This window comes from Mycobacterium sp. D16R24, from assembly GCF_002013385.1.
Classification (GTDB): Bacteria; Actinomycetota; Actinomycetes; order Mycobacteriales; family Mycobacteriaceae; genus Mycobacterium.
The window spans coordinates 1-54966 of sequence record NZ_MAEV01000017.1 but is presented as its reverse complement, the minus strand read 5'-3'; the positions used below and the strand labels follow the sequence as shown (position 1 = coordinate 54966).

Below are 54966 nucleotides of genomic sequence, written 5' to 3'. Positions count from 1 at the left end.
CCCAAGGAAACGGCGCTCGGCAAGAACGTGGTCGAGAATATGCTCGCGGCGACCGTACGAGAGACATCAAGCGACAGTGCGGATTCCGTTCAGGCGCGTTAAGTGTCGCGTCCCCGCGGCGGGTACTCCTCGACGACGGTGACATCCCGAAGTATCTCGGAGCTCCTCTTGATGAGCTCGACCTGGGTGTCGATCATGCCGTCGAGTGCCGTCATGAAGGAATGCTGAAGGTCTCCGGTCAAGATCACTTCGTCGATCAGCACGAACAGCTCCGCCCTGACCGATGGCGTCTGCTCGTAGACGTTGAGCACGACGGTGGCGGTCGCACCCTGCAGTCCTTTTGACACCATCTGGTAGCGGCCCCTGCGGGCAGCGAGAAGTTGTGCCGTGTGGGTGATTTCGACGATTACCCATTCGATGGGCATCATGAGACCGACGATTCCGGCCTGCGTGGTGAATTCGTCTCCGACGGCGAAGTCGCTCAGCCGACGAGCCCGATCGGCGAAGGCCAGGGGTGCGTGATTGCCGGGTTCGATGTCGCTGGCCGATGGTAGTTCGAAGCGGGCGACCGAAGAAATTTCCTCAAGGCTCCGAGAGAACTCGAAACGCCGCTCAGCCGATAGCAAACTTCCCCCCTCGGATTTCCCTGGCCCGAGGTTATGTGATGGAGCGGGAGCGTGCGATGACCGAATAGGGCGAATTACTTGACCGAACGTGCACCGTTTCGGTACTGGGCCGGGGAAGCGCCCGTCCAGCGCCGGAAGGCGCGAGTAAAGGCACTCAACTCCGAAAAGCCAAGGCGGATCGATAGATCGCTCAGAGATTCCGTACCGCGCTCCAGGCTTCTGATGGCCTCAACGCGCAGCGCGGTATCTCTGATTTCTCGCACCGAGGTGCCGAACTCACTTCGGAGCGAACGTTGGAGCGCAGAGGGCGGCATGTTCAGCGCTGTCGCGATATTGACCACGGTGGGAATCCCCTGCCCGATACTCGATACGACGATGCGCTCGACGCGCTCGGGTAGCTGCTGGTGGTAATGGCGGACGTCGAACCAGAGCTGTTCCGGGTGCTCGAGGAGGGACGTGATCTCTTCCTCGGTGCGCAGAATCGGAACGTCGAGGAGCTCGGCGCCCAGAATTATTGCGGCCGAGTCGCTACCGAACTCGATCGGTGCCTCGAGTATGTTGCTCCGATCGGATCGTCCCGCCGGGCGAGCCTGGGGGAGAAGGATGCGTTCCACGCAGATCGGCCGCATGATCAACCAGCTCCAGATTTGGACGACGAGTGCCAGAGCCCATTCCGTGACCGTGGCGTCGTGCAATCTGAGCGTGGATGCGTCTACCGCCGCGGTTGCGATATCGCCAGATCTGGCCACCGTCATGTTCGGTACTAGCGGCATGGCGTCGCGGAACGCCGCCCAGCGGGCAAAAGCGACGCCGACGGTCTCCGATGTCGCAAGGCTGAACATCAGGATCTGCAGAGTCTCGGGCGGGACCGGCACCGGGCTGTTGCCAAAGGAGATATCCCCCGCGCGGGCGAGGACCTCACGTGTCATGGTGCGAACCTGCTCGGGGCTGATTACCGCAGGCTCGCCGGCGAGGAACCGTGGTGAAACCTGCACGTCCATCAGCATTTTGGCTGGGTCCAGGCCCTGCTGCTGTGCCAATTCCGTCGCCAGGGTGCCCCATCGCGGCGGGATAGACAGCTGCTCCACGTCACCTCCTGAATCAAGATCCAAGAGGTGATCTTGGTATAGATTGTTGCCAGTTTCAACTACCGCGGTACTGCGGCACGTCAATTCCGCGCGCACGCAGAGCCTCTGCCACCTTGGTGAGGAGGCGCAGCAGCTCCACCTGTTCTCTGACGGGGAGGTCATCGAAAAGCGCCGCAGAGACCAGTTCCGAAGGGCCGAGCTCGGTCTTGGCGATTTCCCTTCCTGCATCCGTGATTTCGACACAGGTGATCCGTCGATCGCGCTCATGAGGTACCCGTTGGACCAGGTTCTCTCTTTCGAGGCCATCAATCAGCACCGTCATGTTCCGCGGGGACATGCCGAGATACTCGCCGAGCTCACTCATCCCAGCCGGCTCAGTTCGGATGGACAGGCCGAGGAGCACTGTGGCGCGAGGCACGGTCATGCCGCCGTCGGTGGGGATGTTCGACCGGGCCCACTGTGTGAGGGCCTTTGATGACTTCAGCAGGGCGAAGAGCAGTTCGCGGGTTGTTGTGCCTGACATGACCATTCTTAACAATTGATACTATCCCCAGTGATATGTTAACCGCTATCCTAGACCTCTCGGAAGGCCGACATGAGCGAATCCACCTCCCAACACACCGTCGTCATGACGGGTGCTACTGCGGGGCTTGGCGCGCACGCCGCCAAACTTCTTGCCGAACATCCCAATACGCGCCTGATCGTGGGCGCGCGCGGTACTGGCAGGGATGTCCCCGGTGCCCAGGTGCTGCCGCTCGACCTTGCCTCGCTGGACAGCGTCAGGGAATTCGCCGAGGACGTGAAGCGTGAACTTGGCAACGCCCCGATCGACGTGCTGGTGCTCAATGCGGGGATACAGTTCCGGGACGCGAACCATCGGACCGTCGACGGCTTCGAGACGACCTTCGCGGTCAATCACCTCGCGCACTATCTGTTGGCACGGTTGCTTCTGCCGAGCCTCGCGGACGGGGGTTGCCTGCTGATAACCACCAGCGACACTCACGACCCGGCGATCGTCCCGTTCGGACCGCGGTCGCTGGATCCGGAGCGTCTCGCGCACCCCGAGCCGGGCGGATTGGCTGCGGGCTTTCACGTGTACGCGTCGTCCAAGCTGTGCAACCTGCTCGCCGCGCGCTCCTTCGCCGCGTTGGATGAGGTCACTCGCCGGCGGATCGATGTGGTCGCATACAACCCCGGACTGACGCTGGGCACGAATCTGGCAGGGGAGTCGATGTCGGTGCGCGCGATCATGGGGGCGTTCCGGCCGGCGCTGCGCCTGCTCTCCGCGGTGCGGCCGGCCTTCTATCCAGGGCGCGTCGAAACGGCGGGAATGGCGCTGGCAGATCTTTCGATGGGTACGGTAAAACTGCCGCAGGGCCGTCTCTATGCGTCACTTGTCAAAGGGGAATTGACTTTCCCAGACCCAGCGCCGTTGGCGCAGGACAACCGGATCGCAGATCAGTTGTGGCGGGAAAGCGCCGCGATGGTGGGGTTAGAGCCGGCCTGATCTGACGAAGAAGTCGACGAGTTCGGTGACTGTCGTCTCGATCGAGCGTGGCTCGTAGCCCAATTCGGTGCGCGCCTTGGTGATGTCCGCGGTGGGTGACACGGTCAGCTTGTTGAATGCGGCGCGGCTCAGTGCGTCGTTCTTCAGCAGCTTCCCGATGGGTTCGATGACCGGAACCGCGGCGTTGAGCAGACCCATCGGCAGCGTGAACAGCGGGCCTCGCTTGCCTGCATGCTGTGCGGCCAGGCGACACACCTGCAAAAGGCTGCCCATGTGTCCGCCGAGTAGGTAGTTCTCGCCCGTGCGCCCCTTCTCGCCGGCGAGGTACAGTCCGGCCGCGACATCGCGCGCGTCGACCAGGTCGTACTTGCTGTTCACCATGGCGGGTAGTCGCCCACGCGCGCTGCCGAATAGGAGCTGGTTGATGCGGGACAGTTTGGGCAGGTCCACCGGGCCGTAGACGCCGGTGGGATTGCCGATGACGGCGTCCAGCCCGGACTCGATGACCTCGCGCACCGCTACCTCACCACCCCACTTGGAGCGCTGGTAAACGGGTAGGTCGGCACTCGTCGAGCGTGGCGAGTTCTCGTCCAGAGTGGCCACGCTGTTCGAGTAGGAGTCGATAGAGCTGCAATGCACCATGCGGCGGGCGCCGACGGCGAGGGCCGCCTGCGCGACGGTGCGCGCGCCCTCGGTGTTGATGCGCCAGCAGAGTTCGTCTTCGTGCTTGAGGGTGATGACGGCCACCAGGTGGTAGACGACCTCGACGCCTTCGAGTGCCTTGGTCATCGAGCCCAGGTCGAGAACATCGCCGGACACCCAGGTCACGGCCTCGCGAGTCTCGGGTGCGCTGGGTACCGCGCGGTCGATTGCAACCACTTCGTGTCCGTGCTCCACCAGGAGATTGACTAGGTTGGTCCCAATGAAGCCGGCGGCTCCGGTGACGGCAGTCTTCATTTTTTGTCCCTTGTGCGGCTCGGGTGTCATGACCGCCGGGCGCTGGCGCGGCCGGCGGGATCGCAACCAACCTACCTAACGCTCGCTTGGTCGGTCTTGTGACATGTATTGCACCGCACCCCAGCAGGTTGGGGCAAGTGTTGCCATACTCTTCGGATGCGCAAACTGGCCGTGGCCGCATCCGTGCTGCTCGTTGCCGGATGTGGAGTGGGTCGGCCACCTGGAGCCGTCGACGGTGAGTACCTCACGGTTGGCACCACGGACCGCGTGTCCACACTCGACCCCGCGGGGGCCTACGACAACGGCTCGTTCCAGGTCGAGAACCAGGTCTACCCGTTTTTGTTGAACTTCACCCCGGGCACCGATGACCTCAAGCCCGATTTGGCGGCGTCCTGCGGTTTCAAGAACCCCACGCTGTACAGCTGCACGCTCAAGCCCAACACCGTGTTCGCCAACGGGCACAAGTTGACCTCATCGGACGTGAAGTACTCGTATGACCGCGAACGTGTGATCGACGATCCCAATGGGCCGCAGTCGCTGCTTGCCAACCTTGATCGCGTTGAGACGCCCGACGAGCTGACGGTTGACTTCCGGCTCAAACTTCCCAACGACCAGACCTTTCCTCAGGTGCTGGCCACCAACGCCGGGCCCATCATCGACGAGGAAGTCTTTCCGCCCGACCGGCTGCTCGATGACGACGCCATCGCGCGCGCCGAACCCTTCGCGGGTCCGTACACCATCACCTCGCACAGCAAGAACCAGCTGATCGGCCTGCGGGCCAATCCCAGATATGTTGGCGGGCTGGGCAAGCCGCAATGGGAGCTGATCGGTATCAAGTACTACACCGGTGGTGAGAACCTCAAGATCGACATCGAAAACCGTGCCATCGATGTCGCGTACCGGAGCCTGTCTCCGAACGACATCGACACGCTGCGGGTCAATCCGCGCCTTGCCGTGCACGAGGGGCCCGGCGGAGAGCTCAGATACATCGTCTTCAATCTCAAGACTATGCCGGGCGGCACGGATGCGCAGAAATTGGCCGTCCGTAAGGCGGTCTCCTCGCTGGTCGACCGCGAAGCGTTGTCCCGCAACGTGTATAAGGGCATCTACACCCCGGTCTATTCGGTGGTACCCGACTCGATGTCGGGCGCCGTGGAATCGTTCAAGACGCTCTATGGAGCCAAGCCCAATGTAGAACTGGCGCGAAGGTTTTTGTCCGATGCCAAAATTCCAGTCCCGGTGCTGATTAACCTGCAGTACAACCCGGATCACTATGGGAGCAATTCATCCGAAGAGTACGCGGCGGTCAAGGGACAACTGGAATCATCCGGTCTCTTCCAGGTGGATTTGCAGTCCACCGAGTGGGTCGCCTACCAGGAGAGGCGATCATCGGACTCCTACCCCGTGTATCAGTTCGGCTGGTTCCCCGATTTCCCCGATCCCGACAACTATCTGACCCCATTCTTCATGCCGGACAACATGTTGGTGAACCACTTCGAGAATGACACCATCACGCGGCTCATCACCGCCGAGGCCACCGAACCGGACCGGGTGAAGCGCCTGAGCATCATCGGGCAGATTCAGGATCTGATGGCGCGCGACTACATCTCGACGCTGCCGCTGCTTACCGGAAAGCAGATTGCGGTGTCCGTGAAGAATATCGAGGGGATCAAGCTCGGTCCCTCGTTCAAATTCCAGTTCACTCCTCTGAAGAAGACGAGTGGCGCGGCATGAGCACCACCCTGCTGCGCTATCTCGGAGTGCGACTGGCGCTGATCATTCCGACGGCGTGGATCCTGATGACGCTGGTGTTTGTGCTCATGCGCGGTATCGGCGACCCGATCACCGCGCAGGCCGGCGGCCGACTCACTCCGGCGGAGATCGCCAAGCGCAAGGCTGAGGCGGGATTCGACCGACCCGTCTGGACCCAGTATTGGGAGTACCTCAGCGGCGTGTTGCGTGGGGACTTCGGACGTACGTTGACCGACAAGCGCTCGATCACCGACATCATCGTGATCAACGGCGCAGCCACCCTGGAACTTGCGGTCGGTGCGATCATCTTGGCGCTGCTGGTGGGCATCCCCTTGGGTCGTTTGGCCGCAACGCACCGCGACAAGACCACCGACGTGTTGTTGCGGCTGGCGGCGGTGTTCTTCTACGCCGCCCCGGTGTTCTTCGTTGCGATCCTGCTCAAGCTCTTCTTCTCGGTGAAACTGGGGTGGTTACCGGCCTCCGGGCGCAGCACCGTGGGGACCGAGATCGCGCTGGATGCCATGCCGCACCGCACCCACCTGTTGCTGGTGGACACCGTGTTATACGGCAACAGTGGGTATTTCGTGGATGCGCTGAAACATCTGGTGCTACCGGTGCTGGCGCTCGGGCTGTTAACCGCTGGGGTGTTCCTGCGATTGGTGCGCGTCAATCTCTTGCAGACGCTGCGTGCGGGGTATGTGGACGCCGCCCGCGCCCGCGGACTTTCCGAGCGAGTCGTCGTGGGGCGGCATGCCTTCCGGAACTCGCTGGTGCCGGTGGTCACGGTGATGGGCATGCAGATCGCCATGCTGCTCGCCGGTGCCGTGCTCACCGAGACGGCCTTTGAGTGGAATGGGTTGGGTTCACAGCTGGCGCATTATCTTTCGGCGCGCGACTTCGTAGCGGTGCAGGGCATCGTCACCGTGATCGCGATCATCGTCGCGGTGATGAGCTTCGTCATCGACGTGGTGGTCGCCTTAATCGACCCGAGGGTGAGGTTCTGATGACGGCATCGGTCAGGGAACCCCTCAGGGGACGGCTCCGTAGCCTGCCGGGCGTGGGTCTGTTGCGCTCCACGCATGGCCTGCAGCGGTTCACGCTGGTGGCGGGCCTGGTTCTCGTCTCAGGATTTATTCTCGTCGCGATACTGGCGCCCCTGTTGGCGCCGTACGGGTTCGCGCAAACCAGCGTGGACGGTATCGATTTCGTGCGACAGCAGGCCCCGTCCTGGCAGCACTGGTTCGGCACTTCGGTGCGGGGTGAAGATGTGCTTTCGCGCGTGCTGTTCGGGGCCCGCACCGCGCTGCTCGTCATCGTGACCTCGCTGGTGGTTTCCTTGCCGGTGGGTGTGGCGCTGGGCCTGACCTCCGGATACCTGGGCGGTTGGCTGGACCGTGTGCTGGTGCTGGTGACCGACGCGCTGTATGCCATGCCCTCGCTGCTGCTGGCCATCGTGGTGTCGATCGCGGTTACCGGAGGGCAATCCAGCACCGGCGGAGGCATTCTCGCCGCGGCCATCGCCATCATGGCTGTGTTCGTCCCGCAGTACTTTCGGGTCGTACGCAACGCCACCGTCGGCATCAAACAGGAGCCGTTCGTCGACGCCGCACGGGTCACTGGGGCCTGCACCCCGCGAATCCTGTTCCGGCACATCCTGTCCAACGTCACCTCGTCGTTGCCGGTGATCATCACCCTCAACGGTGCGGAGGCCATCCTCACCCTGGCCGGCCTCGGCTTCCTCGGCTTCGGCATCGAACCCACCCAGGCCGCCGAATGGGGGTATGACCTCAACAAGGCGCTCTCGGATGTGGCCAACGGCATTTGGTGGACGGGAGTCTTTCCCGGTACCGCCATCGTGCTCGTGGTGCTCGGGATGACGCTGGTGGGCGAGAGTCTCAACGAGGTCGTCAATCCGCTGCTGCGGACGCGGCGGGGGGACGCATGAGCGAGAAGGAAGCGTTGGCTGCGCTGTCGTTCCAGTCGCTGTCGGTGACATTCAGCACCGACAGCGGTCCGGTGGCCGCAGTCGAAGATGTGTCGTTTGACGTCAAACCGGGGGAGGTGCTGGCCGTCGTCGGAGAGTCGGGTTCGGGCAAGTCGGTGTCCTCGCGTACCGCTATCCGGCTGCTCCCCGACACCGCGCGCATTACCGGTTCGGTCCTGCTCGACGGCCGCGACGTCACCAAACTGTCGGGCCGCGAGCTGACGGCCATGCGTGGCAAGGACATCGCGATGGTATTCCAGGAGCCCGGAGCGGCACTGGATCCACTGTTCACCATCGGATACCAAGTGAATGAGGCCGTTCGCGCGCATTCGGATATGAGCCGTGCCCAGGCCCGCGCGCGTGTCATCGAACTGCTTACGCTCGTGCAGCTGCCCGATCCGGAGCGCCGCTACGACTGCTATCCGTATCAGCTCTCGGGTGGCCAGAAACAACGCGTGGTCATCGCGATCGCCATCGCCTGCGACCCCACGGTCATCATCGCCGACGAGCCGACCACCGCTCTGGACGTGACGGTACAAGCCGAAATTCTGGAACTCCTGCGGGATCTCCGCGACAGGATCGGCAGTGCCATTGTGCTCATCACCCACAACATGGGGGTGGTGGCCGATATCGCAGACCGAGTGGTTGTCATGAAGCAGGGAAAGGTCGTTGAAATAGCCCCGGTGGAACAGCTTTTCGCTGAGCCCGCCGAGCCGTACACCCGCGCGTTGTTGGCGGCGGTCCCGCACCTGGGGCAGGGAGATCCCGAGCATGCGCCCGCGCAGAGTCCGGAATCGGCTGAGCCCGTGCTGGAGGTGTCCAACCTCGTCGTGGAATTCCCTGGCCTACTGGGCCGTTCGTCCTTCCGTGCGGTAGACGATGTGAGCTTCAGCATCGGGCGAGGGAAGACCCTGGGGCTGGTGGGGGAGTCGGGATCCGGGAAGTCGACCATCGGCCGATGCGTGGCCGCGCTGCAGCAGCCCGCCTCGGGATCGGTGCGGATGCTCGGGCAGGAGCTCGTCGGCATGAGTCAACGCAAGCTGCGCCCGCTGCGCGCCAAGTTCGGTTTCGTGTTCCAGGACCCGGCGACCTCGCTCAATCCGAAAATGCGCGTGGGCGACTGTATCGCCGAACCCATGCGGGTGCACCGATACGGCGATCAGCGCAAGATTCTGGACCGCGTCGCCGAGCTGATCGATGCCGTGCAACTTCCGGCCGGTACCGAAAACCGCTATCCACATGAGCTTTCGGGTGGCCAACGGCAGCGCGCCAACCTGGCCCGAGCACTCGCTTTGGGGCCCGACCTCCTGGTCGCGGACGAGCCCACCAGTGCACTGGACGTGTCTGTGCAGGCAGCGGTTCTAGACCTGTTCGAGGAACTGCAGCGTCAGTGGCAGTTCGCCTGCCTGTTCATCAGTCACGATCTCGCTGTGGTGGATCGACTGGCCGACGAGGTCGCGGTGCTACGTCATGGAGTCCTGGAGGAACTGGGGCCGCGTGGCGAGATTCTGCACAATCCGTCGACCGAGTACACCCGCACCTTGGTCGCGGCCGTGCCCGTGCCGGATCCCGTAGAACAGCGGGAGCGGCAACGCGCGCGGCAGCGCAGCCGCTAGGAGTCGCCCGCGGCGTGCTCGTGTGACGGTCCGGTGGTGGCCTTCTTGTGGTCACCGGCACCCGAGCTGGAACTGGTGTCCGAATGTCCGGGCTTGCTGTCGCTTACCCCGGCCGCCGAGCGCGAGCCTGCGGAGCCGGTGCCGCCATTCGCGGCAGAAGACTGTTGTCGACCAACGGTGCTCGACCTTCCAGGGCGTCCAGGGGAGCCGTTGGAGGTGTGCGCACCGGCGCCGGAACCCGTGGGCGCCGTGCCGTTCGTCTCGGTCGCCGTCGGTGGCTTCGCCGACTGTGCCGACTTCGTCGAGTCCGAATCGGTCGCCGGGCCGCTGGTCGGGTGATCGGCGGGTCTGCCCCCCGCCGTTGTCCCGCCGCCGGCCAGCCCATTGGCGCCGATGCCGATCTTCGGCGTGATGCTCATGGTCTCGCGTGCTGACAGCTTCTTGTCGCCATCCGGCTTGCCCGGTGACTCGCTGACTTTCCTCTCACCACCTGCCGGGGCGGATGTGGCGGTGGCGCCCTGGCTGGCCTTGGTAGGGCGATCCGGCTCCGGGGAGCTCTTGGTACCCGATGACTGTTCGGCCGGGCTGTTGGCAACCGTCACACCGTGAGTTTCGCTGATGGAGACCGATTGGCCCTTGCGCTTCAGCGTGACATCGCGCCCCGCAACCTCAAAGGTGGCCCCCGAAGGCGTGGTGACCGTGGTGTCGGAAGCGGCCTTGCCGATTGATTCGCGAGATTGCTTGGCGGTGTTCTGCTGTGCGTCGGGTCGGTCATCGAGGGCCGCGACGACCTTGCCGCCCTCGGACACGGTTGTCGTGTCGCCGTCCCTGGTAAGAGTGGTGCCGGGATTGGCCTTTATCTGGTCGGCGGAGCGCGGCGCCGACTGGCTGGACTTGAGGTAGTTAGTCACCGCCGAGATCACGTTCTCGGTGTTCAGGCCGTGGTCGACCACACCGTCCCGCGGCACGCCGGGCAGGGAGTGCGCTTCGATATTGACTGCGGTGGAACCCGGTGCCGCGGTGATGAATTGAAACTTGTACGGCGTGGCCACCACATCGTCCTTGGTGCTCACTACCAGGTAGTCGACGCCGGGTTTGGTGTCCGGCAGTTTGTCGAGCTTCTCCAGGAAGCGGCTGCCCACGGTTTGTTGCGACAGGGATGGCCAGGCCAATGTGCTGGCGGCCCCGTAGATCGCGTCCTTGACCGGTTTCCGGCCGTTGATGTCGATCGAATTGCCCACAGGGCCAACGAAGTCCGCCAGGCCACTGAAGGTGGTGCCGTGGGTTGACGGAGCAAGCTGAACGACATTGGCCACTCTGTCGGACTTGTCCTGCGCCACGAAATTCTTGACCAGCAGGCCGCCCTGGGAATGGCCCACGAGGTCGACCCTGCCGGCGCCGGTTTGGTCCAAGACTGTCGCGACTTCGTCGGTGAGCTGCTGTGTGGACACCTCGACATCACCGAAGCCACGCAGTCCGACCTTCTGTCCGATCGACCCGACGAGGCCCTGAAATCCAGTCTGGCCGTACTCGAAGGTGAATGCCTGCATTCCGGCATCGTGCAGGCTCGTCTTCATCGCATCCCAGTACTTCTCATTCTCGGCGGTCCCGTGTACCAGGACGACCGGGATGCTTCCCGGTGTGGGTTTGTCGGCTTGTGAAGGGGGAGTCACGGATTCGGACGTGATGACCGCATCGAGGCCCTGGCCATTCACGCCCGGGTTCAGCGACACGGTGGCCCGTCTGGTGATCGTCAAGGTAGGTGACGAATCGGAGACGCCGTGCTCCGCTCCGAGTGGTGTCGAGCTGGCGGTCAGAGAAATGAACCCGGACTCCACCGTCACTGTCATCGGCGCGGACGGCGGATTGACGGTAGTCGTGTGTAGGGCAGCTGGCGCCCCGTCCGTGACAACCAACGATTCGACGAGGGCCGCAGCCAGCAGGACACGCAGCCTGTCTGCACGTGGGCGCTGTGAAGGGGGATTCCGGAAGATACCGCTCGCTCGATGCGATGCCGTCGGCATGAACCACACGGTAGGTGCTCAGCCGGTAGATCGCATGTCGAGCATCCCAATTCTGTTGCAACACTGACAATTTGTGACTGGTGTCACGGTTGAAGGTTGGATGCGGCTGGATGTGCGACTAGCCCAGCATGGAGAAGGGCCGCGCTTCCTCGACTTCCAGTGCCAGCTCAAGTAGCGTCCGCTCGCTGCCCCGGCGGCCGCTGAACATCACCCCGATGGGCAGACCGTCCGGATCCAGCCCGAGTGGAAGCGATATCGCCGGGGCGCCGGACGCGTTGTGTATCGGGGTGAATCCCACATATGAGCTGAGCTTGTCCAGCAGCACCTCGGGATCCTGGTCCGGGGTGAGGTACCCGATGCGCGGGGTGGTGTGGGTGAGCACCGGCGTGAGCACGGCATCGATACCGGTGTCGAATCCGCGTTCGTATATCCGGGCGGATGCGGCCAGCCGGGCCAGGAACAGCGGTGTGCGATAGGACCGTCTGACGAACCTGCGGCTGAGTCCGAGCGTCAGCGGGTCCAGTCGGGAGCCGTCGAATCCGTCGAATAGCCGGGAACCGCCCTTCGCGACGGCGAACGCCAAGAAGGACCAGTAGTCCTCGAAGTCGGTCTTGAACGAAGGCAGCACCGCGGGCGTGTACGGCTCGACGGTGTGGCCAAGGGACTCAAGCATTTCCGCGGCGGAGTTCACCGTTTGCCGGGTCGCTGTATCCGTGGCCGGAGTGAAGGGGGAATCCATGCACAGACCGATGCGCAACCGGCGCTGCACCGGGCGGTCCACGCGGCCGATCGGCGTCAGCTTCGGATTGCGGTAATGCAATTCGGCCGCTTCGAAGAACCGCGCGCAGTCCCGGACGCTGCGCACCAGCACCCCGTCGGCGACGATCTTCACTGGCGCCGAGCCGCTTGACGGATCACCCAAAAGCCTTCCGCGACTGGGCTTGAGACCAACCAGTCCGCAGACTGCCGCCGGAATCCGGATGGAGCCGCCGCCGTCGTTACCGTGCGCGATGGGCACCACGCCGGCGGCCACCAGGGCCGCCGAGCCACCTGAGGACCCGCCGGCCGAGAAGTCCGTGTGCCACGGATTGCGGGTGACCGAGCCCCCCGAACGTTCCGTGCTGGCAGACCAGCCGTATTCCGGCATGGTTGTCGACGCGATGGGCACGACTCCGGTGCTGAGGAACTGCTGTGTGAACGGTCCATCGACGGTCTGCAGTGTCGGTGCGATCGCCGCCGAGCCTTCTGTCAGCGGCATGCCTGCCACGTGGATATTGCATTTTGTCGCGGTGGGTACACCCCGAAAGGCAATGAACGTCTCGGAGGCGCTCTCCGAGGCTTCTGCCCGCTCTCGCGCTCGCGGAAAGTCCTTGAACTCCACCGCATTGAGCGACGGATTGACCCGCTCGAGACGGACGATGGCGGCCTCGGCGCATTCGCCCGCGGTGACTTCGCCGGAGGCGATACGCTCGGCGACCCCGGTGGCATCCAGGTCGCCGAGAGCGTCCTCGGTGAATGCCGAAACGGCGTGCGTGCGCGTCATGCGTGACCTCCTAGATAGGCGACGATCGCGTTGGTGAGCCCTCGACGGGCCTCGTCCAGATCCGAATAGGTTCCTAGCTGCTTTTCCGACACAAGCCCACGCATGGCGCCGGGAATGAAGGCCGCCACCTCGCGCACTCGGACCGGATCCACATTCAGGCCGTCGAACGCCTGCTGGCACGCGCGCGCCCAACGATGCTTCCATGACGCCAGCTCGGCGGCGGTGTGGGGGTAGTGCCGTTCCAGCTCGGCGGATTCATGGGGCAGTGCGCGGCGCAGGTTCTCAATGGCCCGCGAGTCCGGTGAGGTCAAACCGCGGTAGAGGGTTTCCACGATCGCGCTGACCCGGCGATCCAGTGGGCCCTCCGGATCGGACCGCCAGGGCTGGTCGCCGCGGCGCTCGGCGGTGCGCTGCAGTACCGCGGCCCACAGTCCGTCGATATCACCGAACTGGTACTTGACCGCCCCCCAGGTGGCGCCGCATTCCTTGGCGATTCTGTTCGCCGACACCGCGGCGGGATCGCCCGAGGCAAGCACGCGCAGCGCCGCGTCGAGCATGCTCTCGCGGGTCGCCAGGCCGCGACGATTAGCTCGTCGTCCGGTGGCCACCGCTTCGCCCATTTCAGTGATGCTAGCGGTCGGGGAATTTTTCACAGAAGTATCTGTGATAAGTGGATGGATTGGATTACTGTCACCGCGTAAGGAGGTTCCGATGCCGAAGCCGTCGTTGTCGATGAGGCCCACAGGGTGGTTCCAGGTCGCCTGGTCTGCGGAGATCGCGGTCGGCACTGTGCGCCGGATGACCTATTTCGGGCGCGAGATGGTGGCCTGGCGCGGGCAGTCGGGTGAACTCGCCGTCATGGATGCCTACTGCGAGCACCTTGGCGCGCACCTCGGGCACGGCGGTCACGTTGAGGGCGATCGCATTGTCTGTCCCTTTCATGGCTGGGAATGGAACCGTGACGGCAAAAACGTGTGCATCCCCTACGAGAAGCGGCCAAATCCATTGCGGCGCATTCGAAGTTATCCGGTGGTGGAACGCAATGAGGCGGTGTACATCTGGCATGACATCGACGGCCGCGAGCCGTACTTCGACGTACCGGACGTCTTTACCGGATTCGCCGACGGCAGCAGCGCCCAGGACTACTACCCGGGATATCCGTACAGCACCCTGTATCGAGAACGGCTGCAACTACATCCGCAGTACGTGCTCGAAAATGGGGTCGATTTCGCGCACTTCAAGTACGTGCACAAGACGCCGTTCATCCCGAAGTTCACCCGGCAGGAGTTCGAGGAGCCCATCTCCTATGTCGACTTCACCATTGCCTTCGACGAGGTACCGGGCATGTCGGCCGAGGACATGAAGAGCGGAGTGCGGGCCATCAACGGGGGCTTGGGAGTCGCCGTCACCAAGAGCTGGGGGATGATCGACAACCGCACCGTATCCGCGGTGACCCCGGTCGATGACCAGACCTGCGATGTCAGATTCACGGTCTTCATCGGTCGACCTCCGGGGGACGGCCCGGGCGAGCCCGAGGAGCCGTCCCGGGCCGCAAAGACCTTCGCGCAGGCCATCATCGACCAGTTCCTCGCCGACATCCACATCTGGTCGCATCAGCGGTACTCGGACCCGCCCGCCCTGGTGCGGGCCGAATACGACGGCTTCATCGCTCTACGGAAGTGGGCGACCCAGTTCTATCCGGAGGAAGTCCGAGCATGAGTGGAATCAGGGTTTTTCAGGTGGCGACCGGAAATGTCGGCACCGAGATGATCAAGCGCATTGCCCAGCATCCCGATCTGGAGCTGGCCGGATTGCATTGCTACTCAAGAGAGAAGATCGGCCGGGACGCCGGCGAGCTCGTGGGGCTGGAACCCAACGGCGTCATCGCCACCGGCACTGTCGAGGAGATCATCGCCGCCAAACCCGATGTGCTGACCTTCCACGGCGTGTTCCCCGACGAGGATCTCTATGTGAAGGTGCTCGAGGCGGGCATCGACATCGTGACCACCGCCGACTGGATCACGGGGCACCATCGCGACCAGAACCACCCTCACCCCTCGGGCCGATCCACCACCGAGGTCTTGCAGGAGGCGTGTGAACGGGGCGGATCCTCCTTCTACGGCACCGGGATGAATCCGGGTCTGACGCAGATCCTGGGCGTCATCCACTCCTGCGACGTCGCCGAGATCGAGAACGTGACCGTCATCGAATCGGTGGATGTGTCCTGCCATCATTCGGTGGACTCCTGGGAGATGGTCGGATACGGGCGGTCCATTGAGGACCCGGAGATCCCGGCGCTCCTGGAGAAGGGCACCCGTGTCTTCGCCGACGGGGTGTATCTGATGGCCGACTGCTTCGGCCTCGACCTCGACGACGTGACGTTCTCCTATGAATTGGGAGCCTGCACCGAGGACATCGACCTCGGTTGGTACCGGCTGCCCAAGGGTTCCCTAGGTGCCAACTATCTGAAGTACCAAGGCATCGTCGACGGGGTACCCAGGGTGGAGGTGCATGTCGAATGGCAGATGACCCCGAAGACTCAGCCGCACTGGAACGTCAAGGGCTGCTACGTCACGAAGATTCAGGGCGATCCCTGCGTCTACAGCAAGCACATGGTCATTCCCAAGCCCGGCACCGACTTTTCCGACCCCGCTGCCTTCGCGTCCGTCGGGATGACCGTCACGGGTCTGCCCGCGCTCAACGCCATCCGGAGCGTCATCGATGCCCCGCCGGGCATCCTCACCTCGGCCGACCTGCCACTGCGCGGATTCGCGGGCCGGTTCAAGTAGGGCTGTGCGGGCACCCCTGCCAGCCGCGACGGGTAGCCTAAGGCCCGTTATGAGCGAGCGAGCCGACAAACCCAGTAATTCGTACGCCGCGGCCGGGGTGGACATCGAAGCCGGTGACCGGGCGGTCGAGTTGTTCAAGAAATCCGTCGCCAAGACGCATCGCCCCGAGGTGCTGGGCGGTATCGGCGGCTTCGCCGGGCTGTTCGCCCTCAAGGGCGGATACCGCGAGCCGGTGCTTGCGGCCTCCACTGACGGCGTGGGCACCAAGATCGCCGTCGCGCAGGCCATGGACAAGCGCGACACCGTCGGCCTTGACCTGGTGGCCATGGTCGTCGACGACCTTGTCGTGTGCGGTGCCGAGCCACTCTTTCTGCAGGACTACATCGCCGTCGGCAAGGTGGTGCCCGAGCGCGTCAGCGAGCTGGTCGCGGGCATCGCCGAGGGATGCGCCATCGCCGGCTGCGCACTACTCGGCGGCGAGACCGCCGAACATCCGGGCTTGATGGCTCCCGATGACTTCGACCTGTCCGCCACCGGTGTCGGCATCGTGGAAGCAGATCGGGTGCTGGGGCCGGACCGGGTGCGTCCGGGCGATGTCGTGATCGCGATGAGGTCCTCGGGCCTGCATTCCAATGGATACTCGCTGGCTCGGCATGTGCTGCTGGAGATCGACCGGATGGACCTGTTCGGACAGGTCGAGGAGTTCGGCCGGACTCTTGGTGAGGAGCTCCTCGAGCCCACCCGCATCTACGCCAAGGACTGCCTCGCGCTGGCCGCCGAGACCGAGGTGCGGACTTTCTGCCATGTCACCGGGGGAGGGCTCGCAGGCAACCTAGCCCGGGTGATCCCCGATGGATTGGTTGCCGAGCTGGACCGCAGCAGTTGGACCCCCGGCCCGATCTTCGCGATGATCGCCCAGCGCGGCCGCATCGAGCGCGCGGAGATGGAAAAGACCTTCAACATGGGCGTCGGCATGGTCGCCGTCGTCGCACCCGAAGACGTCGATAGGGCGCTCGCGGTCCTTACCGCACGGCACATCGACTGCTGGACCCTTGGCGCCATCAAGAAGTCGGGCAAGGATTCGGGCAGCGAGAATGCCGTGCTGGTGGGCCAGCACCCGAGATTCTAAGGAGAGGTGCTGCGCCTGGCCGCTGTCAGCGGCGCCAGGCGTCCTCGTCTTCGGTCCAGCGGTCGCTGGTGCGGTCGTCATCCGGCTGAGATGACGGAGCGCCGGAAAGTTCACGGCGGAGCTGCTCGAGATCCGTGTTAGGAGAGCTGTATTTCAGCTCGCGAGCAACCTTGGTCTGCTTTGCCTTTGCCCGGCCGCGGCCCATGGGGGAACCCCCTCGCGCAATAGCGGAGCGGCCCAATTTCAGGGCGGCTCCGGTGGAGTGTTTTTATCGATCCTGACGATAGTTTAGCGTGCCAATCCACCAACTGCTGCACGCCCTAACTACCCGGTTGGCCCGGCCCTTGTCGTAGACGGGTGATGGCCTCGCGTCCACGCTGCTCACCCTGCAGGTCGGGCAGTAGATCGAGGTCGATAGCGGCTGGTGACGGCCCTGCTGTGAGGGGCGTTTGATCGCCGCGGGAGAGGGCCTCGACGACCGTGCGTTTGAGCAGAGCCAGGGCTATGGGGCCGAGGTCAACATGGTCGACCACCGAGCCCACCCGGCCGACGGAACGCCCGCCCGCGGCCACCTCGTCACCGGTGGACGGCCGATCGGCGGAGCCATCGAGATGTAGCAACACCAGCACCCGCGGGGGCTTGCCCAGATTGTGTACCCGCGCCACCGTCTCTTGCCCGCGGTAGCAGCCCTTTTCCAGGTGTACCGCCCGGGGATCGTCGTCGACCGCGATCCACGCCACCTCATGCGGGATGGTGCGCTCATCGGTATCCAGGGCCAGCCGTGGGCGCGCGGCCGCGATCCGGAGCGCCTCGAACGCCCACAGGCCGGCCAGACGTACACCCAGCCGGTCGGCCAGCTCGTCTCCCGGCGGAACCAGGAGGTCGAACGTCGCATCGGGGAGCGGCCACGGCATGCGCCTGATGAGGCCGCCGCCGGGTAGGGCGACCGCACGGTCGAGTTCGGGCAGAGCTGCGATCCCCAGCTTTCCGGCGAGGTCGGCGGTGTTCGGTCCCATCAAGCTGAAGACCTTCAGATCGGACGACGAGACCTCTACCTTCGCCCAGAACACCATCTTGGCGAGGAAGTCCTTGAGGGCCCGGCCCCGCCATGGCTCGGTGTCCAGGTAGGTGACGCCATCCAGATCGGTTTGGACCCAGTGGTCTTCGACACGTCCTTGGCCGTCGAGGCTGAGGTTCTCCCGCGTTTGACCGTCCTGCAGGTCGGTGACGTGCTGACTGGAGATGGTGTGCAACCAACTCAGCCGCTCGGTGCCGGACAGGGCGATGACGGGGCGTGTCGATCGATCGATGAGGACGGCGCCGGTCAGGGCCGCGCGCTGCTCACCGAGGGGGTCGCCGTAGTGCCACACCGCGCCGGCGTCGGGGTTGCCTTCAGGTACGTAGATGGCCGTCATCGGTGCCTAATGTTCTTCACGCAAGCGGCTCATCACATGTCCAACTGTACGACCGCTAATCTCATTGCCCATGGCGGTAGCGGTGCTGGTCACACTCGACGGTGAAGTGCATGACCCCTCGGTGCCGCTGTTGTACGCCGACGAGCTTGCCGCAGTTCGCGGAGACGGCGCGTTCGAGACGCTGCTGGTGCGCGGCGGCCTGGTCTGCAAGCTGGACGCGCATCTGGATCGGATGGCCGTATCCGCCGCGTCGATGGATCTGGCCGAGCCGGACCGCCCTGTCTGGCGTGCGGCCGTCGAGGTCGGTGTGCGGCAATGGAACTCGATATCGGCCGACGATGCGATGCTGCGGCTTGTCTACACCCGCGGTCGTGAAAGTGGTGGGGGCGCAACGGCATATCTGACTGTGGCGCCGGTTCCGGAACGATCGTTGGTGGCGCGCCGTGACGGAGTCTCGGTCATCACCTTGGATCGCGGACTGCCCGCGCGGCCCGCCGAACCGCTGCCCTGGCTGCTGTCGGGGGCCAAGACGCTGTCCTACGCGATCAACATGTCCGCCCTGCGATATGCCGAAACTCAAGGGGCTCACGACGTCATCTTCGTCAGTTCGGATGGGTTCGTGCTTGAGGGCCCGCGGTCGACGGTCATCGTGGATACCGGCGGCGCACTGGTCACCCCGTTCCCCGAACATGGGATCCTGCATGGAACCACACAGCGGGCGCTCTTCGAGGTGGCCGCGGCCGAGGGCATTCCATGCCGGTACGAGGCCGTGAGACCTGCTGATCTGGTTGCCGCCCAGGATGTTTGGATGTTGGCCAGTATCACTCTCGCGGCCCGGGTGCGCACGCTCGACGGTGTCAGCCGTCCCGCGGGGCCGCTGGCGGCGCGGTTGCCCGAGCTGGTCGATAAGGCCATCGCGCGCTAGTTCTGCTCGCCGCAGAATAAATCGGTTGTCGCGCACTCTCTTGCGTCGTACCGTCGTCGGTACACAAGGAAGGAGGTGGTCCGACACATTGATTGCTTATTGGACATGTGAGGTGGCTGCTCGCTAGATGCAGCCATGCGCTGCAGTGGGCAAATCCACCGCAGCCACCCGGCCCCCGAACCCTCGATGAGTCCGATCGAGCCGAACGGTTCGGGGGCCGCCCCCTTTCTGGCGACGGCGGGAAAGGCGCGTCGAAGTGCCCGGCTACGAGCGACAGGCGCGGGAGGTCTAGCCCGCGAACCGCGACAACCGTGCCGACAGATGCGGTGTCAGGCCGCCGTCGGCCCCCACCCTCTCCTCGACATAGGCCAGGTCGCCGCCGTCGACGATGCCGTACAGACGCTTGGCTCCGCCGATCAGTGCGCCGGACTTGCTCCGGGCCAGCGCATCGGTGACCAACTCCCAGGACGAGGCGTTGCGGGGATGGCCGTAGAACAGCTCGACAAATCCCGCGGCGTGCGCCAGCACCAGCTCGATGGCCTGTTCTTCGTCTGGATCGTCTGGATCGGGTGCGAACCGCCAGAACCCGCTTTCGCGCAAGGTCAGCCGCTCGAACTGCCCGTCGACATCCAGCCGCCACGACCGCGAATCCCACGTGAGGTAGTCGCTGCCGTCGTGCGCGACGATGATCTGCTGTCCGAAGCGGTAGTCGCCGTCGGCATCCCGGCCCTCGCCCTCGCCGCGCCATACCCCGACCAGGGGCAGCAGCGCGAGCATCGCCTCATGCAGGTCTGCGCCTTCGCGCAGGTTCGCGGTATCGGCGGGGATGGGGAGGTCGTGAAAGGTGGGTAGGTTCCGGCCCACCGATGGCCGCTGCTCGGCGGCGGTCGGATCTGGTTCCGTCACGACTCGTCGGTGATCAGCCGGTACAGCGCGTACAGCGCGAACCAGGTGATGACGAGCACCGCGGCCACCAACATGATCTCGAAGAAGAGCACCACGGAATGGGAGCTTACCTGGGATAAAGGTGTGACCCACAACTCGCCGGGTAACGTCGGATCCAGCTACCGCGATGAAGGGGTGTGACGATCTTGCCAAGACGATCGTTATCTGCGTATTTAGCACCTCTTGCAGTGTCTGTTGGGCTTAGCGTGACACCCACAGCGAATGCGCAACCGCCCGAGTTTCCGGATGTTGACTCCTATCCGGCGGTCGATCTGGGGGAGTATCGGGTGATCGGTGCGCACCCGAGCATGTCGGGCTGGGTGTTCAGCACGCCCGGTGGCCTCAGATGCCAGAGCAACATGATCGCGGATCTGGGCGTCTCGTGTACCGGGCAGATCGTGGGTGCCGGCCAGGGCATGAACTCGGTGACGGTGTCCCTGACGAAGCCGGGACTCATCGCACAGTACGACCAGACGCCCGACGATCATCCGTATCCGCTGTTGCCCACCGGATCCAAGATCGCGCCCGGCAATGGCGTGGTCTGTGCGGTTCTCACCGATGATGCACTGGCCTGCCGGGCCAAGAAACCGGACTCCTGGGCCAAGGACACCCCGGATCCGCCGGACCGGCATTACGGCGAGCACGGGTTTGTCGTTCAGCCCAGTTTGTCAGGCACGGGCAGCTGGTCCTATTAGCGCGAGCGTCCGATCTTGGGGGTAAGCCCCCATGACCTTTGGGTGTCCGTCTGGATGTCAGTGGTTGGCGCACACGCGATGATTGCCGAGTGGGCGTCGTGGATAGGAAATCAGCTGTGTGGCAATCAAAGTCAGCGCTCCGGGGAATCGGTGTGGGTCTTGTCAGCCTCGTGCTCGTGGTGGCGACACCGGATCTCGCATATGCGGGACCCGATAAGCCGACTCCGGTGCCTTCGCCCAACCATGACGGTGAGTGGCTCGATGGCGGCATGGCGCCCACCGAGGCGCAGCAGCCGCGCGACAGTGCCGGTGGCTGGGTCGACCACCCTGATGGCACCGGGCCGCAGTGCATGGATAGGGGCGTCATCTGTCGTACGGGAATCTGGTACCCCGACCAGGTTCAAAGTCAGCGCGGTCAACCCGAGTGGGTGCAGCTGCCCGACACCACCGGTCCCGAATGTGAGAATCCCGGTGTGGTCTGTGGGAACACGGCGTCGTAGTCGCGACGCACGTCGAGCTCGGCCCGCCTCAGGTACCTGCCAGAAAGGTGATCACCGCCAGCACCCGCCGGTGGTATTCATCGGTTTCGGTGAGACTCAGCTTCGTCATCACATTGTGGACGTGCTTTTCGACCGTGCTCTCCGTAATCCACAGCCTCCGGGCGATGCCGGCATTCGATAAACCCTCGGCCATCACCCCCAGCACCTCGCGTTCGCGCTGGCTCAGGGCGTCAATCGGATGGTCGTTGCGGCGTGTCACCACCAGCTCTCTGACCAGTGCCGGGTCCAGTACCGCCGCCCCTCCGGCAACCCGGTTCAGCGCATCGACGAACTCCGCGACATCGCCGATACAGCTCTTGAGGAGATAGCCCCGCCCGCCTCCCGTGGATACGAGCTCGATCGCGTACTCCGCTTCCACATGTGCGGAAAGGACCAGCACTCCCGTCGCGGGGAATTCCTTGTGAATTGTCCGGGCGGCCTCGAGTCCTTCTGTGGTGTGCGTCGGCGGCATCCGGATATCCGTGATGACGAGGTCAGGCCGGTGGGCCCTAACCAAAGCCATCAGGTCGACGGCGTCGCCCGCCTGGCCCACAACCTCGAAATTCGAACGATCGAGAAGGCTGGCGATACCTTCACGAAGGAGTACATCGTCGTCGGCGATTACCACGCGCGAGGCGGCCACAGCGCCAGGGTAGCTGCGCAGCCTGCGTCGCTATATTCGAAGAGGCGGGACGTATCTGGGTCCCGGATATCAGGAAGTTTCCAGACGTGACCCCCACTATCTCAACGCTGCTGCTGGGGCCGGCGAGTCGGTCAACAACGACCGCGGCGCGGCATCACCCAGATTGTGGGGATGGCTGACGCTGCCCTTCCGGCCGGGCGCACCACTCTCGGCCACGCTCGGAATCCTGGTGGCGGCGGGCTTTCTCGTTTCCGAAACTGTCGCGGCGCTGCTCCTGCGGCAGATTGCGCCGACCGAACGCATGGGGACCATCTATCTTCTCGGCACGACCAGGTCGCCGACGTGGCCCCTCACTCACAGGTAATTCTCGGGTATTTCTGCCTGTGATTCTGTCCGTATAGGGGGAAACCACACCTGCCTAATGGTGGCAAACCATACCAAATTCCGCGTTTAGTCCCCGTTCACCAAGATTCGAGGCGGCGTTAACGGCTCTCTAGCTAGATGAGCTCCGTTCAGTTGCGAACAGCTTTGTCAGGAGGAAGCAACGGCTGGAGAAATTGTTGCGGTACCGCATAATTCGCAGAAACTTGGGCGTTTTGCCTGTTCAAGGGCGATGGTGCCGATATCAGTCGATAAATGCTCGTAAAAGGCAAGCGGCACCTTTCCGTAAGACAGAACGGCGATATTCAAGAACCACTCGAAAGGCTCACATGGCGGGAATGCTTGATCGATTTACGCGCACTGCATGCATTGTGGCGGTGCTCTGCGGTATGGCAGTGACAGAAGCGCCCGCGGCATTCGCGGAACCGGTGACCATGCTGCCGGAGGACCTGGATCAGGTGACACCGGACGGCTGGCACATTCATCTGAACAGCTACAACGAGGTCGTCAACTCGATCCCGAACCTCGCCAACGCTACGAACTCCCGTGAGGCCTTCGTCAACCTCTACTCCTCGGCAACCGTCACTGGCGGGCAGGGCTCGATCCTCGACAGCCTCTTCATCATGGGATACCAGTTGGGCTGTCAATCCGACGTGTCGAGCGGTCTGCAGTTGGGTGGTGCCGTTTCCGGAGGTGTGAGCGGAACAGGCTCGCTGGGGTCGAGTAACTCCATCGGTGGTTCAGCGGGAGCCGGTGCCACGGGATACGTACAGACGGATCTCGAACCCGGCGTCATCGTTGATCTGCCAATGTCGAACATGGCGCTCAATCCGGCGGGCCGGGCGACACTCGATGTGACGAACCTGCATGTCAAGGTGGACGCCTGCGGCGGTGACGTCACCATCCGGTCATACGGCTACCTGCGGATCTCCACCACCAACGCTCACTCCTCGTATGCCATCTATGGCGAACCCATCAAGATCTAGACGAGGACGGTCATCCGAATGACATCACGTATCAGTAAGGGCACGGGACTGCTCGTCGCTCTCCTTTGCGCGGGTCTTGTCATGTCGCCGACCGCAGGCGCCGCCCCGTCGCCACCCGTCCCTCCGGGGCCGCCGCCGGGGTACGACGGGCTCCCGTACCACAACATGCCGGGCCGGATCGGCCATCAACCCGGCGCCTACACTTACATCCTCGGCTTCTGGATGCGGCCACGCCGAGTCCTTGACGCAGCCGGTACCAGCGCCATGAGCAATACCGACTCGGCGTCGGCCGAGTACGGAATGCCCGGCTCGGAACTCGGTGTCGAACCGCTGCGCAACTCGACACTGGGAGTCGCGCCAGGTGTGCGGCCGGAATCGCCGATGGACTCGATCGGTGTGCCCGATCCGTCCGCCGGTGTGGTGCCAGGCGCCAGCATGGCGGACGGTGCCCCGGGTGGCCTGGAAGACCCCGTCCCGGGCACGCGTCAACCACCACCCACCGCCGACAGCGAGTCGGTCCAGCCGAAGGACAACGGAACCATCGCGCCCGGCTCACTCAACAGTGGACCGGACCTCGGCCCCGCCACATCGCACTGAATTGCCCTGCACCGCAATCCAACATGAGGGATCTGACAGTATGAGAGCTCGCATCCGCCAAGTCGGCGTCGTCGCGGCGGTCGTGGTCGCCGGCGTACTCGGTGCGCCCATCGCCGCAGCCGACCCGTCTGTTCCGGGAGACCCGACCGGGCAGATCTACACGCCGCCTGGGTACATCGGCTATTACCCCGGTGTCTACGGGTTGCAGTCCATTTGGTCGTTGACTCCGCCACCGCGGGTCCGCGATGCCGGTGGCACCCGGGCCATGACCAATGCCGACCCCGTGTCGTCCCACGTCGGCATGCCCGGCGATCGGCTGGGCGTGCAGCTGAAGCACGTGACGGTCAAGCCGCATGAAGCCGGTCCGCTCGGTCAGGTGTTTGGCGCTCGTCCGTCTTCGCCCATGCAGCGGACCGACGCACCGGAGGCCGCCGGAGGTACCGCGCCGGGGGCGACGGCCGCCACTGGCCGACAGAACATCCCTACCGGGCAGCCCCTCGGACTGGAGAATCCGGCTCCTACAGGGGCCGCACCGGATACGCCCATGCCTGGTCTGGAGGCGCGTCAACCGGCTCGGAGCGGGGTGGCCGCACCGGATACGGCGAACTGAACTCCCGCGGCGCCTAGTGACGCGAAAAGGCACTCAGGTACGTGATTCGGGCTGAATACGTACCTGAGTGCCTTATCGAGATAGAGCGAAAGAAGAGGCTAGGCCTCGATCTTGATGTCGACCTCGTGGATGCCGGCGCCGGTGGGGCTCACCGTGGCCGTGCCGTTCCCGGCCGAGGACAACGCGCGCAGCGTCCAGTCGCCCGGTGCGGCGAAGAACCGGAAGTCGCCGGTCGCAGACGCCACCACCTCGGCGGTGAACTCATCGGAGGAATCCAGCAGGCGCACGAAGGCGCCGCCCACTGTCTGACCGTTGCCGTCGACCACGCGGCCGGTGATCACGGTTTCCTTTTCCACGTCAACGCCCGCCGGAATGGCCAGGCCCTGCTTCGGTGCACTGCACATAACTAGCTTCCCAACTCGATCGGGGCTCCCACCAGAGAGCCGTATTCGGTCCAACTGCCGTCGTAGTTCGTCACGTTCTGGTGTCCCAGGAGCTCCTGCAACACGAACCAGGTGTGCGAGGAACGCTCACCGATACGGCAGTACGCGATGGTTTCCTTTTCACCGTCCAGCCCCGCGTCGGCGTAGAGCTTGGCCAGCTCTTCATCCGACTTGAAGGTGCCGTCTTCATTGGCCGCCTTGCTCCACGGGACGTTGATGGCGCCGGGGACGTGTCCGGGGCGCTGGCTCTGCTCCTGCGGCAGGTGCGCGGGAGCCAGGATCTTTCCCGAGAACTCGTCTGGAGAGCGCACGTCGACCAGGTTCTTGGCACCGATGGCGGCGATCACCTCGTCGCGGAAAGCACGGATCGAGTTATCCGGTGCGGCGGCCTGATAGGACGTTGCGGGCCGCGAGACGGTGTCGGTGGACAGCGCGCGGCCGTCCAGCTCCCACTTCTTGCGGCCGCCGTCGAGCAGCTTCACGTCCTGGTGCCCATACAGCTTGAAGTACCAGTAGGCGTATGCGGCGAACCAGTTGTTGTTACCGCCGTAGAGGACGACTGTGTCGTCGTTGCCGATGCCCTTGTCGGACAGCAGCTTCGAGAACTGTTGCTGATCGACGAAGTCGCGCTTGACCGCATCCTGCAGATCGGTCTTCCAGTCCAGCCTGACGGCGCCCTCGATGTGGCCGACGTCGTACGCGCTGGTGTCCTCGTCCACCTCCACGAACACCGTGTTGGGGGCGGAAAGGTTGTCTTCCGCCCATTGGGCGGAGACCAGTACGTCAGAGCGTGCCATGCAGGGGATCCTTCCGGTGGTTTGTCGGGTTACTGAGCCGACGGTTGGGTGCGGCGAAAACGGGTGACGAGCGGGTACAACTGGCAGCCGAGGCAGATGCCGAAGGCGGCGTTCAGGAAGCCGGCGCCCAGTGCGAACGCCGTCACGATCTGGCCGAGCAAGGTGACGCCGGTGGCGAACCCGATGGTTCCCACCGCGGCGAAGGTGAAGCCCAGCAACTGGGCGAACTGCAGCGGCGGGATGGGCTCACGTTCGGTGACCGGGCTCAGCCTGGGCTGGATCAGGGTCCGGAAGATCGCTCCGTAGGGGGCGCGGTGCGGCCCTAGCAGCGCGCCGATCGCGAACGCCACCGCTTGAAATCCCAGGATCACCGCGGCCGCAACCGGCGATACGGCAGACACCGCCAGGGTGATGATGAGAACTGTGGTGGTGACCCAGGCGACGAAGCGGGGTCCGCGAACGTCAACCTGACTGATTACGGGCGCTGTGTGGGCAGTGGTCATGGTTTGTTGTGCTCCTAAGGGTGGCGGATATGGCTACACCAGGTACGGCACACTCGAAGGTGGCCGCTATTAGCAGCAACAACAGCAGCAGCCCGCGACGCGGCACAGATCGACGGCGCGTCGTTTAGTGAGCATCGGCTCAAGGCGGGCTTGCACGGCGACGAGTTTACCCCGGCTGCGTCATGCCCTGCAGCGCAGTGCGCAGGTCGGCGGCCTTGGGCACTCCCGAGACCCGATATGCCTGCCGTCCGGTGGCATCGAAGATGAACGTTGTCGGCAGTGACAGCACCGAGAGGGCCCGCGCGGCGTCGGGATTGGCATCGATGTCGACCTCTATATGGGCCACCTCGGGCTGGTCGGCCGAGACCTGGTCGACAACTCGGCGGACCGACGCGCACGGACCACACCAAACCGCGCTGAAATGCACGATTGTCGGTCCGGTCGCGGAGAGCTCGATGCCGGGCGGGGCTTGGACGTCGTCCGTTCTGCCGGGGCCTTCGCGGAGCTTGCCGGCCCTGCTCTTGATGGCGACTGCGATGAGGCTCGACGCCAGCAGCGCGATCGCGATCACCATGACCGCGGTCACGAAGGGCGATGAGCCGCTCTCCTGAAGAGCGGACAAACCTGACGTCATGACTGTTTGAACGCGTCCAGGGAGATGGTTACTCCCTTGGCGATACCTTCGATGATCACATCTGATCCACGTGCGCCGACCGTTGTTGGTTCGATGGCGAAGGGCAGCTTCTGCCGCGGGACCACCTTGGTGAACGCGGCGAACACGCCCGCCTGCTGGTCCTCGGGCACATCGCGGTCGGCCGTGCCTGGGCCCGTCACCACGGATGTGGCGACGAACTGAAGGTCCGTTTTGGCCGGTCCGCCGACGGAGACGTCGACGGAGACGGTCACCTTGTGCTGAAATTCGCCTGTCTTCGGTGTTCCGGTGAATAGCAGGCCGGTTCCCGTGGAGATACCGGATTCGGTGGTGCCGCCGGTAGCGTCGTTCTGTTCCTTCGGCGGGGGTTCGACGGCAAGGTCGTTGATTCCCATGAATCGGCCCAAGTGGTTGGAGTCGATGATGATTCGGCTCTCCACCCTGTCCACACGCAGTGGGGAGTCCGGGCGGAGCAGCCAGGAGGCTTTGGAGATGTCGATGCCGTGCAAGGTGCCCTCCAGCGTTGCCTTGCCCGTTTCCGCGTGGTCCACCCCGTGCGCCTTGATCTCTACTTCCCTGTATCGGTGCGCCAGAGCCTGGGGAATGAACGGGAACACCAGGATCGCCACGGAGGGATCGGAGCTCAGGTTTGCCTCGGCACGCAGGGTCCGGGACAGCCGGTATTCGGCGTAGATCGCACATCCGAAATCGGTGCCGGTGGCGGCAATTGCCAGTGCACATACCGCCGCGATAGTGGCGATCAGGGGTTTGCGCATCTGCACATTCTGGCGTACCGCTGCGCGTCTGAGGTTCTCGGCCGGGCTTACCAGCAGGTGGCGGGGTACATTATGGAACACCTGGAGACCGAAGCACCCGGGTGTTGGAGGGCTCGTTGGACCTGTTGCTGCTGACCGCTGACCCAAATCCCGATGCGGTGCTGCCGTCTCTGTCGCTGCTCGCCCATACCGTGCGACCGGTGCCCAGCGAGGTGTCGTCGCTGCTGGAGGCGGGCTCCGCCGACCTGGCGATCGTCGATGCGCGCACGGATCTGGCCTCCGCGCGCGGCCTGTGCAGACTGCTGGGAGCCGCCGGATCGTCGGTTCCGGTGGTCGCCGTGGTCAACGAGGGCAGCCTGGTGGCGGTCAACGTCGACTGGGGCCTGGACGACATCCTGCTGCCCGGAACGGGCCCCGCTGAGATCGACGCACGGCTACGCCTGCTGGTGGGCCGCCGTGCGGGCGCGGTCACCGTGGAGAACGCCAGCAAGGTCGTGCTCGGCGAGCTGGTCATTGACGAGGGCACCTACACCGCGCGGTTGCGTGGCCGCCCGCTCGACCTCACCTACAAGGAGTTCGAGCTGCTCAAATATTTGGCGCAGCACGCCGGTCGCGTGTTCACCAGGGCTCAGCTGCTTCAAGAGGTGTGGGGATACGACTTCTTCGGTGGCACTCGCACCGTGGATGTCCACGTGCGGAGGCTGCGCGCGAAGCTGGGCGGCGAGTACGAATCGCTGATCGGCACCGTACGCAACGTCGGTTACAAGGCGGTCCGGCCGCCGCGAGCGAAGGGCGACTCCAACGCATCCGAGAGTGCCGGTGTCGCGGTCTCCGACGTCGATGACGATGTGGACGATGAGATCGGCGATGACGACGTCGTCGCCGAACCAGGGGCACGCAACGCCGGCTGAATCACGACTAGCGTGACGGTATGACCGAATGGGTCCCGCTCCTCGATGATCAGCGCCAACTACAGATACGCGAGTTGATTGTCGGGGCCACCCGCGTCGACGGTGTTGCCCCGGTGGGTGAGCAGGTGCTGCGTGAGTTACGCGGGACCGCAGCCAAGCATCTGGTCGTCGCGGATGGGGACGACGTGGCGGCGTACCTCAACTTGGTGTTGCCGGACGATAGTGCCGGCGACGGGGATCTTCGCGAGAATGCCACGGCGATGGCCGAATTGGTGGTCGCGCCGGCGGTGCGGCGCCGCGGAATCGGTTTGGCGATGATTCGGGAAGCCCTCGGCGTGGGTGGCGAGGGCACCCGCATGTGGGCCCACGGCGACCTGCCGGAGGCCAGGGCGCTGGCTGCCAAGCTGGGGCTGGTCGCGTTGCGGCGGCTCCATCAGATGCGTCGCCCCCTGTCAGATCTGCCGGTCGTCTCGGCCGGCACCGGCGTCGTGATCCGGCATTATGCTGGGCCGCAAGATGATTCAGATCTGCTTCGCGTCAATAACGCCGCGTTCGCGTGGCATCCAGAACAAGGGGGCTGGACGCAGGACGATCTGTCCGTCCGGTTCGCCGAACCTTGGTTCGATCCGAGTGGGGTGTTCCTCGCACACGACGCGCAGACCGGCGACCTTCTCGGATTCCACTGGACCAAAAGGCATTTGGATAAGCCGGGAGTGGGCGAGGTGTATGTCGTGGGGGTCGACCCCGCCGCGCAGGGCCGGGGATTGGGTCACCTCCTGACGTTGGTGGGGCTGCATCATCTGGCTGATACCGGATTGAGCACCGTGTTGCTGTACGTCGAGTCGGACAACGGCGCGGCCCTGCGAACCTATGAGCGGCTGGGATTCGAGGTTTCCCTCACCGATGCCGCCTACGGTCGGGCCTGATAGGCGTTTACCTGCGATAACGACCGGACTGTCAAGTCTGTGAGTTCACTTTCCGTTCACCTGCGGTCGGGTGCCCGTCCATTGACTGCCTTTAGTTTCCGGGGTGCGCCTAGAAGATCCATCCCCATCACCTGACTTCTGACCACTCATGCGAGAAAGCGAGAGCCGTGAACCTCAAGGCCGTGAATCTTAAAAGCACTGGCACCACGATCTTCGCGGCGGCCGCCGCAGTCGCTCTGACCGCCGGCCTCGCCGCCTGCGGTAGCGACAACACCACGGGAGGTTCCTCATCGAGTGCCTCCGGTGCTGCTTCCGGCTCGGGCGACTGTGCGGGCAAGGCCAAGCTGAGCGCCGAGGGCTCGTCGGCACAGAAGAACGCCTTCGACATTTTCGCTAACGAGTACTCGACCGCATGCTCCGGAAAGTCGATCAACTACAACCCCACCGGCTCGGGCAAGGGACGCGACAACTTCATCGCCGGACAGGTCGACATCGGCGGCTCCGACTCGGCGTTGTCCGAGGAAGAGGCGGGCAAGGCAAAGGAGCGCTGCGCAGGCCACGAGGCATGGAACCTGCCCGTCGTCTTCGGCCCGATTGCCTTGGCGTACAACATCCCCGGCGTTGACAAGCTGGTCCTGAACGCGGACACTGCGGCCAAGATCTTCACCGGTGCCATCACCAGCTGGAACGACCCGGCCATCGCCGCACTCAACCCGGGCGCGACGCTGCCGGACACCAAGGTCACCCCGGTATACCGCAAGGACAAGTCCGGCACCAGCGAGAACTTTGGTAAGTACCTGACCACCGCTGCCCCGGAGAGCTGGACCAAGGGCAGCAGTGGCAGCTGGGAGGGCGGCGCCGGTGAGAGCGCCGAGAAGTCCTCCGGTGTGGCCGAGAAGGTCAAGGCTCTGCCCGGTGCTATCACCTACGTGGAGAAGGGCTACGCCGACGACCTCAAGATGTCGTATGCCCAGATCGACAGCGGTGCCGGCGGGGTTGCGCTGACCCCAGAGACCGCCGCCGCCTCGGTGGAGACCGCCAAGTTCGCGGGCGAGGGTAACGACCTCAAGCTGGACCTGGCCTCGATCTACGGGACCAAGACCGCCGGTGCCTACCCGATCGTGCTCGCCACCTACGAGATCGTCTGCTCCAAGGGCTACAAGGACCCCGAAGTTGCCGCCGCGGTGAGGTCGTTCCTGACGGTTGCGGTGAACCAGGGCCAGAAGGGTTTGGCCGATGTCGGCTACGCCCCGCTGCCCACACAGTTCAAGTCTCGTCTGGAGACGGCCATCAAGGCCCTTTCCTAGCAGCTGATTCGTCCCCACCCGGTGAGCTCGGGCGACCCGGGTGGGGACGTACCATCAACAACATAGACAGCGAGTTCAATGAGCAGCCAGACCAGCGGGATCGATCCCGTGGGGGTAGCCCGTCCGGCGGATCTTGACGGATCGGTCTCCGAGGAGAAGCCACAACCCATGAGCGACGAGGGCGACCATCAGCCACCCGCTACGTCCACCAAGACGGTCAGCCGTCCAGGCGACCGCATCTTCTCCGGGCTCGCGACTGGCTCGGGAGTGTTCGTTGTCGCGCTCATCGGTCTGGTGGCCGTATTCCTGATCCTGCGCGCTGTTCCGGCGCTGAACAACGATGACGCGAACTTCTTCCTCTACAACGGTCCGTGGCGCACCGACGACACGGCGCACATGCAATTCGGCGTCCTCGATCTGTTCCAGGTCACCGTCTTCGTGTCGGTCTTCGCGCTCCTGCTCGCCATGCCGGTGGCTCTTGGTATCGCGATCTACCTCGCCGAGTACGCACCGGCACGGGTTCGTGGGCCACTGGCCTATGTCATCGACCTGCTGGCCGCGGTGCCGTCCATCGTCTACGGCCTGTGGGGCATCTACGTGCTGGCGCCCGCGATCGCGCCGGTTGCCCTCTGGCTCAACAGAAACCTCGGTTTCATACCGTTTTTTGCCGACAGCCCCGTAAACATCGGAGGCGGCGGCAACCTGTTCACCGGTGGCATTGTGCTGGCGGTGATGATCCTGCCGATCATCGCGGCTGTCACCCGAGAGGTCTTCATTCAGACCCCGAAGGGCCAGATCGAGGCCGCGCTCGCCTTGGGCGCCACCAAATGGGAAGTGGTGCGCACCACCATCATTCCGTTCGGCACCTCCGGATATATCAGTGGTTCTATGTTAGGGCTCGGCCGCGCGCTGGGCGAGACCATCGCACTGATGTTGATCTTGTCGGGTACCTCGGTGGCATTCGGTTGGTCGCTGTTCGACAGTGGGAGCACCTTTGCAACCCATATCGCTTCCAATGCCTCGGAATTCAACAACGAATTGGAGGCCGGAGCCTACATCGCGGCCGGGCTGGTGCTGTTCGTGCTGACATTCCTGGTGAACTCGGCGGCCCGTGCCGTCGTCGGCGGAAAGGGCCGGGTATGACCGCGACTCTTGACAGGCCCGTGAAGGAGCCTGCCTTCCATCCGCTCTCGGGTAGGCGCAAGGCCACCAACGCCCTTGCCACGGTCCTTGTCTCGGCCTCGGTGCTGGTCGCCCTGATTCCGCTGGTGTGGGTTCTGTACACCGTGTTCGATCGCGGATTCAGCGCCATCCTCAGTGCGGACTGGTGGTTCAAATCTCAGAACATGATGACCAATCGGATAGAGGGCGGCGGTGCCTATCACGCCATCATCGGCACGCTCTTCCAAGGTCTGTTCTGCGCGATCATCTCGGTGCCCATCGGCATCTTCGTGGCCATCTACCTCGTCGAGTACGGCGCCAACTCTCGGCTGGCCAAGCTCACCACCTTCATGGTCGACATCCTGACCGGCGTGCCGTCCATTGTCGCCGCGCTGTTCATCTATGCCCTGTGGGTGGCCACGCTCGGGCTGCCGAGGTCGGGCCTTGCGGTATCGCTTGCCTTGGTGCTGTTGATGATTCCGGTGGTGGTGCGTTCCTCGGAGGAAATGCTCAAGATCGTCCCGAACGATCTGCGCGAGGCCTCTTTCGCACTGGGCGTGCCCAAGTGGAAGACCATCGCGCGCATCGTGCTGCCCACCGCACTCTCGGGTGTGGTTACCGGTGTGATGCTGGCGCTGGCCCGTGTCATGGGCGAAACCGCACCGCTGCTGGTGCTTGTCGGCTATAGCAAACTGATCAATTTCGACATGTTCGGCGGGGAGATGGCCTCACTGCCCGGCATGATGCTCGATCAGCGCAGCGGTTCTGTGGTGGGACTTGCCGAGTCGCGGCTCTGGGGCGCCGCCCTCACCCTCATCTTGTTGGTGGCGATCCTCAACGTAATCGCCAAGCTCATTTCGCGTTTCTTCGCACCTAAAAAGGTCTAGGAAGGTAGTCATGGCCAAGCGCCTCGATCTCAAGGACGTCAACATCTTTTACGGTAAATTCCACGCCGTTCAGGATGTCGCGCTGTCGGTTCCGCCTCGTAGCGTGACGGCCTTCATCGGCCCATCCGGTTGCGGTAAGTCGACCGTGCTGCGCACCCTCAACCGGATGCATGAGGTGACACCCGGGGCTCGTGTCGAGGGTTCGGTGCTGCTCGACGGTGCCGACATCTACGGTGCCGGGGTAGACCCGGTATCGGTGCGTAAGACCATTGGCATGGTGTTCCAGCGGCCAAACCCATTCCCCACCATGTCGATTCGTGACAATGTGGTGGCCGGCCTGCGGTTGCAGGGCGTGCGCAGCAAGAAGACCCTTGACGAGGTCGCCGAGCGCTCACTGCAGGGTGCGAACCTGTGGAACGAGGTCAAGGACCGTCTGGATCGTCCGGGTGGCGGGCTCTCCGGCGGTCAGCAGCAGCGTCTGTGCATCGCCAGAGCCATCGCGGTGCAGCCGGACGTGCTGCTGATGGACGAGCCGTGCTCGGCCCTGGACCCCATCTCCACGCTGGCCATCGAGGATTTGATCTCCGAGCTCAAGCAGGAGTTCACGATCGTGATCGTCACGCACAACATGCAGCAGGCCGCGCGCGTCAGCGATCAGACCGCGTTCTTCAACCTGGAGGCCGCCGGTAGGCCGGGCATGCTGGTGGAGATCGACGACACCGAGCGGATCTTCTCCAACCCCAGCCAGAAGGCCACCGAGGACTACATCTCCGGCCGCTTCGGCTGATCACGATCGCACGATTGCCGCCGAGTCTGCATCTCACGGCGGTTTTGTGCCCCAGAACGTCGAGAGACGCAGACTCGGCGGAATACCCCGGGTCGCGCGGCTGTCTTAGTCGGCATGACAAAGGCAGTGCAGTTCGACCAGTACGGCGATATCGACGTCCTGCAGGTGCGTCAGGTGCCGCGTCCGGTCCCCGGGCCCGGTGAGGTGCTCGTGCAGGTGCGTGCTGCGGGCATCAACCCCGGCGAGGCGAAGATCCGCACCGGGGTGCTGCACGACAGGTTCCCCGCGACCTTCCCCTCCGGACAGGGCAGCGACCTGGCAGGTGTGGTGGTGGAGGTGGGCCGCAGCGTGGCGCGTTTTGCGCCAGGGGACGAGGTGTTCGGCTATACCGATGATCGGGCCAGTCACGCGGAGTTCGTCGTCGTTCCGGCCAGCCAGCTAGTCACCAAGCCTGAGAGTCTGTCGTGGGAGGTGGCGGGCAGCCTCTTCGTCGCGGGTACCACCGCATACGCCGCGGTCGGCTCGGTTGATTTGGCTCCGGGTGATGTGGTCGCCGTCTCCGGCGCGGCGGGGGGAGTGGGCACCATCGCCGTACAGCTCGCCAAGGCCGCTGGTGCGACCGTGATCGGTATCGCGGGGCCGGGCAACGACGAGTGGCTCACCGCGCATGGCGTCATCCCGGTCAACTACGGCGACGGATTGGCAGACCGCATCAAGGCAGCAGCGCCCGACGGGCGGGTTGACGCCTTCCTCGACCTCTTCGGCGGAGGCTACGTGGAGCTGGCGCTCAATGAGCTTGGAGTGGAGCTGCGGCGAATCGACACCATCATCGACTTCGCGGCAATCGAGCGATACGGCGTGCAAAGTGTGGGAAACGCCGAAGGCGCCTCGGCGCAGGTGCTCGCCGAGCTGGCCGCACTGATTGTCGACCAAAAGCTGGAGATGATTGTCGCGCAGACGTTCCCGCTGGATGACGTGCGCAGTGCGTACGAGCTGCTTGAACAGCAGCACACCCGCGGGAAGATCGTTCTGGTGCCTTAGCCGCTTAGAGCGACGTCAGGTGGTCGTGGCCCTGTCCTTCTGGCGGCAGGCTGCCAGTCACCTGGAAGATGACTCGTCGGGCGACCTCCACCGCGTGGTCGGCGAAGCGCTCGTAGAAGCGGCCCAGCAGGGTCACGTCGACGGCCGCGGCCACTCCGTGCTTCCACTCGCGGTCCATCAGCACGGTGAACAGATGCCGGTGCAGGTCGTCCATTGCATCGTCTTCTTCATTGATACGGGCGGCCTTCTCCGGATCGCGGGTCAGCAGCACCTCCTGCGCGCTGTTGCCCAAATCGACTGCGACACGGCCCATCTCGGCGAAGTATCCGTTGACCTCTTCGGGCAGTGCGTGCTGCGGATGACGACGCCGGGCGATCTTGGCGACGTGCAGGGCCAGGGCACCCATTCGGTCCACGTCCGCGACAATCTGGATGCTGCTGACGACCTCGCGAAGGTCGCCGGCCACCGGAGCCTGCAGGGCCAAGATGGCGAAGGCATTCTCTTCGGCGGCGGCGCTCATCGCGGTGATCTGCTCGTGGTCGGAGATAACTTGCTCGGCAAGGACGAGGTCGGCCTGCAGCAATGCACGAGTGGCCCGCTCCATGGCGGCTCCGGCCAACCCACACATGTCCCCGAGCTGTGCCGATAATGAGGACAGCTGCTCCTGAAACGCGGTACGCATGGATTAAGCCTACGGACCCGTCGTCGTCGAGTCATGGCTCTGGCGTGAACGCCGAGTGAATGCCACCACAGGTTCCGTCGAAGAAAATGCGATCAGCGTCTAAATAGACGGATTATCCGCAGGTAGCGTCGCCGGCGTTGACAACCGTCAGGTCCATGGGGAGTTCGGCGGGAGCCATCGCGCCCGAGGAGAGCTGCAACGGAACGGTCGATCCGGCGACGGGCGGAGCCTGCACGTTGGCGGTGGACGCGTAGTCACTGCCGAGGACCACGCGGACGGAAGTCTGGGCTCCGTTGATCCGCTGGAGCTTGGCTCCACCGAATGAGGCGGCAACCGTCGCGGCCTGCTGCTCGTGCCCCGGGGAGAAGAAGACCGTGGTGGTGGGCAGCGCGGACGGATAGTCGTCGGTGGTGGTGATGCCAAATCCGTACTGAGACAGCTGGCTGGCGGCCGATGCTGCCAGGCCCGTCTGGCCTGTGCTGTTGGACACGTGCACGTTGATCTCGCTGGGCTCGGTGGTGACCAGATCGATCTGCTCACTCGGCGTAGCGGCGGGAGTTGGTGTGGCCATGGATGTTTCGCCGAGTTCAGTGGCGGCTCCATGCTCACTGGACGCCAAGGTGGTGTCCTGGGTGGTGGTGCCGGGCATGGGGACGCGGGTGCCGTCGGGCTGCAGCTCGCCAGGCAACGGATCGTCATTGATGATGGCGTCGAAGATCTTTCGGATATCTGTGGTGCGCGGCGTCTCGTTGCCCTCAGAGTCGGTGCCATCGGTTGGCACCGTCAGGAAGGTGATGCGGCCGGCCTTCACGTCTTGCAGTGATTGACCAAGGTCCACAAGGTCTTTCGTCCTGATGTTGTCGACGTAAGAGTCGTCGATGAAGGTGTTCACCACATTGTTGAGCTTGCTCAACGAGAAGAAGGTGTTGTGCGAGATCATCGAACGCAGCAGGGATGACAGGAACAACTGCTGCCGCTTGATGCGCCCATAATCGCCGTTGTATTCGGTGGTGACCTGACGGGCACGCACGTACTGCAGGGCCGTATGTCCGTCGACCGTTTGGCGCCCAGCGTTTTCCAGCACGGTGCCCAGCTCGTAGTCCTCGATCGGCGTGGGCGTGCACACCTCGACCCCGCCCAGCGCGTCGACCATCTTGGAGAACCCGGCGAAGTCCACCCCGAGGAAGCGGTTGATGTTCAAGCCCGAGATCTTCTGAATGACCTTGACCAGACACTTGGGACCGCCAAATGCGAACGCCGAGTTGAGTTTGGTTTCGGTGTAGGCCTTATCGGGTCCGTAGGACCGGGTGTCCTCGTTCCACACCTCGCAGAGCGTCGGCTGGATCGCCAGATCGCGGGGGAAGGACACGACCGCGACCCGCTTACGGTTCGCCGGGATGTTGACCAACATCATGGTGTCCGAGCGCGTGCCTTCGGCATCGGAGGTGTCTCCGGCGCCCATGGTGCTATTTGCACCCGCGCGGGTATCGACACCGATGATGAGGAAGTTCTCGTCGCCGTACTGAGCGTTGGGATCGCGGATGTCGTGGGAGTTGGGGTCCAGCGCCTCGACGCGATTGAGTCTGTTGTTCTTGACGTTGCTCCACTGCCAGGCGCCGCCGGTGACGGTGAGAGAGCACACTGCGACGACGGCGGCGATGGAGCGCCCGAGGTAGATGGGGCGCCGCGAGCGCTTGGATTCAGGTTCCTGGACAAAGGCTTCCGGATTTCCCACGCGGATGGGGATGGCGCGGGTGTCGATGTTGTCGTCCAGATTCGATGCCCGTACGCGGCGCGCGGCGGCCTTGTCGTAGAGGGGTGCGTCATCCGGGTAGTCGACAAAGTTCGCGTGCTCGTCGACCGGCCCGGCGGAATAGCGATCGAGGTCGGGTGTGTCCTGTCGCACCTGGGGGAGGACGTCGGTGTGGCTTTCGTCGGCGAACGCCGCGGGAGCGGGCTCCTCGGCGCGGTCCTCGGGTTCCGATCGCGCGTGCCGCCGCGATCGGCGCCCGCCGCCGGCGCCCTCACGGGCCAGGAGGTCGGCTACCGACAGCGAGTGCGAGCCGGTCTCGTGTGCCGACGGTTCCGGTGCCGGGCCGGGCTTCGATCCGTTGGTAGCGGGCCTGGGAGGTCGTGCGGCCTGTCTCGGCGCGGGTCGGGGAGCTGGCGCCGCGGGCTGTGGCTCGCGCATCGCGTGTGCGGTCTCCCACCGCCGGGTCCACTCGTCGTCGGTGGGATCGGGCAGTGAGTGATTCAGCGCTGGGGGTGGTGTCCACGGTGTGTTGGATGGTTCCGGTGCCACGTCGATGTCAGGATGACTGCCAACGGGTTCGACGGCGCGTTCCCAGGGGGCCGCGCCGTACGCGCGTGGTTGGGCAGGAGTGGCGTTGGGGCCATCACCCATGTTCAACCTCGCTTAAAAACGTCTGGACAGTTGCAAGTACAAGGCACACCGGCAGCACATAACGCCGTGCCCGGGGCGCGGTCGTCGTCACATGCTACTGAGCATTGCCGCAGATCACCATGCCCAGTAACCGAGATGTGACCCCACGTCACCCGCCAGAGTGCATGACGTCGGCCGCCGAGGGAACCGTGCAATCGTCGGGGTCGTTGAGCCAGCCATCGGGCAGCGACACCTTGCCCGGTGACCCCTGGCGGCCCCGGGGGCCGTTTCCGCCCTCGGGGAAGGGCGCGGCGGGATCCAGCTGATTGAGCAGGGTGTCCAGCTCGGCGAGGGTGCTGACGAGTGCGAGCCCGCGCCGGAGGTCGCCACCGGCCGGGAAGCCGTGCAGATACCAGGCGATGTGCTTGCGCATATCGCGCAACGCCTTGTCCTCCCCGGAATGATCGACGAGCAACACCGCGTGACGCCGCATGATGTCCGTGACCTGACCGAGATTTGGCGGCACTGGAATCGTCTGACCGTTGAAAACGGCACTCAGCTCCGCGAAGAGCCAGGGGCGGCCAAGGCATCCGCGACCAATGACGACGCCGTCGCAGCCCGTTTGTTCCATCATGACGACCGCGTCGGCGGCATCGAAGATGTCGCCGTTTCCGAGGACGGGAATGGTTGTCACGTGGTTCTTGAGCGCGGCTATCTGGTTCCAGTCGGCGGCGCCCGAGTAGCGCTGCGAGGCAGTGCGGGCGTGTAGCGCGACTGCGGCGGCCCCCTCGGCCTCGGCGATAGCCCCGGCGTCCAGGTGCGTGTGGTGGTCGTCGTCGATGCCGACGCGGAACTTGACCGTGACCGGTATGTCGGTGCCTTCGGTGGCGCGCACGGCGGCGGAGACGATCTGACCGAACAGCCGCCGCTTGTAGGGAAGCGCTGCGCCCCCGCCATTTCGGGTGACCTTAGGGACCGGACAACCGAAATTCATGTCGATGTGGTCGGCGAGATTCTCGTCCACCACCATCTTGGCGGCGCGGTAGGTCGTTTCCGGATCGACCGAATAGAGCTGTAGCGACCGTGGCGATTCTTCGGGGGAGAAGGTCGTCATGTGCAGCGTGACAGGGTGCCGTTCGGCGAGGGCCCGCGCGGTCACCATCTCGCAGACATATAGTCCGCTCACGGTGCCCGTGGTGGCCAGCTCCAGCTCCCGGCATAGCGTCCGGAACGCCACGTTGGTAACGCCTGCCATCGGAGCGAGCACGACGGGGCTCGGCAATACCAAAGACCCGATCCGCAGTTCGCGGGATCGGGCCTTCGGAAGGTCGACGGATGCGGTCACGGTGTCAGTCGATTAGACACTGACCGCTTCCCTGGCGGCCTTGGCGGCGTTGCGCTCGGCGCGCTTGGCCTGGCGATCCAGGTACTTGGCCTTGACTTCCTCGAAGTCCTGGGAGGTCTTTTTGAGGTCGCCGACGATGCGATCGAGGTCCTCGCGGTACCACTCGCCCTCGCCGGTGATGTCGTCACGATCGAAGATGCGCCACTTGCGCAGCACCGGCAGCACCACCTCCTCGAGGTGGGACTGCGGGTCGTAGACGCCGCCGGTGGCGATGGTGACGGCGTTGCGGCGAAAGCCGGGGATCGTGTATCCGGGCATCTTGAAGTTGTCGAGCACGCGGTGGATGGACTTCATGGCCTGGTTGGGGGCCATGGCGAGTCCGGCCTCGACCATGTTGCGGTAGAAGATCATGTGCAGGTTCTCGTCGGTGGAGATGCGCTTGAGCAGCTCGTCGGCGACGGGTTCATCGCAGGCCTTGCCGGTGTTGCGGTGCGAGACGCGGGTGGCCAGCTCCTGGAACGTCACGTAGACCACCGAGTCAAACAAGCTCTCGGCGAAAAGCTCCTCGCCGCCCTGGCGGTTCTGGCCGGGAGAAAAGCCGCGGGTCATCTGCTCCACCCGGAGCTTCTCGAGTTCTACCGGATCCACCGAGCGGGTGACGACGAGATAGTCGCGGATGGCGATGCCGTGGCGGTTCTCCTCGGCGGTCCACCGGTTGACCCAGGTGCCCCACGGCCCGTCCATGGTGAAGTTCATGGCGATCTCGCGATGATATGAGGGCAGGTTGTCCTCGGTCAGCAGGTTGGTGATCATGGCGACCTTGGCCACCTCGGAGAGCTTGGACTGCTCCGGATCCCAGTCCTGACCGCCCAGGGCCTTGTAGTTCTTGCCTTCAGACCACGGCACATAGTCGTGGGGGTTCCAGTCTTTGGTGACGCCGAGGTGGCGATGGACATTCTCCTCGACCACGGGCTCGAGCTCATGGAGCAACTCAAGGTCGGTGAATTCCTTCTGCATGGACACGTTCCTCAGGTCTCGACAGAGTTATCTGTATCTGGAAGTTGCAGTCAATATATCTGTAAACGGCGGTTGCACACAAGTGCTCGGATCGTGACGCACAAATACCCGTCCGCGTGCCTTCCGACGTGCGGATCAATGCGTTTCTCGCTCGGGGTGCGAGGGCGCTATACCCACAGTATGATTGCCTACATTCCAAGGTGGAGGTGTATCCAGTGAAGTCGGTAGTCAACGCGACCGTCGTCGCGGTTGCGGGTGCGGGTTTCTCGTTGGCGATGGCCGGGCTAGCCCATGCCGGTGGCCCAACCGATACGACCGGGCAGTTCTACTCCGACGCCTCCTCCACTCTTCAGGGTGAGGGCTACACGGTTGTCGTTGCAGGCCGCTCTGGCGATCAAGTGGGCCTCGACAATTGCCTTGTCGCGCATCAGGAAGCGTTCACCGTCAAGAAGGGTCAAGACGACCGCGGAAAGATGGTCCACGTGACCCTGCGCTGCTACAAGGCAGAGGTCGCGGCGGCTAAGAAGGCTGCTGAGGATAAGGCGAAGTCCGCAGCGACGTAGTCGACCCCGTCGCCCCGCTCGACGGTGTCGCGGTAGCGCCCTGCAGCAGTATCTGCACGCAGTAGTCCACGAACCGCTGCCGACCCACGTTCAGCTCCTCGTTCAGGTATGCCCTGAAAAGACTTGTCAGCGCGCCCACCAGGTTGGTTGCCACCAATTGTTGCTGTACCTCGTCGGCGAGGTTGGTGCTGAGCTTTCCCTGTAACAACGCGACGAATCGCGGCAGCCAGTCATAACCGGATTCCGAGAGCGTCGGCTCAAAGGTCGGCGCTATCAGCAGGACTCGACCCATGGTGGGTTCGTCGACCATGAGCCGGACAAAAGCGTCGACACCCTCATGTGCGGAACGGGCACCGCTGAGCGCTTCGATTGCGCGAAAGCCCACGTGGTCGTAAACCGCACGAACAAAGGTGTCGCGGTCGGAGAAGTTCTCGTAGAAGTACCGCTCGGTCATGCCAGCGGATCGGCATACGGCCCGGACGGTCACGGCCGGCCGGGGGCTGAGCCCCAGCAGTCGCACGCCGGCCGCCATGAGCTCGCGCCGCCGCTCGTCTGCGCGCTCGGCCGCTGAGATGCCCGCCCAGCTACGTCGTTGCGCTTGACCGCTGGCCACGGGCCTCCTAGTCTGATATCAAAGTTGACAACCTTGATTGTCACTATACGTCGAACTGCAACGGAGCGTTCCGAATGGTTAACGATATGTCCGAGCTCGCCGAGACGCAGCCTGTCGCGGAATCCGGCACCTTCATGTCGGGCTGTCCGGTGAGCCACGGAGCGGGTCCGGCGATGCCTGTGCCACTGGGCCCTGAGTCGTTGACATGGAAGTACTTCGGGGATTGGCGGGGAGTGCTGCAGGGACCGTATGCCGGGTCCATGCAGAACATGCATCCGCAGTTGGGTGCCGCAGTGGAAGAGCATTCGTTGTTCTTCCGGGAGCGCTGGCAGCGCCTCCTGCGCTCGCTGTACCCGATCGGGGGCGTCGTGTTCGACGGGGACAGGGCCCTCAGGACGGGCGCCGAGGTGCGCGACTATCACATCGGTATCAAGGGGGTCGACGCTCAGGGGCGGCGGTACAGCGCACTCAATCCTGATGTCTTCTATTGGGCACACGCCACCTTCTTCATGGGCACGATCATCGTGGCGGACTGGCTCAGCGGTGGTATCGGCGAGGCCGAAAAGCGGCAGCTGTTCGACGAGCACGTGCAGTGGTATCGCATGTACGGCATGAGCATGCGGCCCGTTCCCGAAACCTGGGAGGACTTCCAGGTGTACTGGGAGCATATGTGCGCGAATGTGTTGGAGGACAACAAGGCTGCGCGGGACGTGCTCGACCTGTCCACGCTGGCGGTGCCGCCGTTCGCGCCATGGATTCCCGAGCGTCTGTGGCGGTTCCAGCGTCGTTTGGTGGCACCGATGTTCGTGTGGATGACCGTTGGGCTGTATCACCCGTCGGTCCGAGAGCGGTTTGGGTACACATGGTCAGCACGTGACGAGTGGCTGCACCGCAAGTTCGGTCAGGGTGTCAATCTGCTGTTCAAGTTTGTGCCCGAACGCAAGCGGCGCCACCCGCGGGCCCGGGCCGGCTGGGACCGTGCCACGGGAAGGATTCCCACCGACGCCCCACTGGTGCAGACCCCGGATCGCAACCTGCCACCGTTGGATACCTGGGGTAGTTCCCGGCACTACAACCCAAAGGTTTCCTGACCCCGGCCATTTTGGTGCTTGACGTGACCACATAGGGCGCCTTAACGTCGTCCCATAACTGAATATCAATTCAGTTTCTGGCGATAAGCGACACCGGAGCACGTTATGACTGACGGCGAGGTCGATTCTCTGACGGCGGGGTGCCCGGTCACCCACGGTTCGGATCGGTCCATGCCGGTGCCGCTGGGACCGGAGTCGTTGACGTGGAAACTCACCGCGGACTGGTCCGGGATGTTGATGGGCTCCTACGCCACCGCGATGCAGAACATGCACCCGAAACTCGGTGCCGCCGTCGAGGAGCACTCCACCTTTCTGCGTGAACGGTGGGAACGGCTCCTGCGGTCGCTGTATCCGATCACCGGCGTGGTCTTCGACGGGGATCGTGCGCCGATAACGGGCGCCGAGGTGCGCGGATATCACGTCGGCATCAAAGGTGTTGACAGTCAAGGGCGCCGGTACAGCGCGCTCGACCCCGACGTCTTCTATTGGGCCCACGCAACCTTCTTCAAGGCGTTGTTGCTCTCGGTGGAGCGGTTTGGTGGGGGACTTACCGAGGCGCAGAAGCGGCAGCTTTTCGATGAGCACATCGTCTGGTACCAGATGTACGGGATGAGCATGCGGCCGGTGCCCAAGACCTGGGAGGAGTTTCAGGACTATTGGGATGACATGTGCGCCAACGTCTTAGAGGATAACAAGGCGACGCGTGATCTGCTGGATTTCGCCCAGTTGCCCAAGCCGCCGTTCTTGCCGTTGATGCCGGCCTGGATATGGCGCATAGCGCTTCCCATCTTCACCCGGTTCTCTGAGTGGGTGATGGTTGGAATGTTCGATGATTCCGTGCGAAAGCGCCTGGGGTACACGTGGACCGACCGCGACGAGCGGCGTCTTGAGCGGCTGGGGCGGGTAAACCACGCGATCTTCCGCCTCGTGCCGTTCCGGTTGAGAAAACATCCGCGTGCACGAGCGGGGTGGGACCGGGCGACCGGGCGGATGCCCGCCGACGCGCCATTGCCGCAGACTTCAACGCGCTATCTGCCTCCGGCGGGGCTGCGCGACAGTCCCCACCACTACAGCCCCACGGCGTCCTAACGGGCGGGCTGCCTATCTGTACTTTTCGCCGGTGACATCGTGTTCATGGTGCGAAGATGCTGCTCATGGCAGGAAGTTGGGGCTCGGTTCTCACCGGGCTTGTTCCGCTCGGACTGGTTATCGCGCTGTCGCCGATCACGGTCATCCCGGCGGTGTTGGTCTTGCAGTCGCCGAGGCCGCGGCCCAGTGGTCTGGCCTTCCTTGCCGGGTGGCTGTTGAGCCTGGCCGCGCTTACGGCGCTGTGCGTCGGTGCCACCGGCTTACTCGGCGGGCTGCACCGATCGGTGCCGAACTGGGCCTCGTGGGTGCGCGTGGTTCTTGGCTCGGCGCTCATCCTGTTCGGTATCTATCGGTGGCTCACTCGGCATCATCACACCGAGTCGCCGGGCTGGATGAGATCGTTCGGCACGATCGGCCCGGCGCGGGCGGCGATAACGGGGGCGGCTTTGGTCGTGGTGCGGCCCGACGTCCTATTCATTTGCGTTCCAGCGGGATTGGCGATCGGCGCCAGCGGGCTGGATGCCGCGGATCGCTGGATGGCCGCGGCGTTCTTCGTCGCCGTCGCCGCATCGACAGTCGCCGCCCCGATACTGGCCTACGCAGCCGCAGGCCACCGCCTCGACGACACCATGGGCCGGCTCAAGGATTGGATGGAGGAGAACAACGCGGCCTTGATGGCGACAATCCTGGTCGTGATCGGTGTGATGGTGCTGTACAACGGAATTCACGCGCTGAGGTGAGAAGGTCTGCTATCTGCGCACCGGCAGGGGCTCGACGCCGACCAGTTCGCAGCTCTTGGCGTAAAGATCATCCTGCGCCGCTACATTTTTCGTGTAGCGCCGTACCGGGCTCGGCTTTTGCGCGGTGAGGTATTCCCCATTGCGCCCGTGGTGTTCCTCCGCGACCGCCATGTCGGTGATCAGCTGGCTGGGCCGCTCCGGTGTGATCAGCGCCAGCATCACCAGCGGCCGGATGGGCTGCGGTATCTCACGCCAGATCTCGGATCTGACGTTGCCGGGATGTAGCGCGTTCGACGTGACTCCAGCGGGGAGGCGGCGGGCAAGGGCATTGCTGAACATGAGATTACCCATTTTCGACTGCGCATAGGCGGAGAAGGTGAAGTAGAAATGCCTTCCACGCCAGGTCTTTTCATTGATCCTGCCCACGCTGTGGGCGACGGAGGCCAGGTGGATGACGCGGGCATCGCCGGTTCGGGCGGCCTGCAGTTGCGGAAGCAGCAGGTGCGTCAGCAGGAAGGGGCCCAGATAGTTGGCCCCCCACTGCAGTTCGAATCCGTCCGCGGTGCTGGACTGGCGCATCGGTGAGGCGCCGGCATTGTTGATCAGCACGTCGACCTGGGGATGCTGTGCGGCCAGCTCGCCGGCGAAGCGGTGGATGTGCTCGAACGAGGACAGATCCAGCGACATGACGTCGACGGGAGCGCTGGGCGTTGCGGCCAGGATTTCATCGCGCGCTGCCTGGGCCTTCTGCTGATTGCGGCAGGCCATCACGATGGTGTGCCCATCGGCGGCCAGCCGGTGTGCCGTGGCTAGGCCGATTCCGGCGTTCGCGCCGGTGATGACCACTGTCCTTGGGGTACTGGACATGCAGATCTCCTCGTTGAGATGTTCGGAACAGGGGAAGCTTCACTCGGCGGCGGTCGGGTGTCGACCGGAGGACTGCCAGACAAGGCGCAGGGCTCTCAGGGCGAACAGTAGCGCGATCGCGGTGAGAACCACGCGGACGAGGTTCAGCACGTTCCATTGCAGCGCGAGCTGATGTAGCTCACTGGGAGTTTCGCCCAGCGCACCGAAGAAGAGCGTCATGTTGAGCTTGACGATGACATAGACGGACAGGGCGACGGCCGCGATCTCGACGAGGCAGGCCAGGAACAGCGAGAGTTTCTCGGGGGCTCTGCGCGGGGTGCGCACGAACCAGACGATCAGGGTGATGGCGGCGATCTGGGTGAGCGGGATGTAGTAGTACACGGGGTTCGCCACCTCGGTGAACTGCTGAAATGCCTTCAGCTGCTCCTTGGTGTCACCAGCGATGTTCGGTCCTATCACGATGGCCTCGTAGAGGTTTCCGAAGAACCACATCGCGATCCCGAACACGGTGAAGTACATCAGTATTCGACGGCCCATTGGCACATACTCCCAAGATTGGGGAACGATACGGCCGAAAGTCGTCGAAATATGGCCAGCGGCGGGCTTTCGGTGCTGCGGCGGGACCGATACCGTCTGCGCGTGACCAAGGTATTGCTCTCGATCCACGTGCTAGCGGTGATCCTCGCGGTGGGCCCAATCACTGTGGCGGCCAGCATGTTTCCAGCGTTCGCACGTCGCGCCGCGGCCTCGCCCGACGGCATTAGCGAGCTAGGGAGCTTGCGCACCCTGCATCGGGTCTGCCGGGTGTACGCGGCGGTAGGTATCGCGATTCCGATGTTCGGGCTGCCGCTGGCCGATCTGATGGGCGTCCTGGGCACCCCCTGGCTGATCGCATCGCTGGTGCTGACGGGGGCGGCAGCGGCGGTGCTGGTGTTTGTGGTGTTGCCGCGGCAGCAGCGGGTGCTGGCCCAGCTGGGCGCAGGTGAGTCGCTCGATGGGCGGGTGTTCGCGCGGTTGGCGATGTTCACCGGGATCTTCAACCTGCTGTGGACGGTGGTCACCGTGCTGATGATCGTGCGCCCGGGGTCCAGCACCGGCGTGTGACGTCCGAAATCCGCTGGCGCTTGTGGTCAGTTGTGCTGTGGAATCACTCAGTGGACACCGCGACCGTCGCTCCGACCCGCAATCGCTGGCTCCCTCTTCAGTTCGCCGCTCTTGCCCTGGTGTGGGGTGCGAGTTTCCTCTTCATCAAGGTCGGTCTGCAGGGGCTTTCGGCGCTGCAGGTGGCGGCAGCGCGCCTGGATTTCGGTGCCCTGACTCTCGTTTTCCTGGTTCTGCTGCTGCGAGTTCCGCTGCCGCGCCAGGCCAAGGTGTGGGGACATATCGGCGTCGTCTCACTGACGCTGTGCGTTGTTCCGTTCGTGCTGTATCCGTGGGCCGAGCAGACCATCGACTCCGGGTTGGCGAGTATCTATAACGCGGCGACCCCCTTGATGACCACGCTGGTGACACTGATGGCGCTGCGGGCCGAGCGCCCCGGCCGGATGCAGCTACTCGGATTGGCGCTCGGGTTCGTGGGTGTGTGCGTGGTGTTGGCCCCATGGCAGCTGCTCGGTCACGGGGGCCCCGTGCTCGCACAATTCGCCTGTCTTGGGGCGACTCTGAGCTATGGGATCGGTTTCGTCTACATGCGCAAGTACGTCACGCCGCTGGGTCTGCCCGCGCTGGCGGTCGCCGGTATCCAGGTGGGTGTGGGGGCGGTGCTGATGACCGTCGTGGTGGCGCTCGTGGACCGCCACCGGATGGACGCGACTCCGGCGGTGGTGTTGAGCATGATGGCGCTTGGGGTGCTGGGGACCGGGTTGGCCTACGTCTGGAACACCCGCATCATCAACGGATGGGGTGCCACCGCGGCCTCGTCGGTCACCTATCTGACCCCGGTGATCGGGGTGCTGCTGGGCGCCTTGTTATTGGGCGAGCGCATCGGCTGGCATGAACCGCTGGGCGGGGCGATTGTGATCGCCGGAATTGTGCTGAGCCGCAGGGGCAGTCGCTGACCTGAGGTCATTGAGACCGGTGTCGCCGCTCGATGATGTAGCCGGTGGGCCGGTTGTCCCAGCAGCGCGGTGAACCGCTGCCTGAAGGCCGAGCGTGACTGCTGTGCGCGCTTGGCGAGCTCTGCGAAGGACCAGGGGTGCTGCCGCACCTTGCCTCGGCACCAGACGCGAGGAGTCAGCGCGCCGTCGGCGCCAGCGCGTGAGGAAGCCACCCAAGCGATCGAGCGCCGCAAGACCGAACGCGAAACCGAGCACCACCGGCAATACCAGGCAGCCGTTGCCAACTCCGACTACCGGTGGCTCCTAGAAGATCAACGCCAAATCACCAAGGTACTGCGCACCCATATGGCCAACCTGTTGCGCCGTATACGCCAAAATATCTCCGACGAACTGCTCTGGCAACAAGCCAACGAAACACACCAGCTAGCCGAAAAGCACTACAACGAACTCACCTCCCGCACTCAGAAGCTCACCGGCGCCGAAGATGCTGGAGTGCTGAAAAAATGACAAAGGTGCCCCCGCGCTCGAACCATCGGGGGGTGAGGTGAGCGCGGAGGCAGTCGCAACCCTAACAGCGGATCGATGAATAGTTCGCTACAGACGGCCTTCGGTCCGTTCAGGCAGAGGCGGCATGTCGCCACTACCGCCGTGGGTGGCGGCGTGCGGGTGCGGCCACTTGGCCATCCGTGTCGTCGTCGCGACTGAGTGCGTGTCTTCGCCGCGCTTTCTGGCGTAGGTCAGGCGCAGGTTGTCCGGGGCCTCGGCGGGCTTGCGCGCATCTCCGGGGTGCCGTTGCGGTCGTCACACAATGGCCCGGCCGCTGAGGTCGGCAGCGTCACAAAGCAACGCCGACATGCGTCCTGTCTGACCGGTGGTGCGGAATCGATATCGAACCGATCGGCAGACCGCGCGGCTTCCGCTTCGATGACCAAAGAGGCGTTGGCTGCGCGCGAAACTCGGGCGCCTCGAGCCCCCGCGTCTCGCACATGTCGCGGATGGTCGTCGACAGCGGGTTGCGAATCCGGTCCAGCTCGTCGCTGGCGCGGCCGTTGACCCGGCCGAGTGCCATAGCGTCGCCTGGCGTCGGTCTCGGTGATCCCTTGCTGTCGGGGTGGTGTCCCTGTCGCGCGGGAAGGGCTCGACGTGGCTCACGAGCGTGTCATCGCCGTACAGCACGCCACGGCGCCCGCCCTTGCGCGCCGTGGCCCAGCTGGTTGCGTTGGGCCGATCGGTGAATAGCGCGGCCAAAGAGCTTGGCGTAAGCCAACCTTGGCTGTCGCGCCGAACCCTTGGCGGCGTTCGATGGTAAGTCGAGGAAGTGGACAGCATCTGCGACAAGCTCGGCCTTGACGCGAACTACATCCTCACCGGATATCGCTCACTGCCAGACGGCGATGACGACGGTGCTACTGGTGCCCCCACCAGGGCTCGAACCTGGGACCTGCGGATTAAAAGTCCGTAGCTCTACCAACTGAGCTATAGGGGCGTGCCGAGACAGAATACTGGTCGCGCCGGTGAGTCAGCGCCGAGGTAATCCGGTTTGGGTTCTGGGGAGGTTGTGCCCTAAGCTAGGCGAGCTCCCAACGTGACCGCGTTGATGAGTACCCCGGAGTGATTCGGACATGGGCCCCCATCGTCTAGTGGCCTAGGACGCCGCCCTTTCACGGCGGTAGCACGGGTTCGAATCCCGTTGGGGGTACGCAACCAGTCATACTGGGAGCAGAGTAAGGCCCTGTGGCGCAGTTGGTTAGCGCGCCGCCCTGTCACGGCGGAGGTCGCGGGTTCGAGTCCCGTCAGGGTCGCCAGTACGGCGAGGCAGTTTCTGTGGATCTGCCGTCCGGCCAGGTAGCTCAGTTGGTACGAGCGTCCGCCTGAAAAGCGGAAGGTCGCCGGTTCGATCCCGGCCCTGGCCACAATGTTTGACCTGCATTGATACGGATTATGCACTCGATGGTCGGTTGATTTCGTCCGGTTCTTGTCCGGTCTTCGTTTGAATCTCAGTCGCGTGAAGTTGATCGAGGTTGGTTGCCACGTGGTCTAGTTCGTCGGCGTAGAGGTCGCTGTAGATGTTGGCGGTGACAGTCGGCGTGGAGTGGCCCATGGTCTTCTGGACGTAGCGCAGGTCGGCGCCAGACTTGCGGGCCAGGCTGGCGTAGGTGTGGCGCAGTTCGTGAATGGTCAGCGGTGCCAGGCGTGTCTTCTTGAGGACGTTGTTCCAGTGCGTGTGCCTGCGCCAGTTGTTGGACCTCAGCATTTTTCCGTTGGGTGACGTGACGGCAGACTCGTCGGCAGCGCGGCCGGCTACGCGAGGTCTCAGGGCGTCAACGACGACTTGGGGGAGCGGGATGGTTCGGGTCCCGGCTACCGTCTTGGTGGGGCCGATGACGATCCGGCCTTCGACTTCGGGCGCAGCGCGCCGGACGTACAGACGACGCGCGGGCAGGTCGATGTCTCTGACACGAAGGCCGACGAGTTCGGACCATCGCAGGCCGGTGTAGGCGAGGATGATCACGACGTCGCCCTGGTCGCCGCAAGCGGCCGAGAGTTGGTGGACCTCCTTAACGGTCAGGTAGCGGTGACGTTCACGCTCAGGGATGCGTCCCGCTGAGACGCCAACCGCGGGGTTGCGGTGAATACGGCCGTCCTGGTGGGCAACATCGAGAATCGAACGCAAGAGCCGCAACGTGGAAACCTTCGCCCACGGTCCGACCAGCAAGCTGTCGACGAATGTCTGAACCTCTGCGCGGGTGAGTTCGTCGACGGGAACATGACCAAAGCGCGGCGCGATGCGCAGTTCCCAGTGCTGGGAATAGCCGCTCCAGGTCTTCGGGGAGACCGCGGGCTTCTTGGAATCGGAGAACTGCGTCCAGACCCGGCTCAGCGGCGTGCGGCCAAGGCGTGGATCGAACCGACGAGCGCCGAGTGCGGCTTCGTTGTCCCGTTCGGATTTGAATGCCTTCGCCTCGCGCAACGTCGGGAACGTGGCCGACGTCTCGACCCAGCCAGATGGCGCCAACGGATCGCGGACCAGGTATCGCACTTGGTAGCGCGGATCGCCAGCGGCGTTGAGGCGCTTACGGATTCCGCGCGGCGTATTGCCGGCCACTATCGACGCACCTGCTTCAGCCAGGACCGGACTTCGGCGCAGTCCCAGCGGCGTACCCGCTCTGACAACGTGTAGCAGGGCGGACCGATCTGTTCGCCGGTCGTTTCGCGAGTCGCCGCCCAGCGGTTGAGGGTCGCAGCGGAGACACCAAGCAGCGCTGAGACCTGCTCGGCGGTTAGCAGCTCGGGGAATCCGCCCGTCGTGACGAGGGCTTCGCGCAGACCTTGAGGGACCATCGCGTCACCTCGTTGTCGGTGAGGTGTCGGCAATGAGGGAGTCGAACCATGCTTGTGTCCGCGGCAATCCGGCATCGGTGTCGGCTTGACCGCCGGTGATACCCCAGAGGTCATATGCCCACCGCTCCAAGGCAGACATCGTCGTCTCACCGCAGCGCTGGAGCTCGGCGTCATCACCCAGGACCAGGGCGGTGCCGATGACTTCGCCGCAGGACCAGACGTGCCGATACTGATCCCAACCGTCTCTGCGGACGTGATTGGCGCGGTGGATCAGATCATCTGCATGTCGCGCCAATTGATCCTTGTCGGGCGGCGCGAAGATAGCCCAGGCGTCACTCATTGCGCTTTCCTCCGATGGTGTGCGTCCGTCCGTATTGCACTGCGGTGAACCGGATTTGGTCATCACTCCAGAAGTCGGATCGCACCTTGGTCACGTGGCCGTCCTCGGCGATGACATAGCCGGTACCCGGTCGGTCGGGGTTGATCCGGTGTGCAGGTGCGGTGTCGGCCATGCCATCGCCGAGAACCATCGTCACCTCGTCGCGGGAACGCAGCCGGAGCGCGATCGTCTGAGTAAACAGCCCTCGCATCGGGAGGACTTCCTTGCGGGGGTCTTGGAGGAACGCCGCCACCACGATCCCCAGGGCACGGCCCTTAGTGAGGATCCGCGACAACGAGGCGGCGGCTTCTTTGCGCAGGGCTGGATCGCTCATGTACGCAGTGACTCCGGCCAGCTCGTCGATCAGCAGAACGACCAAGGGGGCGGACTTAGTCGGACTGTGTTCGCGCGTGCGACCTGCCATCGTGTTGCCACGTTTGTCCATCAACTCTTCCAGCGCAGCCAGGGTTTCCACTGCGTCGGCTTCGGTGGTGGCGATCTTCGTAAACAGGGCGGACCCGGCCGCCACCTCGATGCCGTATTTGAGGTCGATTCCCACCAGGCGAACCACGCCGGCGGCAACAGCGGGTCCGAGGCCACCGGCGATGCCCCAGAAGACGGAGCCTTTGCCTGCACCTGAGCAGCCCACCGTGAGGGTGTGCCGGCCGCTCAACGGTAGGGACCAGGCTGACCCATTCTCGGATCGGCCGAGCGTGACTCGCGTCGTCGCAACAGCTGTCGGGGGAGTGGCGCTACCTACCGACGACAACTGTTCCCGCATGACCAGTTCGATCCGAAGCGTCCCGGGGGAAATGGCAACCGACCGTGCCGAGTGTGCGCCCGCGGCGTCGCGGATCGCGGGAACCGCGCGCTCCAAGTCGTCGACGGTCTGTCCCATCCTTGCCCGCACCGTCAGATGCAGACTGGTGCGAGACACGACTGTTCCCAACAGTTTTGGATGAAACCAGCGTGTCGACGAGACCTGCCGTCCTTCGTTGTCGCGGCGGGTGGTCTGCTCGGAGGCCGACAAGCCGCAGCGCTTGCACAGCCTGTGCCATGAGATGTGTGCCCAGAGTCGCCAGCGCAGGAGCCGCGTAGGGGTCGCGACACGGTCCTCGTAAGTTTCTGGTGAGCGCAGCCGCCAGTAGATGAGGGCCGCGCCGGTGATGCCGACGACGACCGCCACGCACAGCGCGACGTTGGTAAGGAGGTCCAGCACGTGGTCGGCTCGGAACGGACTATCGAGATCGACCGGCGCGAACGGATCGGGGTTCATGCCGACTCCCGACCAGAGTTGGACGCCGTGGACGGTTTTCCCGGCGCCTTCATATCGGTGGCTCGGAACGACCACGCGATCCGCGAGAAGTCGCCCGACTTTTCGATGTATGGCAGGGCGGTCAGTCCCTCGAAAACCACAGGAGTGAAGGGTGTTCCGCTGGAATTGGTCGGCGCGATGGGTTGCACTGGTGCGGCGAACTTCACCGTCACCGTGCGGCTGCGCTTCGGTGCTGCCGGATCTCCGTCGAGCACTTCGACCTGCCACATCGGTACACCCGTGTCGCGGTCCCTCGCTTGTACGCGGTTCTCGCCCGAGGACTTGTCGAAGTCAATCATCGGCGTCACCTCCGACACGACGAACGCGCCGCATGAAAACACTTGGTCGTGCCCGATCTGGAGCCATTTGGGGATGGACATGGTGAACCTTTCGAGTGGATTTGACTAGATGACTCACCAACCTAGTCGTCTAGAGGAGTAAGTCAAGGACTAGGCGCATCCTAGGCACTCGCTAACGCTCAGAGTGCTGAGAAGTCGTATTCGAGCAGGTAGGCCGATGCCACCTTCACGGTGTCGCACACTTCGACGGCCACGTCGTTGGTGTCATATGCCGTCCGAACCACCGTCAGGACTGGGGCGCCTGCCGGGAGCTGGAGCACACGGCGTTCCTCGGGGGTGGGCATCCGCGCGCCGACCTCTTCGGTGAATCGGGCGAGCTTGTGGCCAGCCCCTTCGAGTCTTGCGTAGATGCCGCCAGGGCCGGTGTCGACTTGTTCGATCTTGGTGCCCTGCGCGAAGTCGGCAGGAATGTACGAAATCGCGGTCTCGACCGGTCGGCCGTCCGCGAGGTAGCGCCGTGATCGCACGACAATGTCGTCATCTGCTGTCAGACGAAGGCGTTCGGCAACAACAGGATTCGGCTTACCCCGAAACACTGCGATGTTGTCGACCGTTGGCGTGTAGCCGGACTTCTCTGCTTCAACAGTGAACGCCGCCTTGCCGCTGGCGCGGTGTCGCCGCGCGAACCGGTCCGATGCGAGCCGCCGAATTGGAGCCGTGGGTCGAACGAACACCCCGCGGCCGTGCTCGGAGATCACAAGGCCTTCCGAACGCAGTTCTTGTACGGCCTGGCGGACCGTCATCCGGGCCACTCCGAAGTGGTCGATCAACGCCGCCTCGGATGGCAAGCGTTCTTCTGCGGCTAGCTGGCCCGTGTTGATGGCCTCGCGCAACATGCCAGCGATCTGCCGATATGGCGGCTTGTCGTCCGCTCGGTCGATCTGGCCAAGTTGCAGCACTGAGAGTCATCCTTTGCTTGTCTAGGCGACTAGTCTAGGGAAACGACACGTCCCCTGTCACTAGGGAACCTCTCAAGCAGGAGTTTCGCATGGGCACCACGCCGAAACACTCGGTCAGCGTCGCCGGCATTGTGGTCCGCGACGACGGCCGGGTACTGGTCATCAAGCGCGATGACAACGGGCATTGGGAAGCCCCAGGCGGAGTCCTTGAGCTCGACGAATCGTTCGAGGCTGGCGTCCGGCGCGAGGTGTTTGAGGAGACGGGGTTAGAGGTCGCGGTAGAACGCCTCACCGGTGTATACAAAAATCTGACCCACGGAATTGTCGCGTTGGTGTACCTGTGTCGGCCAGCGGGGGGCGAACCTCATCCAACAGATGAGGCGCGTGAAATCTGTTGGATGACGAAGGAAGAAATCCAGTCGGCAATGACAACCGCGTTCGGCGTGCGAGTCTTGGACGCGTTCGAAGAATCGCCGCAATCACGGGCGCACAACGGAGTCGACCTTATCGTGAACTAATATTGCGCTCTTTGACAGATGCCGCAAGATTCTGCCTCGGGATGAGAAGGCAGGGAGAAGAGAAAGCGAAGACGCTTATGCGGTCTCCGTGTCCGCGGCTGAGGCCATCTTACGGATCGCGGACTTGGACTTTGCAAAGTCTCCGACTGCTTGCTTCTCTAACTCTCCCAATTCGTAGAGCTCGTAAACCAGTTCATCGAGCTTCACATTGAGTTGGTTGATGTTTGCTCCGGGGGTCTTCGTAAGCTCGGAATGCGCCGTCCGTGCAACAGCTGCGATTTTTTTCTCGAGCTGCTCGCTGCGGGCAATGGGTACCTCAGAAACAGGGACAGCCTTGAGCTCCAGCATGTCGCCTTTCCGCTTCCCGCGATGATAGAACCAGGTATACATCAAGCTGGAGTTGAGTAGACCAAGAAGGTAAAAAAGATCTATTTGGGCTGAAGCGTCGGCCGTAATAAGCGTCAGATCAGCGCCCGCGTAGAACGGTGTCTCGTTGTAGGCAAAACTGTTGTTGTAGGTGCGGTATGAGCACACAAGCTTTGGTCCCTCGAAGATCCGCCTCTCGCGCGCCCGGTGAAGCTCCTGCCACGGGCGTCCGTTATTGACGAATTCACTGCGTGATTCCAGAATTGTCTTGAACTGGTTGAGGTAGGCAGTCTCCGGCGCGGTGGGCTTGCTGCCGCGCTCTATGTACAGCACGTCCCCTAAAGGCTCGCCATCGGTGACATATTGGTGAACAGCCGAGCTTTTGAACCATGGTTTAAG

General features: G+C 63.9%; 60 protein-coding genes, 4 tRNA genes and 3 pseudogenes (1 of these 67 only partly in view). 33 read left to right on the top strand and 34 right to left on the bottom strand.

Annotated elements, in window-relative coordinates; all coding sequences use genetic code 11:
* Window positions 1-102, top strand: the 3' portion of a protein-coding gene (gene purF / locus B4383_RS15645; RefSeq protein WP_078291741.1) for an amidophosphoribosyltransferase. The gene continues 1413 nt to the left of window position 1, outside the view; 102 of the gene's 1515 nt are visible here — the last part of the coding sequence; its start codon lies off the left edge, out of view; it ends in the stop codon at window positions 100-102.
* On the opposite strand, the gene B4383_RS15640 is transcribed toward purF, so the two are convergent.
* The 3 genes from B4383_RS15640 to B4383_RS15630 form a co-directional block, all read right to left on the bottom strand.
* On the bottom strand, window positions 99-626 hold the full coding sequence (locus B4383_RS15640) for a hypothetical protein (RefSeq protein ID WP_078291739.1): 528 nt from the start codon (window positions 624-626) through the stop codon (window positions 99-101). The genes purF and B4383_RS15640 overlap by 4 nt on opposite strands.
* A 74-nt stretch (window positions 627-700) precedes the next feature.
* Complete coding sequence (locus B4383_RS15635; RefSeq protein ID WP_078291737.1) at window positions 701-1714, bottom strand: AraC family transcriptional regulator; 1014 nt, start codon at window positions 1712-1714, stop codon at window positions 701-703.
* Window positions 1715-1769: 55 nt separating this feature from the next.
* On the bottom strand, window positions 1770-2237 hold the full coding sequence (locus B4383_RS15630; RefSeq protein ID WP_078291905.1) for a MarR family winged helix-turn-helix transcriptional regulator: 468 nt from the start codon (window positions 2235-2237) through the stop codon (window positions 1770-1772).
* Between the two features lie 72 nt (window positions 2238-2309).
* Between B4383_RS15630 and B4383_RS15625 the strand changes: the two genes are divergently transcribed.
* Window positions 2310-3221, top strand: coding sequence for an SDR family NAD(P)-dependent oxidoreductase (locus tag B4383_RS15625; RefSeq protein ID WP_078291735.1), 912 nt, complete (start codon window positions 2310-2312; stop codon window positions 3219-3221).
* Here B4383_RS15625 and B4383_RS15620 read toward each other — a convergent pair.
* Entirely contained in the window at window positions 3207-4178 is a 972-nt protein-coding gene (locus B4383_RS15620; RefSeq protein ID WP_078291904.1) for an NAD-dependent epimerase/dehydratase family protein, read from the bottom strand. The two genes, B4383_RS15625 and B4383_RS15620, sit on opposite strands and share 15 nt — an antisense overlap.
* Before the next feature lie 207 nt (window positions 4179-4385).
* Here B4383_RS15620 and B4383_RS15615 point away from each other — a divergent pair, with 207 nt between their 5' ends.
* Genes B4383_RS15615 through B4383_RS15600 form a run of 4 tightly spaced genes read left to right on the top strand, consistent with a single transcriptional unit; the run spans window position 4386 to window position 9530 of the window.
* Window positions 4386-5912 (top strand): ABC transporter substrate-binding protein, encoded by a 1527-nt coding sequence (locus B4383_RS15615; protein WP_078291903.1) that lies wholly within the window; start codon window positions 4386-4388, stop codon window positions 5910-5912.
* The gene (locus B4383_RS15610) at window positions 5909-6934 is read left to right on the top strand and encodes an ABC transporter permease (RefSeq protein WP_078291733.1); all 1026 of its coding nucleotides are present in this window, start codon (window positions 5909-5911) and stop codon (window positions 6932-6934) included. The genes B4383_RS15615 and B4383_RS15610 overlap by 4 nt, the downstream gene beginning before the upstream one ends.
* Window positions 6934-7875: an ABC transporter permease gene (locus tag B4383_RS15605; RefSeq protein ID WP_078291731.1), complete on the top strand. Its 942-nt coding sequence runs from the start codon at window positions 6934-6936 to the stop codon at window positions 7873-7875. Before B4383_RS15610 ends, B4383_RS15605 begins: the two co-directional genes overlap by 1 nt.
* Entirely contained in the window at window positions 7872-9530 is a 1659-nt protein-coding gene (locus B4383_RS15600; RefSeq protein WP_078291729.1) for an ABC transporter ATP-binding protein, read from the top strand. Before B4383_RS15605 ends, B4383_RS15600 begins: the two co-directional genes overlap by 4 nt.
* Here B4383_RS15600 and B4383_RS15595 read toward each other — a convergent pair.
* From B4383_RS15595 to B4383_RS15585, 3 genes are all read right to left on the bottom strand, one after another.
* Complete coding sequence (locus B4383_RS15595; protein ID WP_078291901.1) at window positions 9527-11554, bottom strand: alpha/beta fold hydrolase; 2028 nt, start codon at window positions 11552-11554, stop codon at window positions 9527-9529. The genes B4383_RS15600 and B4383_RS15595 overlap by 4 nt on opposite strands.
* A 118-nt stretch (window positions 11555-11672) precedes the next feature.
* The gene (locus B4383_RS15590) at window positions 11673-13097 is read right to left on the bottom strand and encodes an amidase (RefSeq protein ID WP_078291727.1); all 1425 of its coding nucleotides are present in this window, start codon (window positions 13095-13097) and stop codon (window positions 11673-11675) included.
* Window positions 13094-13717: a TetR family transcriptional regulator gene (locus tag B4383_RS15585; protein ID WP_139360812.1), complete on the bottom strand. Its 624-nt coding sequence runs from the start codon at window positions 13715-13717 to the stop codon at window positions 13094-13096. The genes B4383_RS15590 and B4383_RS15585 overlap by 4 nt, the downstream gene beginning before the upstream one ends.
* 91 nt (window positions 13718-13808) lie before the next feature.
* Between B4383_RS15585 and B4383_RS15580 the strand changes: the two genes are divergently transcribed.
* The 3 genes from B4383_RS15580 to purM are packed head-to-tail and all read left to right on the top strand — an operon-like array spanning window position 13809 to window position 17015.
* A complete protein-coding gene (locus B4383_RS15580) occupies window positions 13809-14816 on the top strand; it encodes a Rieske 2Fe-2S domain-containing protein (protein ID WP_078291725.1) in 1008 nt (335 codons plus the stop codon).
* The gene (locus tag B4383_RS15575; protein WP_078291723.1) at window positions 14813-15886 is read left to right on the top strand and encodes a dihydrodipicolinate reductase; all 1074 of its coding nucleotides are present in this window, start codon (window positions 14813-14815) and stop codon (window positions 15884-15886) included. Before B4383_RS15580 ends, B4383_RS15575 begins: the two co-directional genes overlap by 4 nt.
* A 49-nt stretch (window positions 15887-15935) precedes the next feature.
* Window positions 15936-17015, top strand: coding sequence for a phosphoribosylformylglycinamidine cyclo-ligase (gene purM, locus B4383_RS15570; RefSeq protein WP_078291721.1), 1080 nt, complete (start codon window positions 15936-15938; stop codon window positions 17013-17015).
* A 25-nt stretch (window positions 17016-17040) separates the two neighbouring features.
* Here purM and B4383_RS15565 read toward each other — a convergent pair whose 3' ends face one another.
* Window positions 17041-17220, bottom strand: coding sequence for a DUF3073 domain-containing protein (locus B4383_RS15565; RefSeq protein WP_078291719.1), 180 nt, complete (start codon window positions 17218-17220; stop codon window positions 17041-17043).
* Window positions 17221-17335: 115 nt separating this feature from the next.
* Window positions 17336-18430 carry a folate-binding protein YgfZ gene (locus B4383_RS15560; RefSeq protein WP_078291717.1) on the bottom strand — a complete coding sequence of 365 codons (1095 nt, stop codon included), beginning with the start codon at window positions 18428-18430 and terminating at the stop codon, window positions 17336-17338.
* A 70-nt stretch (window positions 18431-18500) separates the two neighbouring features.
* Between B4383_RS15560 and B4383_RS15555 the strand changes: the two genes are divergently transcribed.
* Window positions 18501-19355 carry an aminodeoxychorismate lyase gene (locus B4383_RS15555; RefSeq protein WP_078291715.1) on the top strand — a complete coding sequence of 285 codons (855 nt, stop codon included), beginning with the start codon at window positions 18501-18503 and terminating at the stop codon, window positions 19353-19355.
* Between the two features lie 288 nt (window positions 19356-19643).
* On the opposite strand, the gene B4383_RS15550 is transcribed toward B4383_RS15555, so the two are convergent.
* The gene (locus B4383_RS15550; RefSeq protein ID WP_078291713.1) at window positions 19644-20261 is read right to left on the bottom strand and encodes an FABP family protein; all 618 of its coding nucleotides are present in this window, start codon (window positions 20259-20261) and stop codon (window positions 19644-19646) included.
* A gap of 347 nt (window positions 20262-20608) precedes the next feature.
* Here B4383_RS15550 and B4383_RS15545 point away from each other — a divergent pair, with 347 nt between their 5' ends.
* Both B4383_RS15545 and B4383_RS15540 read left to right on the top strand, forming a co-directional pair.
* Window positions 20609-20995: a hypothetical protein gene (locus B4383_RS15545; protein WP_078291897.1), complete on the top strand. Its 387-nt coding sequence runs from the start codon at window positions 20609-20611 to the stop codon at window positions 20993-20995.
* Window positions 20996-21165: 170 nt separating this feature from the next.
* Window positions 21166-21495: a hypothetical protein gene (locus tag B4383_RS15540; protein WP_286143825.1), complete on the top strand. Its 330-nt coding sequence runs from the start codon at window positions 21166-21168 to the stop codon at window positions 21493-21495.
* Between the two features lie 28 nt (window positions 21496-21523).
* Here the strand turns inward: B4383_RS15540 and B4383_RS15535 are convergent, their stop codons facing one another.
* Window positions 21524-22177 carry a response regulator transcription factor gene (locus B4383_RS15535; protein WP_078291711.1) on the bottom strand — a complete coding sequence of 218 codons (654 nt, stop codon included), beginning with the start codon at window positions 22175-22177 and terminating at the stop codon, window positions 21524-21526.
* 719 nt (window positions 22178-22896) lie between these two features.
* On the opposite strand from B4383_RS15535, the gene B4383_RS15525 reads away from it, so the two are divergent.
* The 3 genes from B4383_RS15525 to B4383_RS15515 are packed head-to-tail and all read left to right on the top strand — an operon-like array spanning window position 22897 to window position 24751.
* The gene (locus B4383_RS15525) at window positions 22897-23544 is read left to right on the top strand and encodes an MspA family porin (RefSeq protein ID WP_176126673.1); all 648 of its coding nucleotides are present in this window, start codon (window positions 22897-22899) and stop codon (window positions 23542-23544) included.
* 18 nt (window positions 23545-23562) lie between these two features.
* A complete protein-coding gene (locus B4383_RS15520; protein WP_078291707.1) occupies window positions 23563-24141 on the top strand; it encodes a hypothetical protein in 579 nt (192 codons plus the stop codon).
* A gap of 40 nt (window positions 24142-24181) precedes the next feature.
* Entirely contained in the window at window positions 24182-24751 is a 570-nt protein-coding gene (locus B4383_RS15515) for a hypothetical protein (protein ID WP_078291706.1), read from the top strand.
* Between the two features lie 98 nt (window positions 24752-24849).
* Here B4383_RS15515 and B4383_RS15510 read toward each other — a convergent pair whose 3' ends face one another.
* From B4383_RS15510 to lmeA, 6 genes are all read right to left on the bottom strand, one after another.
* The gene (locus B4383_RS15510; RefSeq protein WP_070936675.1) at window positions 24850-25155 is read right to left on the bottom strand and encodes a DUF1416 domain-containing protein; all 306 of its coding nucleotides are present in this window, start codon (window positions 25153-25155) and stop codon (window positions 24850-24852) included.
* Window positions 25156-25157: 2 nt separating this feature from the next.
* Window positions 25158-25991, bottom strand: coding sequence for a sulfurtransferase (locus B4383_RS15505; RefSeq protein WP_078291704.1), 834 nt, complete (start codon window positions 25989-25991; stop codon window positions 25158-25160).
* 29 nt (window positions 25992-26020) lie between these two features.
* The gene (locus tag B4383_RS15500; protein ID WP_078291702.1) at window positions 26021-26494 is read right to left on the bottom strand and encodes a DUF4395 domain-containing protein; all 474 of its coding nucleotides are present in this window, start codon (window positions 26492-26494) and stop codon (window positions 26021-26023) included.
* Window positions 26495-26563: 69 nt separating this feature from the next.
* Window positions 26564-26650, bottom strand: coding sequence for an Ms5788A family Cys-rich leader peptide (locus B4383_RS27440; protein ID WP_353615267.1), 87 nt, complete (start codon window positions 26648-26650; stop codon window positions 26564-26566).
* A gap of 10 nt (window positions 26651-26660) precedes the next feature.
* On the bottom strand, window positions 26661-27080 hold the full coding sequence (locus tag B4383_RS15495) for a thioredoxin family protein (protein ID WP_078291701.1): 420 nt from the start codon (window positions 27078-27080) through the stop codon (window positions 26661-26663).
* Between the two features lie 44 nt (window positions 27081-27124).
* Complete coding sequence (gene lmeA, locus B4383_RS15490; protein WP_078291894.1) at window positions 27125-27922, bottom strand: mannan chain length control protein LmeA; 798 nt, start codon at window positions 27920-27922, stop codon at window positions 27125-27127.
* 116 nt (window positions 27923-28038) lie between these two features.
* Here lmeA and B4383_RS15485 point away from each other — a divergent pair, with 116 nt between their 5' ends.
* The 7 genes from B4383_RS15485 to B4383_RS15455 all read left to right on the top strand — a co-directional run bounded on the left by B4383_RS15485 (window position 28039) and on the right by B4383_RS15455 (window position 34942).
* On the top strand, window positions 28039-28833 hold the full coding sequence (locus tag B4383_RS15485; RefSeq protein WP_078291893.1) for a response regulator transcription factor: 795 nt from the start codon (window positions 28039-28041) through the stop codon (window positions 28831-28833).
* Between the two features lie 20 nt (window positions 28834-28853).
* Entirely contained in the window at window positions 28854-29759 is a 906-nt protein-coding gene (gene mshD, locus B4383_RS15480; protein ID WP_078291700.1) for a mycothiol synthase, read from the top strand.
* A gap of 167 nt (window positions 29760-29926) precedes the next feature.
* Window positions 29927-31066 carry a phosphate ABC transporter substrate-binding protein PstS gene (gene pstS, locus B4383_RS15475; RefSeq protein ID WP_078291698.1) on the top strand — a complete coding sequence of 380 codons (1140 nt, stop codon included), beginning with the start codon at window positions 29927-29929 and terminating at the stop codon, window positions 31064-31066.
* A 78-nt stretch (window positions 31067-31144) separates the two neighbouring features.
* Window positions 31145-32209 carry a phosphate ABC transporter permease subunit PstC gene (gene pstC / locus B4383_RS15470; RefSeq protein WP_078291696.1) on the top strand — a complete coding sequence of 355 codons (1065 nt, stop codon included), beginning with the start codon at window positions 31145-31147 and terminating at the stop codon, window positions 32207-32209.
* On the top strand, window positions 32206-33114 hold the full coding sequence (gene pstA / locus B4383_RS15465) for a phosphate ABC transporter permease PstA (protein ID WP_078291694.1): 909 nt from the start codon (window positions 32206-32208) through the stop codon (window positions 33112-33114). The genes pstC and pstA overlap by 4 nt, the downstream gene beginning before the upstream one ends.
* Before the next feature lie 10 nt (window positions 33115-33124).
* Entirely contained in the window at window positions 33125-33901 is a 777-nt protein-coding gene (pstB, locus tag B4383_RS15460) for a phosphate ABC transporter ATP-binding protein PstB (protein ID WP_078291692.1), read from the top strand.
* Between the two features lie 114 nt (window positions 33902-34015).
* Complete coding sequence (locus B4383_RS15455) at window positions 34016-34942, top strand: NADP-dependent oxidoreductase (RefSeq protein ID WP_078291690.1); 927 nt, start codon at window positions 34016-34018, stop codon at window positions 34940-34942.
* 4 nt (window positions 34943-34946) lie between these two features.
* On the opposite strand, the gene phoU is transcribed toward B4383_RS15455, so the two are convergent.
* From phoU to B4383_RS15435, 4 genes are all read right to left on the bottom strand, one after another.
* Window positions 34947-35624 carry a phosphate signaling complex protein PhoU gene (gene phoU, locus B4383_RS15450; RefSeq protein ID WP_078291688.1) on the bottom strand — a complete coding sequence of 226 codons (678 nt, stop codon included), beginning with the start codon at window positions 35622-35624 and terminating at the stop codon, window positions 34947-34949.
* A gap of 112 nt (window positions 35625-35736) precedes the next feature.
* Complete coding sequence (locus tag B4383_RS15445) at window positions 35737-38028, bottom strand: LCP family protein (RefSeq protein WP_078291687.1); 2292 nt, start codon at window positions 38026-38028, stop codon at window positions 35737-35739.
* A gap of 148 nt (window positions 38029-38176) precedes the next feature.
* Entirely contained in the window at window positions 38177-39352 is a 1176-nt protein-coding gene (dusB, locus tag B4383_RS15440) for a tRNA dihydrouridine synthase DusB (protein ID WP_139360808.1), read from the bottom strand.
* A gap of 12 nt (window positions 39353-39364) precedes the next feature.
* The gene (locus B4383_RS15435; RefSeq protein ID WP_078291685.1) at window positions 39365-40369 is read right to left on the bottom strand and encodes an acyl-ACP desaturase; all 1005 of its coding nucleotides are present in this window, start codon (window positions 40367-40369) and stop codon (window positions 39365-39367) included.
* Between the two features lie 215 nt (window positions 40370-40584).
* Between B4383_RS15435 and B4383_RS15430 the strand changes: the two genes are divergently transcribed.
* Window positions 40585-40932, top strand: a complete 348-nt coding sequence (locus tag B4383_RS15430; RefSeq protein WP_078291891.1) for a hypothetical protein — start codon at window positions 40585-40587, stop codon at window positions 40930-40932.
* Here the strand turns inward: B4383_RS15430 and B4383_RS15425 are convergent.
* Window positions 40889-41545, bottom strand: a complete 657-nt coding sequence (locus B4383_RS15425) for a TetR/AcrR family transcriptional regulator (RefSeq protein WP_078291682.1) — start codon at window positions 41543-41545, stop codon at window positions 40889-40891. The two genes, B4383_RS15430 and B4383_RS15425, sit on opposite strands and share 44 nt — an antisense overlap.
* 182 nt (window positions 41546-41727) lie before the next feature.
* Between B4383_RS15425 and B4383_RS15420 the strand changes: the two are divergent.
* The 3 genes and pseudogenes from B4383_RS15420 to B4383_RS15410 all read left to right on the top strand — a co-directional run.
* Window positions 41728-42636 (top strand): annotated as a pseudogene (locus B4383_RS15420) (oxygenase MpaB family protein); the annotation flags it as partial.
* A gap of 105 nt (window positions 42637-42741) precedes the next feature.
* Window positions 42742-43725: an oxygenase MpaB family protein gene (locus B4383_RS15415; RefSeq protein WP_078291675.1), complete on the top strand. Its 984-nt coding sequence runs from the start codon at window positions 42742-42744 to the stop codon at window positions 43723-43725.
* Window positions 43726-43790: 65 nt separating this feature from the next.
* A complete protein-coding gene (locus B4383_RS15410; protein WP_078291890.1) occupies window positions 43791-44465 on the top strand; it encodes a GAP family protein in 675 nt (224 codons plus the stop codon).
* A 9-nt stretch (window positions 44466-44474) separates the two neighbouring features.
* Here the strand turns inward: B4383_RS15410 and B4383_RS15405 are convergent, their stop codons facing one another.
* The gene (locus tag B4383_RS15405; protein WP_078291673.1) at window positions 44475-45332 is read right to left on the bottom strand and encodes an SDR family NAD(P)-dependent oxidoreductase; all 858 of its coding nucleotides are present in this window, start codon (window positions 45330-45332) and stop codon (window positions 44475-44477) included.
* Window positions 45333-45371: 39 nt separating this feature from the next.
* Window positions 45372-45869: a DUF1772 domain-containing protein gene (locus tag B4383_RS15400; RefSeq protein WP_078291671.1), complete on the bottom strand. Its 498-nt coding sequence runs from the start codon at window positions 45867-45869 to the stop codon at window positions 45372-45374.
* A 102-nt stretch (window positions 45870-45971) separates the two neighbouring features.
* Here B4383_RS15400 and B4383_RS15395 point away from each other — a divergent pair, with 102 nt between their 5' ends.
* Both B4383_RS15395 and B4383_RS15390 read left to right on the top strand, forming a co-directional pair.
* Window positions 45972-46436 (top strand): DUF2269 family protein, encoded by a 465-nt coding sequence (locus B4383_RS15395; protein WP_078291889.1) that lies wholly within the window; start codon window positions 45972-45974, stop codon window positions 46434-46436.
* Between the two features lie 50 nt (window positions 46437-46486).
* The gene (locus B4383_RS15390; RefSeq protein ID WP_078291887.1) at window positions 46487-47389 is read left to right on the top strand and encodes an EamA family transporter; all 903 of its coding nucleotides are present in this window, start codon (window positions 46487-46489) and stop codon (window positions 47387-47389) included.
* A 50-nt stretch (window positions 47390-47439) separates the two neighbouring features.
* Here the strand turns inward: B4383_RS15390 and B4383_RS26355 are convergent.
* A pseudogene (locus B4383_RS26355) lies at window positions 47440-47532 on the bottom strand (AraC family transcriptional regulator); the annotation flags it as partial.
* A 7-nt stretch (window positions 47533-47539) separates the two neighbouring features.
* Between B4383_RS26355 and B4383_RS15385 the strand changes: the two are divergent.
* Window positions 47540-47896: a hypothetical protein gene (locus B4383_RS15385; RefSeq protein WP_078291670.1), complete on the top strand. Its 357-nt coding sequence runs from the start codon at window positions 47540-47542 to the stop codon at window positions 47894-47896.
* Window positions 47897-48043: 147 nt separating this feature from the next.
* Here B4383_RS15385 and B4383_RS27435 read toward each other — a convergent pair.
* Both B4383_RS27435 and B4383_RS15375 read right to left on the bottom strand, forming a co-directional pair.
* Window positions 48044-48589, bottom strand: a pseudogene (locus tag B4383_RS27435) (hypothetical protein); the annotation flags it as partial.
* 210 nt (window positions 48590-48799) lie between these two features.
* A tRNA-Lys gene (locus tag B4383_RS15375) sits at window positions 48800-48875 on the bottom strand.
* 140 nt (window positions 48876-49015) lie between these two features.
* Here B4383_RS15375 and B4383_RS15370 point away from each other — a divergent pair.
* The 3 genes from B4383_RS15370 (at window position 49016) to B4383_RS15360 (ending at window position 49302) form a co-directional block, all read left to right on the top strand.
* A tRNA-Glu gene (locus B4383_RS15370) sits at window positions 49016-49088 on the top strand.
* 29 nt (window positions 49089-49117) lie between these two features.
* Window positions 49118-49194, top strand: a tRNA-Asp gene (locus B4383_RS15365).
* Window positions 49195-49228: 34 nt separating this feature from the next.
* Window positions 49229-49302: transfer RNA gene (locus B4383_RS15360), tRNA-Phe, on the top strand.
* A 26-nt stretch (window positions 49303-49328) separates the two neighbouring features.
* Here the strand turns inward: B4383_RS15360 and B4383_RS15355 are convergent.
* From B4383_RS15355 to B4383_RS15330, 6 genes are all read right to left on the bottom strand, one after another.
* Window positions 49329-50495: a site-specific integrase gene (locus B4383_RS15355; RefSeq protein ID WP_078291668.1), complete on the bottom strand. Its 1167-nt coding sequence runs from the start codon at window positions 50493-50495 to the stop codon at window positions 49329-49331.
* Window positions 50495-50731, bottom strand: a complete 237-nt coding sequence (locus B4383_RS15350; protein WP_078291666.1) for a helix-turn-helix domain-containing protein — start codon at window positions 50729-50731, stop codon at window positions 50495-50497. The genes B4383_RS15355 and B4383_RS15350 overlap by 1 nt, the downstream gene beginning before the upstream one ends.
* A gap of 4 nt (window positions 50732-50735) precedes the next feature.
* Window positions 50736-51071 carry a hypothetical protein gene (locus tag B4383_RS15345; RefSeq protein ID WP_078291665.1) on the bottom strand — a complete coding sequence of 112 codons (336 nt, stop codon included), beginning with the start codon at window positions 51069-51071 and terminating at the stop codon, window positions 50736-50738.
* Window positions 51064-52386, bottom strand: a complete 1323-nt coding sequence (locus B4383_RS15340; protein ID WP_078291663.1) for an FtsK/SpoIIIE domain-containing protein — start codon at window positions 52384-52386, stop codon at window positions 51064-51066. The genes B4383_RS15345 and B4383_RS15340 overlap by 8 nt, the downstream gene beginning before the upstream one ends.
* Window positions 52383-52805, bottom strand: a complete 423-nt coding sequence (locus tag B4383_RS15335) for a plasmid replication, integration and excision activator (protein ID WP_078291661.1) — start codon at window positions 52803-52805, stop codon at window positions 52383-52385. The genes B4383_RS15340 and B4383_RS15335 overlap by 4 nt, the downstream gene beginning before the upstream one ends.
* A gap of 98 nt (window positions 52806-52903) precedes the next feature.
* The gene (locus B4383_RS15330; protein ID WP_078291660.1) at window positions 52904-53683 is read right to left on the bottom strand and encodes a GntR family transcriptional regulator; all 780 of its coding nucleotides are present in this window, start codon (window positions 53681-53683) and stop codon (window positions 52904-52906) included.
* 89 nt (window positions 53684-53772) lie between these two features.
* On the opposite strand from B4383_RS15330, the gene B4383_RS15325 reads away from it, so the two are divergent.
* Complete coding sequence (locus B4383_RS15325; protein ID WP_078291658.1) at window positions 53773-54201, top strand: NUDIX hydrolase; 429 nt, start codon at window positions 53773-53775, stop codon at window positions 54199-54201.
* A gap of 75 nt (window positions 54202-54276) precedes the next feature.
* Here the strand turns inward: B4383_RS15325 and B4383_RS15320 are convergent.
* A partial coding sequence (locus tag B4383_RS15320) for a TaqI-like C-terminal specificity domain-containing protein (RefSeq protein ID WP_217700188.1) occupies window positions 54277-54966 on the bottom strand: 690 nt, incomplete at its 5' end.

Bases quoted from the DNA above. Each gene is read 5' to 3' on its own strand.
- pstB (WP_078291692.1), top strand. From the start codon at position 33,125: ATGGCCAAGCGCCTCGATCTCAAGGACGTCAACATCTTTTACGGTAAA.
- B4383_RS15415 (WP_078291675.1), top strand. From the start codon at position 42,742: ATGACTGACGGCGAGGTCGATTCTCTGACGGCGGGGTGCCCGGTCACC.
- B4383_RS15630 (WP_078291905.1), bottom strand. From the start codon at position 2,237: ATGTCAGGCACAACAACCCGCGAACTGCTCTTCGCCCTGCTGAAGTCA.
- B4383_RS15410 (WP_078291890.1), top strand. From the start codon at position 43,791: ATGGCAGGAAGTTGGGGCTCGGTTCTCACCGGGCTTGTTCCGCTCGGA.
- B4383_RS15625 (WP_078291735.1), top strand. From the start codon at position 2,310: ATGAGCGAATCCACCTCCCAACACACCGTCGTCATGACGGGTGCTACT.
- B4383_RS15455 (WP_078291690.1), top strand. From the start codon at position 34,016: ATGACAAAGGCAGTGCAGTTCGACCAGTACGGCGATATCGACGTCCTG.
- B4383_RS15585 (WP_139360812.1), bottom strand. From the start codon at position 13,717: ATGGGCGAAGCGGTGGCCACCGGACGACGAGCTAATCGTCGCGGCCTG.
- phoU (WP_078291688.1), bottom strand. From the start codon at position 35,624: ATGCGTACCGCGTTTCAGGAGCAGCTGTCCTCATTATCGGCACAGCTC.
- B4383_RS15575 (WP_078291723.1), top strand. From the start codon at position 14,813: ATGAGTGGAATCAGGGTTTTTCAGGTGGCGACCGGAAATGTCGGCACC.
- B4383_RS15555 (WP_078291715.1), top strand. From the start codon at position 18,501: ATGGCGGTAGCGGTGCTGGTCACACTCGACGGTGAAGTGCATGACCCC.
- B4383_RS15560 (WP_078291717.1), bottom strand. From the start codon at position 18,430: ATGACGGCCATCTACGTACCTGAAGGCAACCCCGACGCCGGCGCGGTG.
- B4383_RS15620 (WP_078291904.1), bottom strand. From the start codon at position 4,178: ATGAAGACTGCCGTCACCGGAGCCGCCGGCTTCATTGGGACCAACCTA.
- purM (WP_078291721.1), top strand. From the start codon at position 15,936: ATGAGCGAGCGAGCCGACAAACCCAGTAATTCGTACGCCGCGGCCGGG.
- B4383_RS15545 (WP_078291897.1), top strand. From the start codon at position 20,609: ATGTCGGGCTGGGTGTTCAGCACGCCCGGTGGCCTCAGATGCCAGAGC.
- mshD (WP_078291700.1), top strand. From the start codon at position 28,854: ATGACCGAATGGGTCCCGCTCCTCGATGATCAGCGCCAACTACAGATA.
- B4383_RS15600 (WP_078291729.1), top strand. From the start codon at position 7,872: ATGAGCGAGAAGGAAGCGTTGGCTGCGCTGTCGTTCCAGTCGCTGTCG.
- B4383_RS15505 (WP_078291704.1), bottom strand. From the start codon at position 25,991: ATGGCACGCTCTGACGTACTGGTCTCCGCCCAATGGGCGGAAGACAAC.
- B4383_RS15515 (WP_078291706.1), top strand. From the start codon at position 24,182: ATGAGAGCTCGCATCCGCCAAGTCGGCGTCGTCGCGGCGGTCGTGGTC.
- B4383_RS15525 (WP_176126673.1), top strand. From the start codon at position 22,897: ATGCTTGATCGATTTACGCGCACTGCATGCATTGTGGCGGTGCTCTGC.
- B4383_RS15435 (WP_078291685.1), bottom strand. From the start codon at position 40,369: ATGCAGAAGGAATTCACCGACCTTGAGTTGCTCCATGAGCTCGAGCCC.
- B4383_RS15590 (WP_078291727.1), bottom strand. From the start codon at position 13,097: ATGACGCGCACGCACGCCGTTTCGGCATTCACCGAGGACGCTCTCGGC.
- pstA (WP_078291694.1), top strand. From the start codon at position 32,206: ATGACCGCGACTCTTGACAGGCCCGTGAAGGAGCCTGCCTTCCATCCG.
- B4383_RS15350 (WP_078291666.1), bottom strand. From the start codon at position 50,731: ATGGTCCCTCAAGGTCTGCGCGAAGCCCTCGTCACGACGGGCGGATTC.
- B4383_RS15520 (WP_078291707.1), top strand. From the start codon at position 23,563: ATGACATCACGTATCAGTAAGGGCACGGGACTGCTCGTCGCTCTCCTT.
- B4383_RS15610 (WP_078291733.1), top strand. From the start codon at position 5,909: ATGAGCACCACCCTGCTGCGCTATCTCGGAGTGCGACTGGCGCTGATC.
- B4383_RS15510 (WP_070936675.1), bottom strand. From the start codon at position 25,155: ATGTGCAGTGCACCGAAGCAGGGCCTGGCCATTCCGGCGGGCGTTGAC.
- B4383_RS15445 (WP_078291687.1), bottom strand. From the start codon at position 38,028: ATGGGTGATGGCCCCAACGCCACTCCTGCCCAACCACGCGCGTACGGC.
- B4383_RS15595 (WP_078291901.1), bottom strand. From the start codon at position 11,554: ATGCCGACGGCATCGCATCGAGCGAGCGGTATCTTCCGGAATCCCCCT.
- B4383_RS15565 (WP_078291719.1), bottom strand. From the start codon at position 17,220: ATGGGCCGCGGCCGGGCAAAGGCAAAGCAGACCAAGGTTGCTCGCGAG.
- B4383_RS15500 (WP_078291702.1), bottom strand. From the start codon at position 26,494: ATGACCACTGCCCACACAGCGCCCGTAATCAGTCAGGTTGACGTTCGC.
- B4383_RS15340 (WP_078291663.1), bottom strand. From the start codon at position 52,386: ATGAACCCCGATCCGTTCGCGCCGGTCGATCTCGATAGTCCGTTCCGA.
- B4383_RS15325 (WP_078291658.1), top strand. From the start codon at position 53,773: ATGGGCACCACGCCGAAACACTCGGTCAGCGTCGCCGGCATTGTGGTC.
- B4383_RS15405 (WP_078291673.1), bottom strand. From the start codon at position 45,332: ATGTCCAGTACCCCAAGGACAGTGGTCATCACCGGCGCGAACGCCGGA.
- B4383_RS15605 (WP_078291731.1), top strand. From the start codon at position 6,934: ATGACGGCATCGGTCAGGGAACCCCTCAGGGGACGGCTCCGTAGCCTG.
- pstC (WP_078291696.1), top strand. From the start codon at position 31,145: ATGAGCAGCCAGACCAGCGGGATCGATCCCGTGGGGGTAGCCCGTCCG.
- lmeA (WP_078291894.1), bottom strand. From the start codon at position 27,922: ATGCGCAAACCCCTGATCGCCACTATCGCGGCGGTATGTGCACTGGCA.
- B4383_RS15345 (WP_078291665.1), bottom strand. From the start codon at position 51,071: ATGAGTGACGCCTGGGCTATCTTCGCGCCGCCCGACAAGGATCAATTG.
- B4383_RS15580 (WP_078291725.1), top strand. From the start codon at position 13,809: ATGCCGAAGCCGTCGTTGTCGATGAGGCCCACAGGGTGGTTCCAGGTC.
- B4383_RS15335 (WP_078291661.1), bottom strand. From the start codon at position 52,805: ATGTCCATCCCCAAATGGCTCCAGATCGGGCACGACCAAGTGTTTTCA.
- B4383_RS15400 (WP_078291671.1), bottom strand. From the start codon at position 45,869: ATGGGCCGTCGAATACTGATGTACTTCACCGTGTTCGGGATCGCGATG.